Source organism: Acinetobacter legionensis, from assembly GCF_048552295.1.
GTDB lineage: Bacteria > Pseudomonadota > Gammaproteobacteria > Pseudomonadales > Moraxellaceae > Acinetobacter.
In genome coordinates this window covers 1-57,671 of sequence record NZ_JBIMCW010000016.1, presented here as the reverse complement: position 1 = coordinate 57,671, position 57,671 = coordinate 1, and the positions used below count along the sequence as shown (strand labels likewise).

52 protein-coding genes and 6 pseudogenes (1 of these 58 running past the window's edge) are annotated in these 57,671 nt (G+C 38.3%); 48 read left to right on the top strand and 10 right to left on the bottom strand.

All coding sequences use genetic code 11. The features are described from left to right. From ACG916_RS13610 to ACG916_RS13580, 7 genes are all read left to right on the top strand, one after another. Nucleotides 1-1,489 carry the 3' portion of a TonB-dependent hemoglobin/transferrin/lactoferrin family receptor gene (locus ACG916_RS13610; protein ID WP_419328989.1) on the top strand. 782 nt of this gene lie to the left of the window's left edge, so the window shows 1,489 of its 2,271 coding nt (coding positions 783-2,271); its start codon lies beyond the left edge, outside the window; the stop codon is at nt 1,487-1,489. 66 nt (nt 1,490-1,555) lie between these two features. Beyond that, the gene (locus ACG916_RS13605; RefSeq protein WP_419328987.1) at nt 1,556-2,362 is read left to right on the top strand and encodes a hypothetical protein; all 807 of its coding nucleotides are present in this window, start codon (nt 1,556-1,558) and stop codon (nt 2,360-2,362) included. Nucleotides 2,363-2,631: 269 nt separating this feature from the next. Further along, nucleotides 2,632-3,117 (top strand): sigma-70 family RNA polymerase sigma factor, encoded by a 486-nt coding sequence (locus tag ACG916_RS13600; protein WP_004717675.1) that lies wholly within the window; start codon nt 2,632-2,634, stop codon nt 3,115-3,117. 7 nt (nt 3,118-3,124) lie between these two features. Continuing rightward, entirely contained in the window at nt 3,125-4,105 is a 981-nt protein-coding gene (locus ACG916_RS13595) for a FecR domain-containing protein (RefSeq protein ID WP_419328985.1), read from the top strand. Nucleotides 4,106-4,172: 67 nt separating this feature from the next. Next, nucleotides 4,173-4,757: a biliverdin-producing heme oxygenase gene (locus ACG916_RS13590; protein WP_419309583.1), complete on the top strand. Its 585-nt coding sequence runs from the start codon at nt 4,173-4,175 to the stop codon at nt 4,755-4,757. Then, nucleotides 4,754-5,218 (top strand): YbaN family protein, encoded by a 465-nt coding sequence (locus tag ACG916_RS13585; protein WP_419328983.1) that lies wholly within the window; start codon nt 4,754-4,756, stop codon nt 5,216-5,218. Before ACG916_RS13590 ends, ACG916_RS13585 begins: the two co-directional genes overlap by 4 nt. A 78-nt stretch (nt 5,219-5,296) precedes the next feature. After that, nucleotides 5,297-8,005, top strand: coding sequence for a TonB-dependent receptor (locus ACG916_RS13580; RefSeq protein WP_419328981.1), 2,709 nt, complete (start codon nt 5,297-5,299; stop codon nt 8,003-8,005). Nucleotides 8,006-8,239: 234 nt separating this feature from the next. On the opposite strand, the gene ACG916_RS13575 is transcribed toward ACG916_RS13580, so the two are convergent. From ACG916_RS13575 to ACG916_RS13565, 3 genes are read right to left on the bottom strand one after another with little or no spacing between them, the layout of a single operon-like run. After that, on the bottom strand, nt 8,240-11,329 hold the full coding sequence (locus ACG916_RS13575) for a MexW/MexI family multidrug efflux RND transporter permease subunit (RefSeq protein ID WP_419328979.1): 3,090 nt from the start codon (nt 11,327-11,329) through the stop codon (nt 8,240-8,242). Between the two features lie 12 nt (nt 11,330-11,341). Then, nucleotides 11,342-12,445 carry an efflux RND transporter periplasmic adaptor subunit gene (locus ACG916_RS13570; RefSeq protein ID WP_419328977.1) on the bottom strand — a complete coding sequence of 368 codons (1,104 nt, stop codon included), beginning with the start codon at nt 12,443-12,445 and terminating at the stop codon, nt 11,342-11,344. Then, nucleotides 12,442-12,870 carry a DoxX family protein gene (locus ACG916_RS13565; RefSeq protein WP_105713489.1) on the bottom strand — a complete coding sequence of 143 codons (429 nt, stop codon included), beginning with the start codon at nt 12,868-12,870 and terminating at the stop codon, nt 12,442-12,444. Before ACG916_RS13565 ends, ACG916_RS13570 begins: the two co-directional genes overlap by 4 nt. Before the next feature lie 290 nt (nt 12,871-13,160). Here ACG916_RS13565 and soxR point away from each other — a divergent pair, with 290 nt between their 5' ends. The 6 genes and pseudogenes from soxR (at nt 13,161) to ACG916_RS13535 (ending at nt 23,891) form a co-directional block, all read left to right on the top strand. Continuing rightward, entirely contained in the window at nt 13,161-13,622 is a 462-nt protein-coding gene (gene soxR, locus ACG916_RS13560; protein WP_056513223.1) for a redox-sensitive transcriptional activator SoxR, read from the top strand. A 271-nt stretch (nt 13,623-13,893) separates the two neighbouring features. Beyond that, nucleotides 13,894-16,827, top strand: a complete 2,934-nt coding sequence (locus tag ACG916_RS13555; RefSeq protein ID WP_419330111.1) for a type VI secretion system Vgr family protein — start codon at nt 13,894-13,896, stop codon at nt 16,825-16,827. A 10-nt stretch (nt 16,828-16,837) separates the two neighbouring features. Beyond that, nucleotides 16,838-21,730 (top strand): RHS repeat-associated core domain-containing protein, encoded by a 4,893-nt coding sequence (locus ACG916_RS13550; RefSeq protein ID WP_419327078.1) that lies wholly within the window; start codon nt 16,838-16,840, stop codon nt 21,728-21,730. After that, nucleotides 21,727-22,233 (top strand): hypothetical protein, encoded by a 507-nt coding sequence (locus ACG916_RS13545; RefSeq protein ID WP_419330112.1) that lies wholly within the window; start codon nt 21,727-21,729, stop codon nt 22,231-22,233. The genes ACG916_RS13550 and ACG916_RS13545 overlap by 4 nt, the downstream gene beginning before the upstream one ends. Nucleotides 22,234-22,284: 51 nt before the next feature. After that, nucleotides 22,285-23,106, top strand: a pseudogene (locus ACG916_RS13540) (RHS repeat domain-containing protein); the annotation flags it as partial. A 392-nt stretch (nt 23,107-23,498) separates the two neighbouring features. Then, complete coding sequence (locus tag ACG916_RS13535) at nt 23,499-23,891, top strand: hypothetical protein (protein ID WP_056513207.1); 393 nt, start codon at nt 23,499-23,501, stop codon at nt 23,889-23,891. Between the two features lie 41 nt (nt 23,892-23,932). On the opposite strand, the pseudogene ACG916_RS13530 reads toward ACG916_RS13535, so the two are convergent. After that, nucleotides 23,933-24,096 (bottom strand): annotated as a pseudogene (locus tag ACG916_RS13530) (IS5/IS1182 family transposase); the annotation flags it as partial. Nucleotides 24,097-24,131: 35 nt separating this feature from the next. On the opposite strand from ACG916_RS13530, the gene ACG916_RS13525 reads away from it, so the two are divergent. The 12 genes and pseudogenes from ACG916_RS13525 (at nt 24,132) to ACG916_RS13470 (ending at nt 30,892) form a co-directional block, all read left to right on the top strand. Continuing rightward, a complete protein-coding gene (locus ACG916_RS13525; RefSeq protein WP_353161406.1) occupies nt 24,132-24,527 on the top strand; it encodes a hypothetical protein in 396 nt (131 codons plus the stop codon). 274 nt (nt 24,528-24,801) lie between these two features. Continuing rightward, the gene (locus ACG916_RS13520; RefSeq protein ID WP_353161409.1) at nt 24,802-25,038 is read left to right on the top strand and encodes a hypothetical protein; all 237 of its coding nucleotides are present in this window, start codon (nt 24,802-24,804) and stop codon (nt 25,036-25,038) included. Nucleotides 25,039-25,078: 40 nt separating this feature from the next. Beyond that, nucleotides 25,079-25,576 (top strand): hypothetical protein, encoded by a 498-nt coding sequence (locus ACG916_RS13515; RefSeq protein WP_419327079.1) that lies wholly within the window; start codon nt 25,079-25,081, stop codon nt 25,574-25,576. An 82-nt stretch (nt 25,577-25,658) separates the two neighbouring features. Then, nucleotides 25,659-26,138 (top strand): annotated as a pseudogene (locus ACG916_RS13510) (RHS repeat domain-containing protein); the annotation flags it as partial. Between the two features lie 367 nt (nt 26,139-26,505). Next, the gene (locus tag ACG916_RS13505) at nt 26,506-26,820 is read left to right on the top strand and encodes a hypothetical protein (RefSeq protein ID WP_419327080.1); all 315 of its coding nucleotides are present in this window, start codon (nt 26,506-26,508) and stop codon (nt 26,818-26,820) included. Nucleotides 26,821-26,995: 175 nt separating this feature from the next. Next, nucleotides 26,996-27,343, top strand: coding sequence for a hypothetical protein (locus tag ACG916_RS13500; protein WP_419327081.1), 348 nt, complete (start codon nt 26,996-26,998; stop codon nt 27,341-27,343). Nucleotides 27,344-27,383: 40 nt separating this feature from the next. Next, on the top strand, nt 27,384-27,881 hold the full coding sequence (locus ACG916_RS13495; RefSeq protein ID WP_419327082.1) for a hypothetical protein: 498 nt from the start codon (nt 27,384-27,386) through the stop codon (nt 27,879-27,881). A 49-nt stretch (nt 27,882-27,930) separates the two neighbouring features. After that, a pseudogene (locus ACG916_RS13490) lies at nt 27,931-28,403 on the top strand (RHS repeat domain-containing protein); the annotation flags it as partial. A gap of 398 nt (nt 28,404-28,801) precedes the next feature. Beyond that, nucleotides 28,802-29,206, top strand: coding sequence for a hypothetical protein (locus ACG916_RS13485; RefSeq protein WP_151803476.1), 405 nt, complete (start codon nt 28,802-28,804; stop codon nt 29,204-29,206). A gap of 205 nt (nt 29,207-29,411) precedes the next feature. After that, on the top strand, nt 29,412-29,678 hold the full coding sequence (locus ACG916_RS13480; protein ID WP_419327083.1) for a hypothetical protein: 267 nt from the start codon (nt 29,412-29,414) through the stop codon (nt 29,676-29,678). Nucleotides 29,679-30,169: 491 nt separating this feature from the next. Further along, nucleotides 30,170-30,349: a hypothetical protein gene (locus tag ACG916_RS13475; RefSeq protein WP_419327084.1), complete on the top strand. Its 180-nt coding sequence runs from the start codon at nt 30,170-30,172 to the stop codon at nt 30,347-30,349. Nucleotides 30,350-30,364: 15 nt separating this feature from the next. Beyond that, nucleotides 30,365-30,892, top strand: a complete 528-nt coding sequence (locus tag ACG916_RS13470; RefSeq protein ID WP_419327085.1) for a hypothetical protein — start codon at nt 30,365-30,367, stop codon at nt 30,890-30,892. A 97-nt stretch (nt 30,893-30,989) separates the two neighbouring features. On the opposite strand, the pseudogene ACG916_RS13465 reads toward ACG916_RS13470, so the two are convergent. After that, nucleotides 30,990-31,157: pseudogene (locus ACG916_RS13465) on the bottom strand (tyrosine-type recombinase/integrase); the annotation flags it as partial. Nucleotides 31,158-31,289: 132 nt separating this feature from the next. On the opposite strand from ACG916_RS13465, the pseudogene ACG916_RS13460 reads away from it, so the two are divergent. From ACG916_RS13460 to ACG916_RS13450, 3 genes and pseudogenes are all read left to right on the top strand, one after another. Continuing rightward, nucleotides 31,290-31,691: pseudogene (locus ACG916_RS13460) on the top strand (RHS repeat domain-containing protein); the annotation flags it as partial. A gap of 347 nt (nt 31,692-32,038) precedes the next feature. Next, nucleotides 32,039-32,335, top strand: coding sequence for a hypothetical protein (locus ACG916_RS13455; protein WP_419327086.1), 297 nt, complete (start codon nt 32,039-32,041; stop codon nt 32,333-32,335). Continuing rightward, complete coding sequence (locus ACG916_RS13450; protein WP_151956927.1) at nt 32,332-32,547, top strand: hypothetical protein; 216 nt, start codon at nt 32,332-32,334, stop codon at nt 32,545-32,547. The genes ACG916_RS13455 and ACG916_RS13450 overlap by 4 nt, the downstream gene beginning before the upstream one ends. Nucleotides 32,548-32,790: 243 nt before the next feature. Here ACG916_RS13450 and ACG916_RS13445 read toward each other — a convergent pair whose 3' ends face one another. Further along, nucleotides 32,791-33,132: a winged helix-turn-helix transcriptional regulator gene (locus tag ACG916_RS13445; RefSeq protein ID WP_004717650.1), complete on the bottom strand. Its 342-nt coding sequence runs from the start codon at nt 33,130-33,132 to the stop codon at nt 32,791-32,793. A 142-nt stretch (nt 33,133-33,274) separates the two neighbouring features. Here ACG916_RS13445 and ACG916_RS13440 point away from each other — a divergent pair, with 142 nt between their 5' ends. The 4 genes from ACG916_RS13440 to ACG916_RS13425 all read left to right on the top strand — a co-directional run bounded on the left by ACG916_RS13440 (nt 33,275) and on the right by ACG916_RS13425 (nt 37,021). Beyond that, nucleotides 33,275-33,931, top strand: coding sequence for a DsbA family protein (locus ACG916_RS13440; RefSeq protein WP_419327087.1), 657 nt, complete (start codon nt 33,275-33,277; stop codon nt 33,929-33,931). A gap of 25 nt (nt 33,932-33,956) precedes the next feature. Beyond that, nucleotides 33,957-34,817, top strand: a complete 861-nt coding sequence (locus ACG916_RS13435) for a Vmh family MBL fold metallo-hydrolase (RefSeq protein ID WP_419327088.1) — start codon at nt 33,957-33,959, stop codon at nt 34,815-34,817. 468 nt (nt 34,818-35,285) lie between these two features. Beyond that, nucleotides 35,286-36,155 (top strand): glyoxalase III HchA, encoded by an 870-nt coding sequence (hchA, locus tag ACG916_RS13430; protein ID WP_166781975.1) that lies wholly within the window; start codon nt 35,286-35,288, stop codon nt 36,153-36,155. A 128-nt stretch (nt 36,156-36,283) separates the two neighbouring features. Continuing rightward, entirely contained in the window at nt 36,284-37,021 is a 738-nt protein-coding gene (locus tag ACG916_RS13425) for a PA1136 family autoinducer-binding transcriptional regulator (protein WP_419327089.1), read from the top strand. 239 nt (nt 37,022-37,260) lie between these two features. Here the strand turns inward: ACG916_RS13425 and ACG916_RS13420 are convergent, their stop codons facing one another. Continuing rightward, entirely contained in the window at nt 37,261-38,076 is an 816-nt protein-coding gene (locus tag ACG916_RS13420) for an IclR family transcriptional regulator (RefSeq protein ID WP_315074445.1), read from the bottom strand. A gap of 258 nt (nt 38,077-38,334) precedes the next feature. On the opposite strand from ACG916_RS13420, the gene ACG916_RS13415 reads away from it, so the two are divergent. The 14 genes from ACG916_RS13415 to ACG916_RS13350 all read left to right on the top strand — a co-directional run bounded on the left by ACG916_RS13415 (nt 38,335) and on the right by ACG916_RS13350 (nt 51,810). Continuing rightward, nucleotides 38,335-38,640, top strand: a complete 306-nt coding sequence (locus ACG916_RS13415; protein WP_034615827.1) for a non-heme iron oxygenase ferredoxin subunit — start codon at nt 38,335-38,337, stop codon at nt 38,638-38,640. A gap of 25 nt (nt 38,641-38,665) precedes the next feature. After that, nucleotides 38,666-38,965, top strand: coding sequence for a recombinase-like helix-turn-helix domain-containing protein (locus ACG916_RS13410; protein WP_419327090.1), 300 nt, complete (start codon nt 38,666-38,668; stop codon nt 38,963-38,965). Nucleotides 38,966-38,982: 17 nt separating this feature from the next. Next, nucleotides 38,983-40,050, top strand: coding sequence for a Rieske 2Fe-2S domain-containing protein (locus ACG916_RS13405; protein WP_419327091.1), 1,068 nt, complete (start codon nt 38,983-38,985; stop codon nt 40,048-40,050). Then, nucleotides 40,043-40,807 carry an SDR family oxidoreductase gene (locus ACG916_RS13400; RefSeq protein ID WP_419300929.1) on the top strand — a complete coding sequence of 255 codons (765 nt, stop codon included), beginning with the start codon at nt 40,043-40,045 and terminating at the stop codon, nt 40,805-40,807. Before ACG916_RS13405 ends, ACG916_RS13400 begins: the two co-directional genes overlap by 8 nt. An 11-nt stretch (nt 40,808-40,818) precedes the next feature. Continuing rightward, nucleotides 40,819-41,751 (top strand): VOC family protein, encoded by a 933-nt coding sequence (locus ACG916_RS13395; RefSeq protein ID WP_004823457.1) that lies wholly within the window; start codon nt 40,819-40,821, stop codon nt 41,749-41,751. 25 nt (nt 41,752-41,776) lie between these two features. Continuing rightward, a complete protein-coding gene (locus ACG916_RS13390) occupies nt 41,777-42,988 on the top strand; it encodes an NAD(P)/FAD-dependent oxidoreductase (RefSeq protein ID WP_419327092.1) in 1,212 nt (403 codons plus the stop codon). 85 nt (nt 42,989-43,073) lie between these two features. After that, complete coding sequence (locus tag ACG916_RS13385) at nt 43,074-44,297, top strand: MFS transporter (protein ID WP_336951935.1); 1,224 nt, start codon at nt 43,074-43,076, stop codon at nt 44,295-44,297. Between the two features lie 24 nt (nt 44,298-44,321). Beyond that, a complete protein-coding gene (locus ACG916_RS13380) occupies nt 44,322-44,843 on the top strand; it encodes a cupin domain-containing protein (protein ID WP_004717620.1) in 522 nt (173 codons plus the stop codon). A 42-nt stretch (nt 44,844-44,885) separates the two neighbouring features. Next, complete coding sequence (locus ACG916_RS13375; protein ID WP_419327093.1) at nt 44,886-45,698, top strand: alpha/beta fold hydrolase; 813 nt, start codon at nt 44,886-44,888, stop codon at nt 45,696-45,698. A gap of 20 nt (nt 45,699-45,718) precedes the next feature. Continuing rightward, entirely contained in the window at nt 45,719-46,513 is a 795-nt protein-coding gene (locus tag ACG916_RS13370) for an SDR family oxidoreductase (RefSeq protein ID WP_336951933.1), read from the top strand. 9 nt (nt 46,514-46,522) lie between these two features. Continuing rightward, on the top strand, nt 46,523-47,314 hold the full coding sequence (locus ACG916_RS13365; protein ID WP_419327094.1) for an aspartate dehydrogenase: 792 nt from the start codon (nt 46,523-46,525) through the stop codon (nt 47,312-47,314). Between the two features lie 12 nt (nt 47,315-47,326). Further along, a complete protein-coding gene (locus ACG916_RS13360) occupies nt 47,327-48,793 on the top strand; it encodes an aldehyde dehydrogenase (RefSeq protein ID WP_419327095.1) in 1,467 nt (488 codons plus the stop codon). A 38-nt stretch (nt 48,794-48,831) separates the two neighbouring features. Next, nucleotides 48,832-50,472, top strand: coding sequence for a thiamine pyrophosphate-binding protein (locus ACG916_RS13355; RefSeq protein WP_419327096.1), 1,641 nt, complete (start codon nt 48,832-48,834; stop codon nt 50,470-50,472). Between the two features lie 144 nt (nt 50,473-50,616). Then, entirely contained in the window at nt 50,617-51,810 is a 1,194-nt protein-coding gene (locus ACG916_RS13350; RefSeq protein ID WP_419327097.1) for a hypothetical protein, read from the top strand. 202 nt (nt 51,811-52,012) lie between these two features. Here ACG916_RS13350 and ACG916_RS13345 read toward each other — a convergent pair whose 3' ends face one another. Together ACG916_RS13345 and ACG916_RS13340 are read right to left on the bottom strand one after the other, a co-directional pair. Further along, entirely contained in the window at nt 52,013-52,897 is an 885-nt protein-coding gene (locus ACG916_RS13345; protein ID WP_419327098.1) for a dihydrodipicolinate synthase family protein, read from the bottom strand. Nucleotides 52,898-52,902: 5 nt separating this feature from the next. Then, nucleotides 52,903-53,685 (bottom strand): aldolase, encoded by a 783-nt coding sequence (locus ACG916_RS13340; RefSeq protein ID WP_336951929.1) that lies wholly within the window; start codon nt 53,683-53,685, stop codon nt 52,903-52,905. A 109-nt stretch (nt 53,686-53,794) separates the two neighbouring features. Between ACG916_RS13340 and pdxR (ACG916_RS13335) the strand changes: the two genes are divergently transcribed. Next, the gene (gene pdxR, locus ACG916_RS13335) at nt 53,795-55,228 is read left to right on the top strand and encodes a MocR-like pyridoxine biosynthesis transcription factor PdxR (RefSeq protein ID WP_419327099.1); all 1,434 of its coding nucleotides are present in this window, start codon (nt 53,795-53,797) and stop codon (nt 55,226-55,228) included. 150 nt (nt 55,229-55,378) lie between these two features. On the opposite strand, the gene ACG916_RS13330 is transcribed toward pdxR (ACG916_RS13335), so the two are convergent. Beyond that, nucleotides 55,379-55,834 carry a GNAT family N-acetyltransferase gene (locus tag ACG916_RS13330; protein ID WP_336951927.1) on the bottom strand — a complete coding sequence of 152 codons (456 nt, stop codon included), beginning with the start codon at nt 55,832-55,834 and terminating at the stop codon, nt 55,379-55,381. Nucleotides 55,835-55,942: 108 nt separating this feature from the next. Here ACG916_RS13330 and pdxR (ACG916_RS13325) point away from each other — a divergent pair, with 108 nt between their 5' ends. Next, nucleotides 55,943-57,421: a MocR-like pyridoxine biosynthesis transcription factor PdxR gene (gene pdxR, locus ACG916_RS13325; protein WP_336951926.1), complete on the top strand. Its 1,479-nt coding sequence runs from the start codon at nt 55,943-55,945 to the stop codon at nt 57,419-57,421. Nucleotides 57,422-57,671 lie beyond the last annotated feature (250 nt).

The following is a 57,671-nucleotide window of genomic DNA, read 5'->3' as shown; positions in this document are numbered from 1 at the left end:
AGCAGATTGGACCTCGGATGCAGTGCTTACCCGATTATTGTGGAATGTATCTGACCAACACCAACTAAATTTTACTGCGGATTATTATAAGAAAAAGTCTGACACAGATAATATTGCAGCCGATTTATTCTCTAATTTTAAGAGCGATGCAAAACAACACCAAGAAATAGATCGAACACAATTGAGTATTGATTATATTTATAGACCGAATGACTTTGTGCTCTTTGATAAATTAAACAGTAAAATATGGTATCAGGAATCGAACAATGATAATGATACTTCGTTTATGAATAGTGCGACAGTTGCACGTGATTTTTCAACCACTTATAAAGAGAAAAATACTGGTATAAAAATTGAAGCAAGCAAAGAATTTACAAACCAAAAGCTTAAATATGGCATTACAGCAGACAAGAAAGATTACGCAAGTACTAAATTAGATCTTCGTAATGGCGTTCCAATTACAAGCATATATCAAGGTAGTTATTTATTAAATTCTGAATTAAAACGTTACTCTGCTTATGTTGCTGATGATATCCGATTGGATGTATTGGGACGAGATTTAACTCTAACTCCAGCGGTTCGTTTTGAACGTCAGGAGTTTAGACCTGAAATTACCTCTTATAGTGATATACAAGCCAAAGACTATAATTATGTTTCGCCAAGTTTTTCTGCAAGTTATCAGTTTACCCCAGATAATTATAGCTATTTAAAATATTCAAGAGGTAATCGTATTCCATCGCCAACTGAAATTGGCGGGATTTATCAAACAATGTTAGCTAATCCTGCTTATATTGTGGTGGGTAATTCGAACTTAAAAAAAGAAACCAGTGATGCTTTCGAAGTGGGTTTAAGAAACACCTCAATTGAAGGGATTAAATTTGATTTGACAGGTTTCTACAGCAAATATAAAGATTTTATCGACTACTTTAACTATGGCAATACGCCTCAATATCCTTTTGGCTATTATCGCGCAGAAAACTTAGCTAATGCACAGATCTGGGGTGGAGAGCTTTCAACACGAATTGACTTAGGTCAGTTTATTCAAAACTCAGATGGCTATAGTCTTGCACTTGTTGCAGGTAAAACCAAAGGCTCGGCAAAAAATAAAAATGGCGGAAAAAGTGGTGTAAATTCTGTTCAGCCAGAAAAAGGCAGCTTTACCTTTGCTTATGATGATCCAAATAAAGTCTTTGGCTTAGGCATGACCGCAACTGCTGTTGGTGGAAGGATGGCAACGCGAGATGTCAGTTCTTATCAGGATGATATCAAATATCAGAATGTGGCAGGTTATACCGTATTTGACTTATCCGCATATTGGAATGTGACCAAGTTTGCCAAGCTGAACGTGGCATTGAATAACATCTTTGATAAGACCTATTGGGATTATGCTGCTGTGGGAACAATTACAGGGGCGAATCAGGCTAGTGTAATCGATCGTGCTGCTGAACCAGGACGTAATGTTGTGGCAAGTATCGAATTTAAATATTGATTTTTTAAATAGCACAATGGAAAGAATTTTTTAATTCAACAAATATTCACCTCCAAGGAAACGAACATGAAAAAATTGGCGCTATGGATGACCAGTTTAACTGCAATGGCAACTGCTGGATCAGCGATTGCTGCTACAGTCGATCAATCCAATGCTTATCAACAGGCATATGCATTATATGTGCTTTACCATCCTAATAATAAAGAGCAGAACAGTAGCACTTTAATTAAGCAATATACTCAGGACTATGCCGAATTGTTTAAGACGAATAAAAAAGTCAATCAAGTGCAGTTTGTTCAATTCGAGCAAGCACGTTTAGAGCCATTACTTAAACAACGCCGTGAAATGTCAGAAAAACAGGCGCATGTACGTTATGGCATTCTCGATAATAATAAAGATCAGAAACTGACCCTAAAGGAATTTCAGGAGACGGGTTTAAAAACCTTTAATGAGTTTGATAAAAACTTGGATGGCTTAGTAAATGCAGAAGATGCCAAATTAGCGGGCAATAGTAATGCAACGCATGATGGATTCCGCGTGAAACTACCAATTTCAATGCCGATGCCAAGCAACATCAACGAATTTATTAGCCAATATGGTCAAGGGAAAAACTATGTAACGCTTGGAGATTATCTAGCAGCGCGTGACAAACAATATTTTGCAACCGATGTGAATGGTGATCATATTGTCACTGAGAAGGAATATGTGGATGAGTTTATGCAACGTTTTGATGCGAATATCGCAACAGGTAAAGTCAAAATGCGGGAAACGGCAGCACAACAATTTCAAGTGATTGGCAAAGGTAAAACAACAATTCAAGCCAGTGATATTCAACAATTTGCTAAAAATATGGATCAAGCGATCAGTCAATAAATTATAGTCAATACGTAATAAACAGTTTCTCGGTCATCTTGAGGATGGTCGAGAAATTTTTTATTTAAAAGCGATAAGCTTTTGATAAAATTATAATAATTTTGAATTAAATGTTCTTTTAGAATTACCATATGTCCCATTTGAGTATGTTGCGTAGTCTTATAAATGAGTTGGATAAATTAAAAAATTCAATTAAAAGGGCAAACTGAGCTCTCATTTTCTTTATTTTTTTGCTAAGATATTGCTAATAATTCTCATTCTCTTTAAACATGTCTGATCCTATTAGCACGCTATATCGTCATCACCATTCTTGGTTATATCAATGGTTAAAACGTCGCCTCAACCATAGTGAAGATGCCGCTGATTTAGCGCATGATACTTTTCTGCGTATCTTAAAGCGTAAAGATGAATTGTATTTTGATCAGCCGCGTGCAATTTTGACCACTGTTGCCAAGGGAATCTTGATTAATTGGTATCAACGTAAATCGATTGAAAAAGCCTATTTAGAGGCGCTTTCAAGCAGACCTGAATATGATGAAATTACACCTGAGCAAAAAATATCGGCAATTGAATCTTTATGTTTGATTAATCAATTACTCAATCAATTGCCTGAGCGCCAGCAACAGGTCTTTATTTGGTCACAATTAGAAGGGCTGACTCAACAGGAAATTGCAACACGCTTAAATATTTCTACCCGAACCGTGATGCGTGATCTGGTTTCAGTACTGAGTCAATGTTTAGCTGTTATGGATTAATGCCTGCATGTTGCATGATCAAATTTATCGAGAAACAGCGCAATGGATCATTAAAATCCAACACGCCCCCCTAAATGAAACTGAACAGCTTGAATTTGAAAAATGGAAACAGCAAAGTTCCCAACACCAAGCTGCATGGTCTAAAGCCGAACGCTTATTGTATAGCCTTGAGGAATTTCCCGAAGATGGGCAACAGCTGATTCAGCAAGGCAAGAAAAATGCCCAATTTAATTTAACCAAACAATTGTTGCTTGCCTGTTTTCTGTGTTTTGGCAGTGTCATGCTATGGAACTCAGATTATCGCTATAGATGGTTATCGGATTATCGTACTGCGGTGGGTCAGCAGAAACAGCTTGAACTGGAAGATGGGACACAACTTCAATTAAATACCCATACGGCTTTGGACGTGCGTTATACAGCACATCAACGTATTGTAAAATTACATTATGGTGAAATACAAATACGTACGGCCAAAGAAAAAAATCATGCTTATCGCCCATTCTTGGTCGAAACTGAATCGGCAAATCTGCAAGCACTTGGCACTGTATTTAATGTTCAGTATTTCAACAACAGTGAAAATCAAACCTGTCTAGGCGTCATAGAAAGCGCAGTGAAAGTCAGTTTGAACCAGTCCAAACACATTAAAATTGTCCATGCTGGTGAGCAGCTCTGCTTTGATGATCGTAATTTCAAAGCATTACAAAGTTTAGATCCGAATATATTGGCATGGAAAAACCACATGGTCATGGCTTTTGAAATGCCATTGGAAAAATTGCTTCAAGAGATTGGGCGCTATCAACATCAATATATAGACATTGACCCTCAATTGAAGTCGTTAAAAGTTTCAGGTTCATATCCAGTCAATGACTTTGGCACCTTACAAACAGCATTGCAATTCAGCTATCCAATCAAAGTAGAACGTTATTTCGGGGATCGTGTGTTGAGTATTCAGCTGAAACCTGAAAATCAGAAAAGTAAAAATAATTAAGAAATGATGTCATTTTTTATAGACAAGGCGGGTAATACAGTTAAACCAAACAAACTGGAGAAAATTGATGAGCACCTCATTCACACTCAACCGCCTTGCATCTCGTTTAAAAACAGAGACAGCCAGTCAACATGAATATATGCATCAATTAATGGAAAAAGCCCAAGTATTTAAAGACGTCGCACATTATGCAAAATTTACTTTGTCACAGTATTATTTTCAAAAAAATGTCGAATATTTATTTCAACATCCCAAGGTTGCAGCCTTGATTTCTGATTTAGATATTCGTGGACGTTCGCAAGCAGCTTACTTAGACCTACAAGACCTTCAGATCGAACCAGAATCGCTGGCCTTGGTTACTGAAACGATCGGCTTTCCTGAAGCGCTGGGTTGGATCTATGTGTCTGAAGGTTCTACGCTGGGTGCAGCATTCTTATTTAAACAAGCGCAACAAAGTTTGGGGTTTTCCGCAGATTTTGCTGCAAGAAATTTAGCTGCCTATCCAGAAGGGCGGGCCAAAGTCTGGAAACACTTTATTGAGGAACTTGATCAGGCTGACTTTACTCAAGACGAGCAAGATCGTGTCATTTACGCTGCTCAACAAGCCTTTGATTATTTTGGCGCATTATTAAAAGACATTCATTCAACATGAAGAAAGCGTCTTCTGTCAGCAATCACACCCAAGGCAAAGACTTAACGCTGTTAGCGTCTTTGCCAGTAACGCCATCCGCAAATTTACATTCATCCTCAGTGGTGCGTGTGATCTGCATCATCTTGGCAATTTTATGTCTTGTTCTCGCTGTGGTGGGCATTGTATTGCCGGGGATCCCAACTTTTGATTTCCTCTTTTTAGCAACGATTTTTGCCTCAAAAGGTTCAGCACGCTTGCATTGTTGGTTACATCAAAATCGTTATATTGCAATGTTGCTCGCACAGTATCGCGGCGGTTTTAAACAGATTTCGCGTTCACGTAAATGGATGATGACATTGAGTATTTTACTCGGTACGACCATGTTAATGGTGTCTTCACTGCATTTGCACTTAAAACTTAGCCTGCTGGTCATTTTGCTGATTGGGTTGATCTGGATTTGGACCAGACCAGAAAAAATATAAATTTTCATGTCATGTTTTAACAATTCACTGGGTAATGATTATTGAAAATGAAAATCATTCACAAGTGTGGGCGTTCCTATGAAGTTTAAAAAACAAACTCTAGCCATGTTAATACAGTGCTTTTGTATCAGTGGTGTTTATGCACAAATGACTCCAAATGTTTCAATGGCAGCGAAAAAAGCGCCAGAAAAATATTATCAAATTTCAGAGAATCAATTGGGCTATGTGTTATCAAGTTTTGCAGCACAATCGGGTATTGCCTTTAGTTATGATGCAAATATTTTAAAAGGGCTAAAAAGTAAAGGAATTACCGGGCATTATAGTGTAAAGCAAGGCTTCGATTACTTGCTTGCAGATCACCCTTATCGGGTAGAGCAGCAAGGTTCGACATATGTCTTAATCGTTAAATCTGGCTCAGCTAAACCGAATACAGATAAAAACACTGCGATTGCAAATACAAGCACTCCGTTAAATAACCCTTTGCTTTTCAATAATACGGACAGTGATGTTGTTACGCTTCCTCAGATTAAAGTCAATGCTGTACAACAAAAACAAAAGGTCAATACAACACAGCTGAATCGTGAACACATTAGCCGATTTAGAGGCACGGGGAATGGCGATGTGTTTTCTGATATCGCTGGTGTACAAGTCAATAGCCTACGTAACGAAGCGGGTGCAATTGATATTGGTATCCGTGGAGTACAAGGTGAGGGGCGTGTCCCTGTAATTATTGATGGTAGCCTACAATCCAGTCATACCTTTCGAGGCTATCAAGGAGAGAGTGACCGAACTTATATCGATATGGATTTGATTAGTCAGATTGAAGTCGAAAAAGGCGCATCGCGAGCTAAATTTAGTGTGGGCGGTATTGGCGGAATCGTGAAAATGCGTACACTCAGTGCAAACGATATTTTGCTGCCTAATCGTCAATCAGGTGTCATGCTAAAAGGCAGTTTTTATAACAATAACAAAGCACCACAGACCTCAGATAATGAGCGTGAGCAGATGTCTTATCTGCTTCGTAATAAACTGTCCTCGAATAATTTTCAAAATGGCGCTGGCACAATCGCTGCTGCTTATCGGAATGATGTATTCGATCTGGTCGCTGCTTATAGTAAACGAGAAGTCGGTAATTACTATGCTGGAAAACACGGCATTGATTATTATGAAGCGCGAGATATTGTTGATGTTGGACCCGGTCAAGAGGTGGTGAACACCAGTTATAAAAGTGATTCAGGCATCATCAAAGCGGGTATGAATATTACAGAAGAACATCGTGTTGAAGTGAATATGCGCCGCCATATGCAAAAAGCGGGTGAGGTCATGGCTTTTTATTGGAATAGATCACAAGTGATTGATCCTAACTCTCCACCTTGGGGATATATCGATGGTGATTATGTTCTACCCAAATATATAGAGGGCGCATATACCATGCCACAGTGGTCACTTGGAACCGCCGCAATTAATGCTTTCAGTGGCAACTATACCTATAAGCCCAAGAATAATCCGTGGTTTGATTTAGAGTTAGGGGTTTGGCATACCAATGCCAAATATCGCCAGCACAATGGCATGATTGGTATTGCGAATTCACAGTATGGTGATCAATATTGGGGGAGTTTTCAGGACTACCGTAGCGGGATTAATTTAGAAAATACCAGTAAAATTGATGCTTTAACCTTGAATTATGGTCTGACATATGATGAGCAACGGATGAAGCCACAAAATCTTATTGATAATGAAATCGCACGTGATGGATTACGTCAGGAATCCTCTCTATTTCTCAATGGCGATTATCTCTTTAAAGATTTTACTTTGAGTTTAGGCAGCAAATGGCATAAGGCAAAAATTAAGGATTATGGAGACCAGTATGTCGCAATGAGACCGGTCGCCAATTCAGATTTAAATGACAAAGGCTATGCGCTTCGAGACTATGACGGAAAGATCGACTGGATGGCGCAGCTGAATTATCAGTTGCTGAATGGTATTGATGTCTATGCAAAACTTTCCAATATGTACCGCAGTCCAAGTTTGTTTGAATCGACAGTTTCCAAACAAACCTTTAGTTATGATCCAGATTTGCCGATTAAATCAGAGAATTCTCGTCTTGTTGAGTTTGGTTTTATTGGGCACAACGATAACGTTTTCACTGAAGCAGATCAGTTAAAATTCAATATCAATTATTTCCGTAATCAAACCCAAAATTTCCTGACCCAAGGAGTACAACGTAAAGATATTGTTAATGAGATTACGCCTGATTTTATTTTGCCTTATACCACCTCCTATACTTTCCTAAATTATGAGCAAGTTGTATTGAAAGGTTTAGAGTTTAGTCTTGCTTACCATCATCCAAGTTTCTTTGTAAACATGAATGGAACTTTATATCAAGCACCGAAAGTATGCCCAGCGACGAAAGATGATTGTAATGAGGTCGGTGATTCTTGGAGTTTGATTTCAACACGCTTGCCACCACGTAAACTTTTTAATATGAGCTTAGGCAAGAGTTTGTTTGAAAATAAACTTAATGTGGGGGTACGTGCCAGATATCATTCTGAAAAGAAAAATCCTAAAGGTTGGTTACAGGGTACAGGGGTGAGTGGGCGTGCGGTGACCGAAATTTCTTCGGAAACCTTAGTTGATATTTTTGCGAGCTATAAACTGAATCCAAATCTAAATCTCTCGTTTAATGTTGATAACTTAACCAATCGTTATAACTTTGATCCTGGTACAGTGATCGGTATGCCGATTCCCGGTCGTACCATCAAAGCAGGGTTCGAAATGAGATTCTAGAATCATAAAACAATCAAATCGGCAAAACCCAACTGTAAAAATATGAGTGAACCATGTCGTTAAAAATCAGTCGCTCTAAATCAGTAGCTCTAAATCAGTGGTTAGAATCACGCATTAAAAAATTGATAAAGTTCTATAGATATAGAACTTTATCAATAAAAAATTATATTCAAGCGATCTGATCATACACAGAAGCTTAGACAGCAGCATGCTGGATGTTCAACCCATTCAACGTCATGATTTTTGCTCATGTTGGTCAATCTGTTGTAGCTCGTGTAAACGGCTAGAGTGAAGGTCTTGATTGTGTTGACGAGCCAACAGACTGTAAATAGTAGGTAAGACAAAAAGCGTAAAGAAGGTCCCGATCAACATACCACAAACAATTACAAGCCCTAGACCAAAGCGACTATGTGCGCCAGCGCCTGTGGCAAAAAGAAGAGGAATCAGCCCAAACACCATTGCCGCCGTGGTCATCAAAATTGGACGTAAACGAATTTGAGCAGCTTTTAGAATAGCCGCTCGCCGATCTAAACCTTCATGAACTTGTAATTCATTGGCAAACTCAACCATTAAAATACCATGCTTACTAATCAGTCCAATCAGTGTGACTAAACCAATCTGAGTGTAGATATTGACTGTGGCAAGTCCAAAAGCCAAGGGGATTAATGCGCCACAGATCGACAGCGGAACCGTAATTAAAATAATAAATGGATCCATTAGGCTTTCATATTGAGCAGCTAAAACCAGATAAATCACAATCAGCGCGGCTAAAAATGCAAACATCAAAGCGTTACCTTCCTGTACATACTGACGTGCATCGGCTTGCCAGTCGTAACTAAATCCAGTCGGTAATTCAGAGGCAGCCTGTTTCAGAAAACTTAAAGCTTGACCTAAGGAAATCCCAGCGGCGGGGATTGCCTGAAAAGTTGCAGCATTTTGTTGATTAAATTGAGTGAGTTTATTGGGTTCTACCTGTTCACTTAGACTGACCACAGTCGATAAGGGAATCAGTGTACCTTGGTCGGTACGAATAAACTGTCGTGTCAGTGCTTGAGCTGTCAAACGTTGTGTATTGATGCTTTGAGGAATCACATCATAGGCACGACCTTGCATACTAAAACGATTGATATAATTCTCACCAACCAATGTCGCCAAGGCTTCGCCGATATCTTGCATACGAATACCCAGACTATTGGCTTTGGCCCGGTCAACCTCGATTCGAATCACGGGGTTATTAAAGTCTAGATCACTGTCGACCACCACAAAAAGGCCACTTTCACGGGCTTTTTGCTTGATGTTCTGCATCGCCTGATAAATGGTTGAATAGTCTTGTGCACTACGTAACACCATTTGTACGGGTAAACCACCTGTTGAACCGGGAAGCGCAGGATTTTGGAATACAAAAATACTGCTGCCTTCTACATCACCAACTTTGGCTTGAAGTTGCTGTTGAATTTCATCCGCAGAATGCACTCGCTCAGACCATGTGGAAAGGGTTGTTCCACCAAAACTTGATGCAGGCCCATCTGTACCATTAATAATCCACGTGGTACTGGTTTCAGGGAAAGTCCAGAAGATTTCATCAAGTTTTTGATTAAAGTGTTCAGCATAATTCAGATTGGCATGTTGTGGTGCTTTGATGGCTGCCAATACACTGGCTTGATCTTCATTGGGCGCCAATTCTTTTTGAGGGAGTTGGTAAAGCAATGGAAGGCTAATAAAAATAGCGATCGCAAAAACGACTGTGATCCAACGATGATGTAAGGAAAAATTGAGCAATTTACTGTAAAGCTGGGTCAAATGTTCAAAGAACCATTCGGCTGCTTTTGCCATTTTACCTTCCTGCTGTTTGGATTGAAGTAGAAATGAACTCATAACAGGAGATAGGGTTAAGGCAATAATCCCTGAAACCAAAACTGCACCGGCTAAAGTAAAAGCAAATTCTTTGAATAAGGAACCAGTTAATCCACCCATTAAACCAATCGGAGCATACACTGCGGCCAGTGTAATGGTCATTGCAATTACAGGGCCTGCGACTTCTCGTGCCCCGATCAAAGCTGCTGCAACTGGGGTTGCTCCTTCTTCAATATGCCGATGGACATTTTCAACCACCACGATTGCATCATCTACAACCAAGCCTATGGCGAGTACCATGGCTAAAAGTGTGAGTAAATTGATGCTAAAGCCACATAACAGCATTAAACCCAAGGCACCTAACATTGACAGTGGAATTGTCACTACAGGGATCAAGACACTACGTAAAGAACCTAAACACAGATAGATCACCGCAATAACAATAATCAGCGCTTCGATAAAAGTATGTAAAACTTCATCAATAGAGGCATCAATAAAACGGGCTGTTTCATAGGCAAGATTAACTGTAACCCCCGGTGGCAAAGTTTTTTTGATCTCAGGCAATTTATCTTTAATTCCCTGTACGATCACCAAGGGGTTGCCTGTAGGCGTCGCTTGTAGACCAACAAAAATTGCAGATTTACCATCCATAGAGGCACTTGTTTCTGTCGAAGCAGCGCCAAGTTCAACTGTTGCCACATCTTGTAGACGAATTAGATTTTGAGCATCATTGCGTATCACCAGATTTTTAAAGTCCTGAATACTGGTGAGATCTGTGGAAACATTGACATTTGAAACCACCAATTCGCCTTTGACCTGACCCGGTGCGGCTTGATAGTTATTTTGACGGATCGCATTGGCGACATCGGCGGCAGTTACACCACGACTGGCCAAACGATCGGCATCCAACCAAATCCGCATAGCCAAACGCTGACTGCCATAGGTCTGTACCTTAGCAACGCCATCAATTGTAGACAGCATGGGCTCTACCACCCTAGACAAATAATCTGTTAATTCCGCCAAGGACAGTTGTTCGCTGGAAAATCCGATATAGGCAACATCGGTAGATTCACCTGAAGAACGTTCAATGACTGGATCAAATGCCTGTTCTGGTAATTTGTAACGGACTTGATTAACCTTTGCCATCACCTCTGTTAACGCTTGGGTTGAGTCACGATTTAATTGCATGCGTAACGTTACAGCACTACGACCTTGTACAGTAGAAGAACTGAGATAGTCGATGCCTTCTACCGAAGACACTGCTTGAGCAATGGGTTGGGTGACAAAACCTTGCATAAGCTCAGCAGATGCACCGGGATATTCTGTATTGATACTTATCGTTGAAGTTTCAAGTAAAGGATACTGTCGGATAGGCAGTTTATTCAGGGAAAACAAGCCCGCCAGCAAGATCAAGGTGCTGACGACCAAGGCCAATACAGGGCGTTTTACAAAAAGGTCAGTAAATTTCATTCGCTTATCTCCCTAGACTTTGGGCTTGATCGAGGAAGGTTGGGGATGCTCAAGTGTATTTATGGTCGGCTCAACTTGCATACCATCACTTAATTTAAGTTGTCCTGATACAACAAGTTGATCACCTGCTTTGAGCCCAGATTTGACTACAACTTTGGCTTGATGGCGCTCACCGAGCACTACCGCCACACGTTGCACAATCAGCTTGTTATGGTCTTGTTTTGCAAGGAAGACAGTATTGCCATAAGCCGTATAGGTAATTGCAGTTTCAGGAACGACCAAGCTTGGGCGTTCAGATTCTTGGATGTCTAATTTGGCATACATGCCCGGTTTTAACTGTTGATCATGGTTATTTAAAATTGCTTGCCCCTGCACAGTTCGCGATGTTGTGATCATCGGTTCGATTGCACTGACCACAGCTGTAAAGGACTTTTCAGGAAATGCATCAATTTTGAGTTGTACAGATTGTCCGATTTTTAACCTTGATGCCAATTGTTCATCCAATGTGAAATTGGCAAGAATTTGTCGAAAGTCGACCAGATTAGCAATACCAGTGCCTGCCTCTAAATATTGTCCTTGATGTACTTGGCGTATTCCCATGACACCAGAAAAGGGGGCTCGAATCGCTTTCTGTTTTATGCTGGCTTGTAGCTGTTGGATTTCTGCACGCGTCATATCTCGATCAGCCAATGCGGTATCCATTTCTGCCCGTGAAATCGCATGACTATCAATCAAAAGTTTGCTGCGGTGATAGGCCATTTCGGCTTGTTTCAATTTGGCTTGCAAGCGACCTAATTGAGCTTGTTCCACATCGGTATTGAGTTGAACCAGTATTTGACCTTGTTGAACAGCTTGTCCAGATTGGAAATAAATCTGTTTGATCATACCTGTTGTTTCTGTAGACACTTTGACTTGTCGGATTGCTTCCAACTCACCAATACTGGAAAGTGTCTGTGGAATATTTTGTTCGACCACTGTACTCAAGGCCACTTTGACTGGAGGGTAAGCGCCAGATTGATGCGTTTCACTTGAACGAGAATTTAAATAAAAATAGATTGCGACACCCACGAGAATTAAAGTGATCGCGATTAGAAAAAGCCATTTGTTGTTTTTCATGCGACAACTCCAAGGTTGCGGAGTTGTTGTCGAAAATGACTGGCAATGGTCAGCGCTAAAAGACCGCCAATCACTGAAATATGTTCAAGTGCAAAGTAAAAGGCGATATTGGCTTGAATACCAGTCATGTTCCAAAAGTGATGCACAATCACAATTGTCAGTGCTAAAAATACAGAAAGAATCAGTGTGCCGAACCACATATGCCGCTCAAATAAAATACAATAGGCGCCCACAAGTAGAATCAACGCAGAAGCATAATTAAATAACCACGCAGGCTCTAGACCAGCCGCCTGCATTTCCAAAAATCCTGTTTCTACAGCAAGAATTTTACTAAGTCCTGAACTTAGAAATAGAAGCGCAAGACAACATCTGCTGATGGTCCACAGCCATTGGCTTTCTAAACTTAATTTAATGAAATATGGCATGAGAATATTTCCTGAAGAAATAAGGCTGGATGATTAAAACCTTTAAAATTAATAGCTTGTTGTTATTCATAATAGCTGTGGCAAGCAGTCTAAAACCTCAAGTTATATTTAGGTCAATGGGCTTTGATCAGAAAATTTGTAGAGAGATAAGATTTTTACAATGGCTTAAATTGGCGATAACGTTTTTTGTATTTTGAGTTGTAATGATGAAAAGCCATGGCAGGTAAGATCAATTGACAAATGTACTTTGCTGAATTATAAAACCTCAAGTAATGTTGAGAAATATCAAAATGCAGACAGAAGAAAAAATTGATTTTAATCGAATGATGACGGTAGGAGAGGTGGCTAAACGGAGTGGTGTAGCTGTTTCAACCTTGCATTTTTATGAGTCGAAAGGGCTAATTAAAAGTATCAGAACAAATGGAAATCAGCGTCGTTTTCCATCAATTGTCTTACGTTATATTGGAATTATTAAGGTTGCACAAAAAGTAGGAATTTCTCTGGAAGAAATTAAAAATGCATTAAGTGTTTATCCTATGGGAAGCAAATTAACCGCAGAACAATGGTCAGTGTTATCATCGCATTGGCGTAAGGATTTAGATGAGCGTATTCAAAAACTAACACGTTTAAGAGATGAAATGGATTGGTGTATCGGTTGTGGTTGTTTATCTCTAAAACAATGTCCTTTACGTAATCCAGAAGATGTATTGAGACACCAAGGATCTGGTCCCCGTATTTTAGAGCGTGAATAAGAACCCAATATTAATATTATATACGTTTGATATTTTAGCTTTTTATCTTGAGCTGTTGATCAGTTATGTTTGGTGAAAAACTCTAAGCACACTTTCAAGTTTTTAATCATTGCAAATGACCATTATCAATAATGATATTGAGCTAAAACGGGCATATTTAAAACCTAGTCAGTGTTGTGTAAATAACCAGTAATAAATAGACAGGTCTGTATAGACAGTCCGCCTAACTTTTTAGTAGAATACATCACAATTTAAAATTAAATAATAATGCATGTCTAACAATATTTACGCTGCTTTGGAGCAGCTTGGATTATCTGCACAAAAGCGTGCGATCCACGTAAAATTTTCTAATTCGGCGTTGAGCCAACAAGTGTTCCTACAACGTATTGATGGAACACATCAAATCAATGAAGGTGTTCGGCTCCAACTCATCTGTCTTGCAACGTCAGCAACTATCCCTTTAAAAAGCTTTATTGGAACTCAAGCTGCAATTGATATCGTCACAGATAAATCCGAATTAACCCGTATTTCAGGGATTGTGACCCAAGCCGATATTGGCGCATCTGATGGTTCTCTTACTATCTATCGTTTGACTGTAGAAGACCCAACAGCACTTTGGAAACATCGTAGAAACTCTCGAGTATTTATGAATAAGTCGGTTGTGGATGTGATCCAGACCGTGTTTCAAGAATGGGCACAACGCAGCCCACTGTTTGCCTCAAGTCTGAGTCTAGATAAGAGTGGCTTAAGCAAAGACTATGATGTGCGCCCATTCATTATGCAAGCATCTGAAAGTGATTTTGACTTCCTGACCCGTTTGATGAGAAGTGAAGGGATTAACTGGTTGATCGATGAAGCTCAGCTTAAAGTATCGAGCTCAACAGAACAAATTCAAGCACAAAAGCTTCGTTTAATTGATGATAATTCGCAATTCAGTGCCTTAGAACGCCGCAATATTCGCTTCCATAGAAGCAGCGCCGTAGAAAAAACTGATTCAATTACCAATTTTATTGGTCAGCGTTCCATTCAACCGACTTCAGTGTATATCCAGCGTTGGCAAGCTGATGTATTGGATATTGATGAAGGCGCTGGCAGTGTTCAAAGTAAACACAGCCATAGTGAAAATTATGACAATGCCAGTTTAGCTTTAGAACAAGCCTGGCACTTTAGTCCTGCATGGATTCAAGACCTTAATGGCGAAGATGGTGCCACGCCATCGGGCAATAGTCAGATTGAAAAGTTTAACCAAAACCTCAGCAACTACTACGATTCACAAGCCAAACAATTTACAGCAACATCAACTGTGCGCGATGCACATGTTGGTTATTGGTTTGAACTAAATGAACATCCTGAGATAGATCAACACTCAGGTGCAGACAAAGAATTTTTAATCACGGCTAAAAGCTTTTATAACCAAAATAACTTACCTAAAGATCTCACCGATCAAGTCACCGCTTTAGTCCAACAAAGCAATTGGCAAACAAGTCAAATCACCAGCAACACGAGTGATGAACGTCAAGCCAGCAATTTAACCATTCAACGTCGTAATATCAGCACGGTTCCAGCCTATAACCCATTACAACACCGACCGATTGCATCACCACAACGGGCCAAAGTGGTGGGGCCAAGTGGAGAAGAAATTCATGTCGATGAATGGGGGCGTATCAAAGTTCGTTTCCTGTTTAGCCGTAATGAAGACAATACCCATGATGGCGGTGCGGGTTCTAATGACAATGATACAGATTCAGCTTGGGTCGATGTCCTGACCCCATGGGCAGGTGAAGGCTATGGTGCACGATTCTTACCGAGAATCGGTGAGATTGTTGTAATTGACTTCTTTGATGGCAACATTGACCGTCCATTTGTGGTTGGGCGCATCCATGAAGCGCAACGTCATCCAAGCAAGTTTGATGACAAAGGCAAACTGCCTGACACCAAGAAACTGGCAGGAATAAAAAGTCGAGAGTATCAAGGCAGTGGCTACAATCAACTGAGGTTTGACGATACTACTGGCCAAATCAGCAGCCAGTTACAGAGTAGTCATGGCACCAGCCAACTCAACTTGGGCAAACTGAGTCATCCAAAAGACAAAGCAGAAAGTGATGATCGTGGAGAAGGTTTTGAGCTGAGAACTGACCAATGGGGAGCACTACGTGCAGGGCAAGGTTTACTGCTTTCGACCTACAAACAAGACCAAGCCAAAGGTGATCACCTTGATTCAGAGCTTGCCAAAAAGCAACTTGAAGGTAGCCAGACCAACAGTAAAGCCTTAAGTGATATTGCCAAGAATCAAAAGACGGATGAAATAGAATCGATTGAGCAACTAAAAGAATTTACAGAACAGCTTGAGCAAAAAATTGCTAAATTCAATAAAGCCTTGCTTTTATTAAGTTCACAAGATGGGATTGCCTTAAGTACCCCTGAAGACATTCATATTTCGGCAGATTCGCAGATCAATCAAATTGCAGGTGATAGCATCAACTTGAGTACGCAAAAGAATTTGATTGCACACGCGCAAAACAAACTCAGTTTATTTGCTGCTCAAGGTGGCATTAAAGCTATTGCAGCGCAAAGTAAAGTTGAAATTCAGGCACAGTCAGATGCTTTAGATGTATTTGCCAAGCTGGGTATTACCATTTCATCTACCGATGACAAAGTTGTGATTAGTAGTCCTAAAGAGGTTGTGATTACAGGTGGTTCATCGCAAATTGCACTGAATAATTCAGGAATTTTCCCAAAAACAGGTGGGAAGTTTGAGGTGAATGCTGGACAGCATGTGTTTAAACCTGGAGCGCATATCAATACTTCACAGCAATCATTGAAGTCAAATAATGCCAAAGGTGTGTTGGAGCTTTTCAATAGCTATATTCATGGTGAGGCGATAAAACAAGGGAAATTTAAAGTAGTTGATGTTAAAGGTAAAGAGTATCAAGGCGTGCTTGATGATAAAGGCTTTGCACGTGTTACAGGTATTGTTCCTGGCTCAGTTAAAGTATTTTTTGAGGGGGATCAAAGAGACCCTTGGGCTGAAACTAGCGATTTAAAAAGACAAGCTGAATGGCCAACAGCACAACAATTGCAAGGTTTTAATCCAGATATGATATTTAATTCGATTTCAAAAATGAAAAATACAAGATCAGATGTGTCTAAGGCATTTAGTAATGCTTCAAGTTTGGTAGCTAATCTTCATAAATTAAAAAAATAAGGAATAAAACATGGGTCTATTAGGCATGGTTCCTTCAAAGCCAGGAAACCAAACTCCAGAACAAAAACAAGCAATAGTAACATTAGCAAATAGTTTAAAAACACAAGTAGTGGTTGCCCCACTTCAAAGTATTGCACCTCAAGATATTGTATCAAGTCGAAATAGCATCAATGATTGGCTAAAACAAAATATTAGTCCTGATTTTGATTTAAATACTCTTGCTCAAGTTGCAGGCGTTATTCCTGTAGTCGGTAATATTATTGCTCTTGTTGATGTGGTCGAAGGTATTATCAATTTGGTTAACAATCCAAATCCGGCCATATTAGATTGGGTAGATCTTTGTATTAATTTGATTGGTGTTATTCCAGTCCCTCCAGGAATGAATACAGCTCGTATGACCCTAAGGCCGATGGTCATGGCGGCAAGAAATGCAGTATCTACAGGTAAAACAACTTTAGCTTTGGCTGTGGAAAGTGCAATACAAGCTAGTTTAAATGATGCTCTTGCGGGTCAAATACAACCTTTCGTAGATAAAGCGACAGGGCAAATTGATACTTTAATCAATGGCTGTTCGGATTATGCGATGAAAATATCTAATGATTTTTCATCGGGCTTAATCAATATTGCAAATGGTCAGGCTGTTAACCCTATAGCGATTGCAAATGCTCAAAAAGATGCACAGAAAAGTTTTAGCAAGGTGACTACAGGTAGTTTAATCCGAGATCCTAAAAATACCTTTGATAACTTGTTTAAAGCACTCACCTTATCTGCCTCAGCGCAAGTGGGACAAGTTGCAAATCAAGTTTTACAAAAAATCTTGGCAAGATTGGGGGCAGCCGGGAAAGCGGCACTTTTAGCAGTTGCAACTAAAATAAAAACATTTGGTGCAAAAGCTGCTCAAGCAATTAAGGCAAAAGCAAAGACATATCTATTAAAATTTATTGAAATATTAAAATCAGTATTAAAAAGAAGACCAAAAGGTGGTGCTGTAAAGCCAAACACAACAACACAAGTTAAAAGCGTCACACCAGCGGCGCCTCTGGAAAGTAAATCAAAAGTTACAAAACCTAAAAAAGATCCAAATCCATGTAATTGTGGTGGGGCTGTCGCAAGTAAAAAAAGTATTAGTTTTATAACTGGTGTTGAATCTCTCACTCATCTTGATGCTGACATATTTTCAACAAGAGGAATTTTCCAAACTCGAAGCTACGCTTCTAATTTGGAAGGCTATGATAAGAGTGAGTTTGGTGCAAGATGGCTTACACCTTGGACACTGAAAATTTTTGTTGAAGATGACAAATTTTTATTTGTCGATGAGACAGGGCGAATTATTCATCTTCCTAAACTCGCTGAAAATACAACTTATTTATCTGTTGCTGAAAATTTGTATATTACCAATCTTGGTAATAGTTTGGTCATTGAGTATAAAAATAAGGAACAATATTTATTTGAAAAATATAAAGATCACTACATTCTGAAAGCAATTGTAAAACCTGATCAAAGCACCATACTTATTGGGCATGAAGAAGGTATATTAAATAAGATCGAGTTTTTTAATGATAAAAAACTGGACTGTTATATTGAATGCATAAAAAATTCAAATCAAAAAATTGAAAAGCTGATTCTCAACAAAGATGGTAAGCGCTCGGATATAGCAAGTTATTCTTATGATCAGCAAGGTGATTTAATACAGGCAACCACTCGAGATCATGCGAATTATCACTATTCTTATCATAAACATTTACTTACCCGTTATACGGACTTAACCAATCGAGCAATAAATCTAGAATGGGATGGTGAAACATATGAAGCCAGAGCATTTCATGAATGGGCAGATGACGGTAGCCAAGAATTATCTTTAGCATGGCTAGATGATAAGCGTTGTACCTTAGTAATTGATGGCGAGGGTAATGTAACTCAGTATCATTATGATATTGATGGTTATAATTATCGTATTGTTTACCCTGATGAACTAGAAGAATGGTTTATCCGTGATAGTAATTCAAAAATCACTCAGCACTTTACAACGACTGGCGAAGTCTATATTTATCGGTATAACGATCAGGGTGATTTATTAGAATCTATCAATCCCGATGGCAGTTCAGTCGAATATAAATATGAAAATGGTAATCCAGTAGAAATTAAAAATGCTGAAGGAGCTATCTGGAAAAATGAATATAATAATAAAGATCAGCTGATCAAAGAAATAGATCCCTTACAGCGTGAAACTTTATACAGTTATAGTGCTCAAGGATTACCGACCAGTATTATTGATGCCAAAGGTGGCTCGAAATCATTTAAATATGATGCACAGGGTAATTTACTCAGTTATCAGGATTGTTCAGGCAAAGAAACCAAATGGGGATATGATGAGCGTGGTCGGGTTAAGTTTGCCGAGAATGCATTAAAACAAAAAGTTGAATACTTTTATTCTGGATCAGGCCTTGAACAAAGAACGGCCATTATTAAAGGTGTTCCATTAAATGCTTTAGGGCAACTTGAAAAAATCAAACATGCTGATGGCACTGAAGAACATTTTGTACATGATGCCGAAGGGCGGTTACTTGCGCACCTTGATCCAAATCAACAACAAACCCGATACGAGTATGATGAGTCGGGTCTAATCACTGTGCGAACAGATGCATTAGGTCATAAGCTTAAGTACAAATGGGATCAGCTTGGTCGCCTGCAGAGGTTAATTAATGAAAATGGTGCAAGTTACCAGTTCTTCTATGACGTCATGGGGCGTTTGCTGAAAGAAATTGATTTCGATGGAAAAGAAACAGTCTATAAATACGATGACAGAACTAAACAACTGACAACCAGTATCGAAGTTGCATCTGCTTATGGTCAGGATTTAAAAGACCGTGTTGCACAGAAAGACAGGATACAGCAATTTGTATTTGACAGCATGGGACGACTTGAACAGCGTACTGCAGGTTATGGCTACGACTCTCATGAAGTTGAACAGCAACAAATAGAAGAGTTTGCCTATGACAGCAATGGGCAACTTGTCTTAGCAAGAAATGCAGACAGTGCTGCACACTGGTTCTATGATGCGGTTGGTAATCAAATCCGTGAACATCATCAGGATTTAAAAACCAATAAAACAGCCGTGTGGAAACATACTTACGATGAGCTGAATGTGCGGATTCAGACGATTCGACCTGATGGGCAAAATATCGACTGGCTCACTTATGGCAGTGGTCATATTCAAAGCCTGATCTTGAATGGTGAAGATGTTGTTAGCTTTGAGCGTGATGATTTACACAGAGAAACCGCACGGCACTATGCCAATGGAATTAGCCAAGAACAGAAATATGATGATATTGGACGCTTAACACAGCAAAGAATTGTCAATGGTCATGAATTTGGTTATCAATCTCCTACCCAACAGCAAAATAATGCAATCAATGAAACCCAGCAACTGATTCAGCGTTTATATCAGTACAATAAAACAGGACAGCTCACAGGTATTCAAGATACACGTCGCGGGAATATTAACTACAAATATGACCCTGTAGGACGTTTATTGGACGCAACGAGCAAACTAGGCAAGGAAACATTCCGTTTTGACCCAGCCAACAATATTATCGACCCTTACAATATGGCTTCTGATAAGTCATCTAAGCAAAATACAGAAGAAGGACATTATGGCTATAACCGTCTGGTCAATAATGTCGTCAAAGAATATTTAGAACAACAATATCAGTATGATGAATTTGGGCAGCTCGTTCGACAAAAGAACGCTCAGGGTGATTTACATCTTGAGTGGGATGTATTTGGTCGTTTGATGAAAAGCCGTAATGCTGAATATACAGCTGAGTATCGTTACGATGCGCTAGGTCGTCGTATTCAGAAACGTAGTAAGCACCATCATACAGGTGCTGAACAGAATGTGTTTTATGGATGGGATGGAGATACAGTTGCTTTTGAATCTACTGAAGATTACACCAAACATTATATATACGAAAAGGACAGCTTTGTACCAATGTTACAGGCGGTTTATCAAAGCTCAATAGAACTACACCAAACACTTGATTGGACAGATAAACCTTATAGTATTTATCGTGATCCTATATGGAAAACCACCAAGAAAAGCAAAGGCTTTGATGATGTATGGTTCTACCACTGTGACCACTTAGGTACACCACAGGAAATGAGTGACCATACAGGTGCAATCATTTGGAAGGCGCAATATAAGGCATGGGGTGAGTGTAGAGCTGAGAAAAACAAATCTAATTTCTTTGAGAACTCAGAAATTATAAGCAACAACATTCGCTTCCAAGGGCAGTATTTCGATGAAGAAACGGGACTTCACTATAACCGTTATAGGTATTATTCACCTTATGTAGGAAGGTTTGTTAGTAAAGACCCGATTGGGTTGTTGGGTGGGCACAATGTTTATGCTTATGCACCAAATCCTGTTGCGTGGATTGATCCTTATGGGTTAAGTGCTTGTCCAATAAAGGTAGATATAGTTCGATACAAAAAGGATAAAGTTACTCCTTTAGCTGGTAGTTATACAAGTGGTATAAACAGAGCTTGGGCTTTAGAGAAGCAACTAGTTACATTGACAGGCTATGGTACAACTAATTGGACAGAAGCTCAAAAAACTGAATTAAAAACTACTGGTAAGGTTAAAGGTTATACAGGTCATCATATAAATAATGCTGCTTCTGCACCTGAATGGGAGGGAGATCCTAGAAATATTGTATTCTTAACTAACTCTCCAAATGGTGGGGAACACAAAAATGGTTTACAAGGACACAGAAACAGTCAAACTGAAACCACAGGCAAATGGACTAATCCAACAACTGGAAGACTAATTGATAGGGCGGAAATGATGAGGCAATACAATCTAGCAAAAGACAAAATGGATAAAAAAGGATGTAAATTATGAGTTTAGACAATTTAAAGAAATATGCTGAATTTGATAAAATTACAGAAGGAAAAAAAGTTAATATTGAATTACCATCTGATTTTTTAAGTTTTGTAAATGCTGTTGGTTCAGATAGTCTTATATTTGATTGGTCGGCTGAGAATATTACCTTATATGGTATTTATGATATTTATGATATGCAAGATGTGTATTCAAATGATCTGAGTTTATACGTTTTAGGGGATATTATAGCTAATCCAATTTTTTATAGTTCAACTACTGATTATAAAGTAAAAATTGCTAAACATGGGGTTGGAAAAATAGAATTAGAACCCTTAGCCAAAAATTTTGAGGAGTTTATAGCTATATTAGATTGTTATGTACAATTGTTTTATATTACTTACAATAAAAAAATACTTAATGATGATTACGAAGTATTAAATGACTTTAAGGATAATTTGACTGGGGAATTATTAAACATTACTGATGAAAATTGTATAAATACATTTATTAAGTTTTTATAAGTAATTCATATTTATTTAAGTCAAATTATTTCAAATAATATTTTTTCCATTCAATACCAATATGATGCCAATGGTCAACTAATTCGACAAAAAACGAGACAAGGTGATTTAAATCTTGAGTGGGATGTATTTGGTCGTTTGATGAAAAGCTGTAATGCTGAATATACAGTTGAGTATCGTTACGATGCGCTAGGTCGTCGTATTCAAAAACGCAGTAAACATCATCATACAGGTGCTGAACAGAATGTAATTTATGGGTGGGATGGTGACACAGTCGCTTTTGAATCCACTGAAGATTTCACTAAACATTATATTTATGAAAAAGGCAGCTTTATTCCTTTAGTTCAAGCGGTTTATTTGGGTGAGGTAGACGTACATCACAGTGTAGATTGGAGTGATAAACCTTATAGTATTTATCGTGATCCTATATGGAAAACCATCAAGAAAAGTAAAGGCTTTGATGATGTATGGTTCTACCACTGTGACCACTTAGGTACACCACAGGAAATGAGTGACCATACAGGTGCAATCATTTGGAAGGCGCAATATAAGGCATGGGGTGAGCTCGTGTCAGCAAAGCAACGCTTTGCACGAGCGCAAGACGAGAGCTATGCTCGAAGTGGTAAGTCTGAAAAAGTGAAATCTAACTTCTTTGAAAACTCAGAAATTATTTCAAATAATATCCGTTTTCAAGGTCAATATTTTGATCAAGAGACAGGGTTGCATTATAACCGTTATCGGTATTATTCACCTTATGTGGGGCGGTTTGTAAGTAAAGATCCGATTGGGTTGTTGGGAGGGAATAATAATTATCAATATACTCAAAATCCAATAGATTGGATGGATCCCTTAGGGTTGTCAGCATGCAAATTGAATAAAAAAGTTAATGTTGATGCGATTGTAAAAAAATATGGTGGAAAACATATCACATCTGATTATTATGAGATGCCGTCACATAAAGCAGCGAAGCAAGCAGCATCAGAAATTGCTGGTAACTTATCAAGTGCACCGAAAACGACACGTAGGCAAGACTATCGAGGTGGACCGAGAACATGGAGTAATAGTAATGGTGTAATCGGAAAGAATAGTGGAGGAGATAATCCTTGCTCTGGTTGGCGAGATGATTCACCAGGTCATTCATTTAATGATAAAAATGGTAAAACCGAAATACCATCTCATTTGAATGCTTGGAATAAGCTAGGAGGAGTAGAGAATGTGCATTTGTTATATAAGAAGGGTTTAATCGTTAATGGAAAAAAATACTAATGAAAAATAAGCCTTGGAAAAAGTTTAAATATCAAACAGAGTCTAATAAATTTTATTATATTTTAGCTGGTGAAGATTTCAACAAAGAAGATGGTGTTAAACTGAATCCATTTTTGAATAGTGAGAATTTAATGGATAAAGAAGTTATTATTGTTCAACAAGAAGACTTGGCTGATTCACCATGCTTTAATATTAAGAATACTGATACTGGTATTTTTTTGGAAATATATAGCTTAAATAAAGCAGAAATATATATTGTTAATAAAAATTTTGATATGCCTGATTTAATTGAGCTCATTTTTAAATTAAGCCAATTTAGTTATGTGGCTGCTTTGAAATATATTAAGTTTAAATATGGATTCAGAGAAAACTATCTTTTTTTTGAAAGCTAGTCTAAATTGTTAATATAATTATAGCCTAAGGATTAATAGTGCTTAATAATCATGATCTTGGTTTTAACCAAACTTCGATGATAATAACCTGACCATTTTTTCATAGTGTCCTGCCGAAACGTTTAACCGTCCAAAGTAGTTCATTTCGCTTTCGCGAATGAACTTTTGTATCTTTCCAAGGCTTTACATTTTTTCTGGGTCGAATCGTGGGCGAAGAGGGCAATTTTATTAAGAGGCAGTATGATTGAATTTAAGTCACTCATTAAAATTAATGAAAATTATGTAGATATCAATGATTTTACTTTATCTCATCAAATAAAGAGTCTTGATTGGGACTATGTGCAAGGAAAAATCATAATTTTTTATTATGGGAAGGAAATTTTTGGATCAGAAATTGTAGATGATATTAATTGGTTTTGGGGATTTATTGCTGATGGATTTAATGATTTTTTTGAAAAAGGAGTTTATGATATTGGCTTTCCTTCGCAGGATATACGTTTTGTTTTGGTAAAAATTAAAAAAAATATTATTAGTCTTGAAATTACATCAGAAAATATGGTTTATTTAAAGAAAGAATTTGATTTGATTGATTTTTTAATGGTGCTATTAATTATTTTGTTTTTGAAAAAAATTTAATAAAGATGAAAATGTTGAAATGGATAGAAAAATTGGTTTAATAGAATTATATAAGAGAAATCTTTGAAGTTTAAATAGGATCTTATTTCTGAAATAATAACATATGAAATATTCAAATGAAGGTTTAGAAAGTAATGATTTTTACTTCTGTGTACAAGGTGTAATATGAAAAAAAGTTTTTTTTAACGTATGCTTCAAAACTTAAAGTATTTGATTTGGCTGAAATTTTTGAAAAAAATTTGATATTTCTTTTATTGAACATAGCAGCGATTATTTGGGAAATTATTACTCTTATGAGGGATTATTTTGTGATAATTTTAAAATATTGAAAAATAAGTTACCTGATGGTGATTTGCAAATAAATGACGGTGGAATAGAAACTATTTTGAAATTGGGTTTTTTTAATGGAAAAAATAAAGAAGAACAAAGTAAGTATGAATTTATGAAAAAACAATTAGCGAGTTTGAATAATATAAATTTACATTCATTTGATATTTTTGAAGAGGAATGAAGGCACTAATATGATAAGAGACCATGTGAAAGGAACATAAATGAAGACTTGGGATCAAGTAGTAGAAAGTGCAGCTGAATTTATATCTTTTTTGGAAAAAGGTAATTTTTATAATACTAAGTTTAGTACTGAAAAAGATTACAAGATTATTTTTGATGCTAATGTAGGGATAGATTATGCGACTAATGATAGTTTTGATGATTTTGATGAATGGGAAACTGTGACTGATCCCCCCGATATTTTTCTAGAAAGCTTTGAATGGAACGATCGGATTAAATATAAATTAAAACAAAAAAATTATTTTGGATTTGAAAATCAAGACTTTAACGGAGCTAAAGAAAAATGGATAACGGGTGAAGCTTGTCTGATAGTAGAGTTAATGTATAGAGATATAGGTATAATATTTCAATGTTATGCAAATGACTATTTTCCTACAATCTGGAAAGAAATTTTAGAAATATATTTAAATGGTGGTTTTCCGTGTGGATGGGATGGTCATCTACCTGAAGGGAAAATTGTAGTTTTTTCTAATCAATAAAATTTAAAATCAGATAAGTTATTTCAAATTATACAAAGCTCAATGATAGCTTCATTGAGCTTATTTTTATTTTAATGATTCATATAACGTACGCCAAAATTTGCTATCGAAAACCACCAAGCAAAGCAAAGGCTTTGATGACGTATGGTTCTATCATTGTGACCATTTAGGTACACCGCAAGAAATGAGTGACCATACAGGTGCAATCATTTGGACGGCGCAATATAAGGCATGGGGTGAGCTCGTGTCAGCAAAGCAACGCTTTGCACGAGCGCAAGACGAGAGCTATGCTCGAAGTGGTAAGTCTGAAAAAGCTAAATCCAGTTTCTTTGAAAACTCTGAAATCATCAGCAACAACATTCGTTTTCAAGGGCAGTATTTCGATTTAGAGACGGGTTTACACTATAACCGTTATCGTTATTACTCGCCTTATGTAGGGAGATTTGTAAGTAAGGATCCTATAAAACACAATGGTGGGTTTAATCTTTATCAATATGCTGCGAATAGTATAGGTTGGACAGATCCGTTTGGCTTAAGTCCTGTAAATACGCTTAAGAAAATTGCTGAAGTACGCGCTGGTCGTAGTGTAACAGCCTGTTCATATAAAGAAGCTGGTGCAATTTTATTTGGAGCTTTCCCTGATGCACAAAAATCGGCTGGGGCTAGCGACAAATCATCTGAAAAAACAGCAAAAGATAAAAAAGCTTTTAAACAAAATAGACAAAACTCAACAAATAGGGCTTCATATCATATGGATTATAAACTTAATCCATTGACAGGTGTCTTATTTGGACATGAGTCTTTACCAGATGGCCATCCTCACAAAACTATTCCACATATCAATATATTTACACCTGAAGGTAAAAAAGTTGATATTTTTGTAGAACCACCTAAAAATTGTCCTGTTAGAAAATAAAGAGGTAACTTTAATGAGTGAATTTTATGATAGCCTTGAAAAGTTGTTTTTGAAAAAAAACCCTATATTGATTTCAAATGTAGATAATACCAATAATAATGAATATGTCTTAGATTTATTTTTAAAAAAAAATAATAATAATATTAATTTTACATTCTCTAGGTATTTGGGGAAGTATGGTGATGCTTTAGATTTATACGATATATATGATTGTAGAGAATTTAACAGTTTGGATGATTTCTTTATTTATTTTAATGAGAGGTATAATGAGTATGAAGATATGTTAAATGAAATTTTAAAATCAGATTATGTTAGATATCTTAAATAGCAATTGATTTAATATTAATAATTTTATTTGATTGAAAATATTTTATTAATTAGTATGAAAATAGATCGAGATCGTTAATTGATATTGAATTAAATTTAAAAAAATTTGATAGTTTTAGTGGTGAGAAATCAAAGCAATTGAATAAGGGTTTAAAAAACAGAAAGGAAGGTATAAGGTGAAAAAAAGCTTTTTTTTAATATATACTTCAAAACTTAAAATATTTGATTTGGCTGAAATTTTTCAAAATAAATTTGATATCTCTTTTATTAAACATAGTAGTGATTACTTAGGTGAATACTACTCATATGAGGGATTGTTTTGTGATCATTTTAAATTATTAAATAATAAGTTGACTGATGATAATTATCAAATAATTGATAGTGAAATTTTAACTATTTTAAAGTTAAGTTTTTTCAATGGGAAAAATAAAGAAAAACAAAGTAAGTATGAATTTATGAAAAAACAATTAGCGAGTTTGGATAATATAAATTTACATTCATTTGATATTTTTGAAGAGGAATGAAGGCACTAATACGATAAGAGACCATGTGAAAGGAACATAAATGAAGACTTGGGATCAAGTAGTAGAAAGTGCAGCTGAATTTATATCTTTTTTGGAAAAAGGTAATTTTTATAATACTAAGTTTAGTACTGAAAAAGATTACAAGATTATTTCTGATGCTAATTTAGGGATAGATTATGCGAATAATGATAGTTTTGATGATTTTGATGAATGGGAAACTGTGACTGATAGCCCCGATATTTTTCCAGAAAGCTTTGAATGGAATCATCGGATTAAATATAAACTAAAACAAAAAAAATATTTTGGATTCGAAAATCAAGACTTTAACGGAGCTAAAGAAAAATGGATAACTGGTGAAGCTTGTTTGATAGTAGAGTTGATGTATAGAGATATAGGTATAATATTTCAATGTTATGCAAATGACTATTTTCCTACAATCTGGAAAGAAATTTTAGGAATATATTTAAATGGTGGTTTTCCGTGTGGATGGGATGGTCATCTACCTGAAGGGAAAATTGTAGTTTTTTCTAATCAATAAAATTTAAAATCAGATAAGCTATTTCAAATTATACAAAGCTCAGTGATAGCTTCATCGAGCTTATTTTTATTTTAATAATTCATATAACGTACGCCAAAATTTGCTATCGGAAACCACCAAGGAAAGCAAAGGCCTTGATGATGTATGGTTCTATCACTGTGACCATTTGGGTACACCGCAGGAAATGACAGACCATACAGGTTCGATCATTTGGAAAGCTGAATATAAAGCTTGGGGTGAGTGTAAGACTGAGAAGGCTAAATCAAATTTCTTTGAAAATTCAGAAATCATCAGTAATAACATACGCTTTCAAGGTGCATGAGCAAAGACAGAGCATTGCTCTGTCTGAAGCGCAAGGATCAAGAAACAGGGCTGCATTACAATAGGCATCGTTATTACTCGCCTTATGTTGGAAGATTTGTAAGTAAAGATCCTATAAGCCTAGACGGAGGCTATAATTTATACGTATATGCGCCTAATACCATAGAATGGATAGATCCTTTAGGCTTAAGGAGTAGAACTAAGACTTTACCTGTTAATGCAAAAAGTAAAAATACAAAAAAATTAATAAATTGTATTGGGGCATCTGGTAAAAAAGTTAGTGCAGATGATGCTAGAAAAGATGACTATTTGTATAATAATAAAAATGATGCGATGAATGCTGGAGCCAAAATGTTAGGACCTGGGGCTGTTAAAACTTATAATGAAAAAGGTCAGTGGAATGGTTGGAAGAATTCTAAAGGAGAGTCAGTATATTGGAATCATGGTGATTGGGGGAAAGGTGTAGGTACTTCTACTTTCCCACATTTGAACTATGATGTAGGAGGAAAGAAAGGTCACTTATTTATGAAAGATAAAATAGAGAATGCAGGTATGGTTGATGATTTTTATGGTAAATATAAAAAGGCTCAAAGTTGCCCATGAATGTATTAGAAATTATTGAAAATAGCGATGATTCAAAATTATTGAGTTTGAGCTGTGATGAAAACGAAGTAAGTTTAATCATAGCTCATGAATATCTTGGGAAGACTATTCGATTAACTTTTCCTTTTGAAAATTTTTTTAATAGTTTTTCAAGTAAAAGTGATGGTATATGTTTTTTATCAATTGAAGATATAGAGAGTCAGTTAGGTATAAAAAATGGAGTCTATATTCCAGCCACAGATTTTGGTGATTTTATGTATGAAATGAGAGAAGGAAATTGCTGTGCTTACGGTTTAAGAGAAAGTAAATTTAAAAAAATTTTCAAAGTTGTAGGTAGTTTTAAAGTAGTAATTCCATGCGAAAACTTAGATAAGATAAAAGTAGAGTTACTTCATAGTTAATCTTCTATTTATGGCTTAAGAGTATTATTAGAAAATAATTTTTTTCGGCTAAGTGTTTTTAATTTTATCTTTTTTAAAGTGATAATGGGCTGTAATGAAAATTACTTAAGATCGGTAAAAAAGTTAAGTGTAATTCTAAATAAGTAAGCAATTAGAAGAAAATGTTAATTCATTAATTCTAAATTTTTTAGGAAATGGTGGTTTTTTGAAAAATCCATTAAATGAATCAAAATTAAACTTCGGATATCTCAAGATTAATGATCCGATATTAACGGATAATATTTTTAATTTTCGAATAGAAAGCTATGGGCAAGTAGAGCTTCAAGAGTGGAATATGGTTAGATCAGATGAAATTGTAAATATGGATGAGTTGTATATGGAGAAAAATAATGATATTGATGGTTTAACAACTAAAATTTTTAACTTTGTTAGAAAAAAATTAATGAAAGAGTTATTCATGATCCGAAGTTAAATGAAGCTATCCCCTACTTAATTGGTAGCATTTATGATGATTTTACAAAAATTATTTTTAATGATTATACAAAACTAGATAATAATTCTTTTAATGAAGTACTTGCAGTGTACTTAGCAGGAGGCTGGCCATGTGGATGGGAGGGGAAATATCCCGAAGGCCGTTTAATAGTATTTTCAAATGAATAAATTGTAAGACCGAACCAATATGTTTTAAATTATACAAAGTTCAGTGATAAGTTATTGAGCTTTTTTTTATATTGGGGTGATTTATTATGGAAAACCATGAGAGAGGAAAATAAATGAAGATTTGGGATCAAGTGTTAGAAAGTGCTATAGAGTTTATAGTTTTTTGGAAAAGGTAATTTTTATAGCAGTAAATTCAATACTGAAAATGATTATAAGATTATTCATGATGCTAATTTAGGTATTGATTATGCGAATAATGATAGTTTTGATTATTTTGACGAGTGGGAAACAATAACTGATTCAATGAATGCTTTTCCTGAGCGTTTTGAATGGAGTGATAGAATTAAATATAAAATAAAGAAAAATAATTTTTTTGGCTTAGAAGGTCAGCAATTTAATGGAGCTAAAGAAAAATGGATGTGTGGAAGACTAATTGATCGCGAAACGATGATTAATCAGTTTAACAAAGGCTGTAAAATTTAATTTTTAGGAATAGATATGAATCTTATCAACTTATTGGAAAAAATTAGTATAAATAATCAAAAGATATACGGTGAATCATCATTTTTGATTAAGAAAAGTGAGCTAGATAATGATCAATTTTTAATTTATAAAAATTCTATTCCCGAATGTGATTTCAATATTGATATTGGAGGAAATATTAATGATTTTCTAGGAAGTGATTCAATTCAAGAAATTCAGTATATGTTTAGTGATATATTTGATAGAGATAGTACAGTGTTTTTAACACAGCATGATACTAATATTGTTTATATTGAGAATGATTCTGGAAAAGTTGGAGCATGCATTTCAGGTGACACACTTCATATTATTTCAAAAGATATATATCGTTTCTTAAAGGCAATTAATTTAATTCAAGAGCTAATTATTAACAAATATAATTTAAATTCTAGAAAAGAGAATGGTGGGTATGTTGAAGGATTTATTAAAGAAGTTAGGGCGAATTTAGAAATACAAGCGGCTGTTGAAGATATAGAATATTTTATAGAGTTTTTTTATGAATAAGATTATCACAGGTGTAAGTCTATTTGCTTTAGTTTAGCTATTTATAAATGCAATAAACTCAACAATGCTTTTATCTAAAAGGGTAGAAGCATAAATTTTATGCCATATATATTTTACAAAACTCAGCCCAATTCGCCATTAATGCTTTACGTTTCTCAAGATAAGCTCCACGTAGGTAAGCAGCCTCTACCACATCTGGTAGTTTATGAGCTAATACATGCTCACAGACCTCACGTGGGTAATCGGTTTTATCAGCAGCAAAATTACTTGGAACAGGTCCCTTTTCTGTATGGTTGCGTGTTAGTGGAGCCATTACAATGCGATTGTTAAGTTCAATGTTGACCAATTGATAATAACTAAAAAGAGTTTTATCGGTCATGCTGCACCTCTAATTTAATATCATGATCCTTTATGGAAAACTACGAAACAAAGCAAAGGCTTTGATGATGTATGGTTCTACCATTGTGACCACCTTGGTACACCACAGGAAATGAGTGATCATACAGGTGCAATCATTTGGAAAGCGCAATATAAGGCTTGGGGTGAATGTAAAGTAGAGAAAGTTAAATCTAATTTCTTCGAAAATTCTGAAATTATTTCAAATAATATTCGTTTCCAAGGTCAGTATTTTGATGAAGAGACAGGTCTTCATTATAACCGCTATCGGTATTACTCGCCTTATGTAGGACGGTTTTTAAGTAAAGATCCGATAGGTATTCTTGGTAATTACAATACCTATGTATATACTAATAATCCTCTACTTAAAATTGATCCCTTAGGTCTAAAAGATAAAATTGTATATAGATCATTATCAGTAGAAGATAGATTGAGATATGATGCTGGTTTAGACTTGGCGCCAAAAGGATTGGGAGGATGTATTTTATCTCATGTCCAAGGAAAAAATACAAAATATTTATCTGCATCTGAAACAAAAGCCGGTACAAACCGTTTCAATAGTGGAAATGGCGTTGTAGCAATTAATGTGAGCAAAGCAACAAGACTGGGATCTAATTTTGTTGATCATAATAATGTTTTGCAAGCTACAAAATGTGATAAAAAAGCGCATAGTGATGCAAAAAGAGTGAATGAAGTGCTATTTATTAATGGTATACCAAGAGAAGCAATGGAATTAATTGGAGAAAGATAATGGCTTGCTTATATGATAGATATGAAATTGGAGAAATTGCTGAATTGGTTATTAAGAATAAAGGTTTTTCAATAACCTACCATGATGAATTGGAAATTTATTTGGCAAAAAATGAACAAGGTTGGAATTTTAGAGCTGAAACAATTTGCGCTTTATTAGGACTAATAACTGTACATGAAGAGAATCTTAATATTGCTTCAGATGATAGACTAAATTTATACGAGTTTAGTGATGTTTTGCCTTTAATAAAAACTCAAAAGCCAAACTATATTGCAGTGTATGAGAAAAAGAAATGATCAATTTATCAGATGGGTATGAAGATTTTCCTATAATATTTAAAACAATACTTGATAAAGGATACCAAATTTGGATCGATGAATTAGGTAGTTTTTGGGCTGAAAAGGATGGGTGGGATTTTGTCTCAGATAATCCAGCAGGTCTATTAGGATTAATCGCAATTTATGAAGCGAAGAAACCAGAAAAATTTAAAGAACGATGGTGGGAATAGTCATTCCTATAATTTTTTACCTATAAATTGAAGCAATTGAATGATTTGTAAATGAAGTATAGAGTCAAATTAAATTACTGATTGTAATGATCTTATAATTCATTAAAGTATTTATAGTACCTAACAGTGATCACTTAGGTACTCAATAAATCACCACTCAAAGATGATCATTTGAATCGTTCAATATCAAACTTAAGAAAAGTGAAAAAGAACCTTAAAGACACAACTTATAACAATTCCAAGTTAATTTTCATTTTGTTCAATCCATTGAACCAAATCATAAATTTTTTCAGCGACTTCAACTCCTTTATTTTCAGATAAAGAATATTCTACATGTGGCGGAATAATTGGATATTCCTTACGAATCACAAAACCATCATTTTCCAAATCACGTAAAGTTTGAGTCAACATTTTTTCACTGATGCCATCAATTCTACGTCTTAACTCACTAAAACGGTGAGTCCCTCTTCTTAAACAGAACATGACCAAAACGCCCCAACGATTGGTTAAATGCATAAGCTTAACCCGAGAGGGGCAATTCTTTGACAACACATTTGCGGCTAAACAAGATTCATCAGTATTCATAAACTTTCCACGACTAAAAAACACTTACTTTTTAGTAAGTACTTACAAAAAGTAAGTTTATTATTTACTATAACAAATATCAGCAAAACTGTGTGGCTTTTCACATATTTTGAATCATATATTTATAGATGAGAGTTAATTTATGGCTTCTCCAATTCTACACTGGATTATCGACCCGATCTGCGGCTGGAGTTATGGTGCACTGCCTTTAATTAATGCAGTCGAAGAAAAATTTCCAAATCTACAACGTCTACATTTTGGTGGACTTTATAGTGAAGATCATCAACCACAAATGACAGCAGCAATGCGAACACAGATCATTCACTATGATGAACAAATCCATCAACTCACAGGTGTTGATTTTGGTGATGATTATAAAAATGGTTTGCTTAAAGACAGCACACTGATCATGAACTCTATCCCTGCAACTCATGCTTTACTGAGTATTCAGCAGGGGGTAGGGCATAGCGCGATGATATCGTTATTAAATTTAATACAACAGGGCTACTATCAAAAAGGTCTAAATGTCACACAATATAGTGTGCTGGCGCAATTTGCTGTCGAGTTAGGACTGAATAATGACCAATGGTCAAAATATTTAGTTGAGATCGATCAAGATCAACAAGATGAATATATTCAACATGCACGCCAATTATTATCCCATGTTCGAGGACAAGGTTTTCCAACATTGGTGTATGAAAATCAACATGGTGAAATGGGCAAAATACCGCTTCATGGTTTTTATAATAAATCAGAGGATTTTGTACGTTTTTTAGAGCAACAACTACTTAAATCTTAATTTAATTCTAAAGAGAGCCAACAATATGAAATTATTTTTAAAATCACTTCTTGCAAGTTCAGTGATGTTGAGTGCTTCTGCATTTGCAGCAGAGTTAAGCTATAAAGTTTATAACCCACAAGCACAAGGCATTTTTCCAGTTACATCTACACTTATTTCGGGTGAAAAAGATGCAGTGCTGGTCGATGCGCAATTCAGTGTTAACGATGCAAAGAACTTGGTTAAAATCATTCAAGACAGCGGTAAAAACCTTAAATATATTGTGATTACAGCGGGTGATCCAGATTTTTATTTTGGTTTAGAGCCACTGGTACAAGCGTTTCCAGATGCAAAAGTGATTGCAACCCCAGAAGTTGTTAAACATATTGAAGCAACCAAAGAAGGCAAGTTTGCTTATTGGGGACCTATCTTAAAAAATGGTGCGCCATCTCAAGTGATTGTACCGAGTGCCAGTGAAGATAAAACCATTGTGCTAGAAGGTGAAAAAATTGAGATCAAATCACCGGGTAAATACGCATCTTATCTTTGGGTTCCAAGCAATCGTACAATTCTAGGTGGTGTAGGGTTATCTTCAGGGATTCATCTGTGGACAGCAGATGCACAAACTGAAAAAGAGCGTAATGAGTGGAGAAAAACGGTAAAACAAATGAATCGTTTAAACCCTCGTGCAGTGATTCCTGGACATTATATTGGTGATATTCCAACAGGAACTCAAGCAATCGACTTTACTTATCAATATCTTGTGGATGTTGATCAAGTTTTAAAAGATCATAAAGATTCAGCATCAGTGATTGCTGCTTTAAAAGAAAAATACCCGAACTTGGCCGAAGAAAGTTCTTTGGAGTTAAGCTCTAAAGTGTTGACGGGTGAGATGGAATGGAAATAATTTAACGATGACCTATTGTTTTAAATTCATGAACTTCGTCATTGTTTGTGAACGAGAATAATGGGTTAATCTAATCAGGTGAAACTTAATCTAAGATCACGGTTAAGTTTCATCATTAAAGCCATTGATTTTTTTTAAGCGGAATTTTGAGTTTCAAAGCCAATACACAATCGACATTTAAAAAATCTCTCCCAGTATTCCATTTCATCGCCACGTTGTATTTCTGTATCGAAGGTGAGTATTGATCGTAGAAAATATAAAATTTTCTTAAAATCTAATTAAATAAAAATCAGATACTTAATGTTAATAAAGGCAGGGTTTATTGGCAGTGATAGCCTGATAAAAATTGAATTCAGCATATGTTTTAAAATTGTAGAAATAGGGGTTTTCCCTCATTCAAAAATCTTTTTAGGGCAGAATATACTGTGCATGTTGAATATATCCTCTATAAGAACGCTTGGAGTAAAAATGACTGAACTAAGTAAAATACCTACACCAGATACTGCTGAAGATAATGCATTTTTTCCATCCCCTTATTCTTTAAGCCAGTACACCGCATCGAAAACAGATTATGACGGTACGACTTATCCCAACCCATATCGTGGCGACAAAAAAATTCTGATGATTGCAACGGATGAGCGCTATATCCTAATGCAGAACGGAAAATTCTTTTCTACAGGAAATCATCCAGTTGAAATGTTACTCCCAGTATTTCATTTAGACAATGCAGGCTTTGAGTTTGATATTGCAACGCTTTCAGGCAATCCTGCCAAGCTGGAAATGTGGGCGATGCCGAATGAAGATAAGGTAGTTTTAGATACTTATGCAAAGTATGCTGAAAAACTTAAAAACCCGTTAAAGCTTGATGATATTTTGGACGAGATCATTGCTGGGAACTCGCCTTATGCAGGGGTTTTCATTCCTGGTGGTCATGGTGTACTCGCAAAAATTCCTGAAAGTAAAAGTGTAAAAAAAGTTTTAGAATGGGCGATAAACAACGATAAATATGTGATTACACTGTGTCATGGACCCGCAGCTTTACTTGCCGCAGCCGTCGATGAAAAACCAGAAAACTATATATTTAAAGATTATGAAATTTGTGTATTTCCTGACTTTTTAGATAAAGGCGCAAATATTGAAATTGGTTATATGCCTGGGCCATTACAATGGTTGGTGGGTGAAAATCTCGATAAATTAGGCGTTAAAATCCTAAATAAAGGTATCACAGGGCAGGTCCATAAGGACCGAAAACTTCTGACTGGAGACAGTCCTTTGGCATCGCATAATTTAGGTAAGTTAGCCGCTGAAACCTTATTGGCTGATCCTGAATTGGTATAAGCATCAATCAAGACGTTGTTTCTATTTAGACGCAATTTTTTATCTCAATATTGGAGATCTAGAGGCGATCTACTGCTGATCTCCAATATTTTAGTTTTAAGCGTTCAGTTTAGTGAGAAGACGGCTTTATGAGACTTGCAAGCAATCAACTGGCCGATTTATTGTTCCAGACTGTTCACCAATTGAGACAGGCACGTGACCTCGAAAGTCTATTTAAAATTCTGGTGGGATTTGCTGCTAAGCTAAATTTTGATCGAATTATTGTATGTAGTGTTTCACCTCAAAACCAACATGAATGGATTGATGAGGTTTTCTTTGTGCATGGTAACTGGGTTGATCGCAGCAATATCGAAGAGCGTGAAGTATATTTACGCCGCTGCCCAATCACCAAGCATATTTTTGAATACGATGAAGCCTTTTTTTGGGCAAAGAGCTCGCATAAAAAAACTGCAAAAGAAACCTATCGGATTATCAAAAGCCCTCTGCATCTTGGTGAGGTCAATGGAATACAAGTTCCCGTATTTGGTCGAACAGGTTTAGAGGGCGCAATTTCATTTGCGGGTGAAATTTCGGATATGGGTGCTGATTTTAAACTCACAGTACAGATGGTTTGTAATATTGCTTTTGGTGAAATTCTACATAAACAAAAGCATAGAATTGCGCATAAAAAAATACTGACCAAACGTGAAAAAGAAGTTTTAAAATGGGCAGCAGTGGGTCAAAAGCATTTTGAGATTGCCGACATTTTAAAAATTTCAGAGAGAACTGTTGAAAATCATTTACGCAGTATAAGAAAGTGCTTAGGAGTAAAATCTACTGCTCAAGCAATTGCTTCTGCCATCATCAGCAGAGAAATTGAATTATAAAGCAGCTCGATGTTTGCGACTTTTAAACATTCAGGCTTAACAAACGCTCAGTAATTCTTTTACGAAGCATAGCGTGAGCATTGAGATTTTAAGCCCCCCCTCAAAAAAAAGAAGAAAAGAAATAAAATAATAATGATCGCCAAATAAAAACCAGAAGGACTTTTTATTTGGCGTGTATATCTAGAAAATTTGGTCTGTATTCACGATGCCCAAATTGAAGTAATTAGATTTATCAATGCTTAAAAATAAATAAATTTTGAAATTTTATCAGCATACTCAACTACATTTTGAGAAATTTCACCTCTAAATAAATCTTCTGTATAGGTGCTCAATGGGCAGCTTACAGATAATACGGCAGCGATTTCTTGAGTTGCCTGACTATAAATAGGTGCAGCACTGGCAGCCATATCGGTATTAAAGTGCCCCCAACTGATCATAAAATCCTGACTGCGGACATAGTTTAAACGTTCTAATAAACTCGCCAAATCACGTGGTGTACGATCAGAATAGACTTTCCAATCGGTAAAATGTTCATAGCGTTTAATCACTTCAGCCTCAGAAAGGCGAGATAAAATTAATTGTCCAATTACGGTGGCATGGGCATGCCAACGTGTACCAATATGCACATTACTGGTAAATGAACCAATAGATTGGGCATTGCTGATAAAGACAATATCAGTGCCTTCTAAAATCGAAAGATGCACAGCGATTTTAATTTTATCGCGTAATTCACGCATGATGGGGCTAGCCAGATCAGTCAGCGATGATTTGGATAAGCTGTTAAAACCAAGTTCCATCACGTTGCTGTTCAGCGCATAAGTCTTTTGCGACATTTTTCTTAAATAACCACAAAACTCTAAGGTGTGGATTAAACGAAAAGCACTCGAACGGTTTACATCTAATTTTTCTGCGATTTCAGAAATGGTCATTTCCTGATGCTGTTGATCAAATAATTTTAAAATGGCTAAGCCACGCACCAAACCCGGTACTAAATAACGTTCATCATTATTGGGTTCAGCATTTTGCTCCAAGAGAGCATCATTTATTAAGTTCATTGCCAAGTTGCCCTATGTTTATTTTGCAATTCCTGCACATGGAATACCACTATAGTAATCATCAATTTTTCTAATCTCAATGTTTATATATAAAACATTTTTTTGATTAAGAAACATCTAAAAATATAACTTTTTATTAATTCATTGAAAAACATAAAAATATAGTATTTGACAAGTAAAATGATCAAAGCTTATGCTATTCATTATGTTTTAAATGCTAAATTAAGTTTTATATATAAAACAAATAAGGATGCAAAAATGAGTTGGATCTCAGTTTGTCAGCAAGATGACATTACCGAAGACGAGCCGAAAGCCATAGAAGTCGAGGGTAAGAAAATTGGTGTTTTTTTTATCGATGACAATTATTTTGCGATCGAGAATGTTTGCCCACATGCCTTTGCGTTGCTAACAGAAGGTTTTATTGAAGATCAAACTGTGGAATGCCCATTACATGAGGCAATTTTTGATATTCAAACAGGTGAGCTAAAGAGTGGACCGGGATGTCGTGATTTGTGTACTTATCCCGTACGTGTTGAAGGGCAGGACGTTCAAATTCAACTATAAGTCTTATTTATAAGGATGGAATCTCATGAAAACGTTTAATGAGAAGCTAGCGAACTGGATTCATGCCACGCCAGCGACCGAAGCAGGGATCAACAATATTCAAATACCGGGACAGCCAGAACTTCTGGTTTGGCAAACACGCTATAAAGTGCCAACAGTCTATGAGCAGGATTTTGTTCAACATTTAATTCAAGCCTTTTCTTCAGGCGTAACAGAACTTACTGATTTGGTTCAATCTTTAAATCAACAAGGTTTTCGTTGCGAGTCTGGTGATCTTTGGACTTCTGAAACATTTTCTGAAGAAATGCAACGTTTAGGTTATTGATTCAAGGAAGAACAGTGATGAATGCAGCAGTAACAGTGACTCCGAGTGTTGAGGAGTATTTAGATTTAGGTTTACGTGATCAATGGCATCCGGTACTGGCAAGTTGGGAAGTCGCAGCCAATCCTGTGGGTATTACCCGTTTAGGTGAAAATATCGTGGTTTGGCGTGATGACCAAGGTCAGGTGCATGCTTTAGAAGATCGTTGTCCGCACCGTGGTGCGCGTCTTTCTTTAGGCTGGAACTTAGGTAATCGCGTTGCATGTTGGTATCACGGCGTTGAAGTTCGCTATGATGGCAAGGTTGAAGATGTACCCGCAGTAAATGAATGCCCAATGAAAGGCACAACCTGTGTGAAAAGCTACCCAGTGATTGAACAACATGGTGCAATTTTCCTGTGGTTTGGGATTGATCCAAATGAAGTCGCTAAACCCCTTGATTTTCCTGAGCAATTGGCGAGTGAGGAGTGGAGTTCATTCCTATGCCAAGCGGATTGGAAGGTCAATCATCAATATGCGATTGATAACGTGATGGACCCAATGCATGGCACCTATTTGCATTGTACCTCGCACTCAATGGCGGACGGTGAACGTACTGCAGAAATGAAACACCGCTCCACTGAAAATGGTTTTGTCTTTGAAAAAGAAGGGCAAACAGGGATCAATTTTGACTGGGTTGAATATGCCAATACCGGTGCAAGTTGGTTGCGTCTTTCGATTCCTTATCGTAAAGATTTTGGTCCAGGCGGTGAGTTTTGGATTGTGGGTTATGCCACACCGATTGATGCTCAAAATACCCGTGTTTTCTTCTGGCGTTGTCGTAAAGTCAGTGGTTGGCAACGTAATGTCTGGCGTTTTCTTTATCGCAATCATTTAGAAAAACTGCATTGGGATGTCTTGGAACAAGATCGAGTTATTTTAGAAAATCTTGCGCCAAATGCACGTCAACATGAATTCCTCTATCAACATGATGTCGGTTTATCGCGCTTACGCCGTTTAATGAAAAAAGAAGCGGAAAAGCAATTAAAGAAAATTGCGAGCTTGAATAGCTCAAACCGTATTGAAATGCAGGAACAAGTTCATGGTTAATGTCGCATTGTTGCAGGGCAAGAAAGTCTTTGTTACAGGCGCAGCAAGAGGCTTGGGACGAGACTTTGCACAGGCCATTGCCGAAGCAGGTGCTCAAGTGGTCATGGCGGATATCTTGACAGATCTTGTGCAACAAGAAGCAGCAGTATTGCAGGCACAGGGTTTACAGGTGACTGCGGTCACGATTGACTTGGCTGATGCTGATTCGATTCAACAGGCTGTTCAGCAAGCAGCTGAACATTTAGCTGGAATAGATGGTTTGGTGAATTGCGCTGCACTTGCGACCAATGTGGGTGGTAAAAGCTTGATGGATTATGACGCCGATCTATGGGACCGGGTCATGAACATCAATGTCAAAGGGACGTGGTTGGTCACCAAAGCATGTGTGCCATATCTCAAGCAGTCCGATGCAGGCAAGGTGATTAATGTGGCATCGGATACGGCTTTATGGGGCGCACCTAACTTGATGGCTTATGTTGCAAGTAAAGGTGCTTTGCTGGCAATGACCCGTTCGATGGCAAGAGAGTTAGGGCCATTTAATATTTGTATCAATACGCTTTCTCCAGGATTGACGCTGGTTGAAGCAACAGAATATGTACCGCAAGAACGTCATGATTTATATGTAAATGGCCGTGCCATTCAACGTCAGCAGTTACCACAGGATCTGAACGGAACAGCACTTTATTTACTTTCGGATTTGTCCTCATTTGTGACTGGACAGAATATTCCCGTAAATGGTGGTTTTGTCTTTAATTAAGGAATTGTTTCATGATTACAGGGATTGAGATTTTAAAGTTTGGCGTTGAGGATCGGGCTGCTTCAAATAAATTTTTGGCAGATTTTGGTTTAAAGCCAAGCCAATCAGATATTGAGGGTACGGATCTTTACCAAACCCAGAACGGTAGTAAAATTTATTTATTTGATTGTGATGATCAGCGTCTACCACAGGCCATCGAGTCAGGCTCAACTTTACGTGAAGTGACTTGGGGCTTGGATGATGCAGCACAGGATTTGGCTGATTTAGCAACTCGCCTGAAAGATGTAGATGGTTATCAAGCCACGGCTGACATGCTGCAATGCTTAGACCCAAATGGGATGACCATTCGCTTTCAAGCCAGCTTTACCCAAGAGCTACCTGCGTTAAAAACAGAAGGGATTAATCAATACGGCAGTATCACTCGTGTCAATGCAGCTAGTCCAGTGTATGAAAAAGGGCAACCTGTTGCGATTGGACATGTGGTGTTCTTTACCCCAGATTTAGAAAAAACAGAATCGTTCTATATCGAAAAGCTCGGTTTCTTCTTATCGGATGCTTATCGTAATCGTGGTGCTTTTTTACGTTGTCGTGGCAAAGGCTATCACCATGATTTGTTTTTGCTTTCGGTACCCAATAAACCTGCTGGACTCAATCATGTGGCCTTTGTGGTGCGTGATATTCATGAAGTGATTGGCGGTGGCTTAAACATGAACCGTTCTGAATGGTCTACTTTTATTGGTCCGGGTCGTCATCCAATTTCTTCGGCTTACTTCTGGTATGTCAACTCACCTTTGGGTGGTGCATTTGAATACTACACCAATGATGATTATTTGACGGAAGAATGGCAACCACGTGTTGAAGAACATTGTTTAGAACTCTTTACTGAGTGGGCGGTTGAAGGTGGTTTAGATGACCACACTCGTCGCCAAGTCAAACCTGTATAAGCAGTTGGAACAGAGAGATTAAGCTATGCAAAGAATTGTCATCGTTGGCGCAGGACAAGCCGCAGGTTGGGCGGTCAGCACACTCCGTCAACATGGATTTCTAGGTGAAATTCATGTGGTATCCAATGAGGAACGGGTATTTTACGAACGCCCACCGCTGTCAAAACAAGTCCTCTCCAAAGAAGCCAGTTATGACAGTTTGCATCTGTTCTCTGCTGAACAGGTTCAAGATTTTAATATCGAGTGGCATAAACCAGCTGTGGCAACTCAAGTGGATCGCCAACAAAAACATGTGGTTTTAGAAAGCGGTCAAGTTTTGCCTTATGACAAATTATTGATTGCGACTGGAAGCCGAGCACGTGTGCCAGTCAATACATGGCAGTTTATTCCCAATGTGGTGACTTTACGTAATGTACAAGACTGTGAACGTTTAGCCGAAATCTTACAACATACGCAAAAGTTAGCAGTAATTGGTGGTGGTTGGATCGGCTTGGAAATTGCAGCAACGGCACGGAAACAAGGCAAACAAGTGCATGTTTTTGAATACGGTGATCGACTTTGTGCACGTAGCGTTAGCCCTGATGTGTCTGAATTTCTGCAAAATATGCATCAACAACAAGGTACTCAGATCCATTTAAATAGTAAAAATGTGCATTTGATTGAAGCAGGTCAACAGCAAGTTGAAGTGGTGAATCATCCAAATGCCAGTGAACTGTTTGATTGTGTAGTAGTGGGTGCGGGTGCAGATATTGCCAAAGAGCTGGGTGTGAGTGCGGGTTTAGACGTTAAAGATGGCATTGTCGTCAATGGTTTTGGACAAACTTCAGACCAAGACATTTATGCCGCAGGTGATGTGGCGATACATCCAAGTTTGGGCTATTGCATTCAGTCTTGGGCCAATGCACAAAATCAAGCCATTGCCACGGCAAAGTCAATGTTAGGTATGGATACGGAATATCTGGATATTCCTTGGTTATGGTCAGATCAGTATCACTACAACATTCAGATTTTAGGAACTTACCAACCTGAAAAAACTAAGCAGATTGTGCTACGTCAAAATGCAGCAGATCAGTGCAGTTATCTTTATCTGGATGAGCAAAACTGTTTGATCAACATGATTGCAATCAATGACTCAAAACTGGTCAAACTGGCAAAACGCTGGATGCAATCCAATACCGTGTTAGACCCCAAATTATTAGCAGACCCTGAATTTAATGTAATGAAATTAAAACCGTAAACCTTAGAGTCTGTTGATATTTAAACCATTGTGAAATGTCAACAGCACCTAGATCCGGTTCATGACTCAATCGAAGGAATGAAATATGAGTAATGAAGAGAAAAGTGGATTGAAGCATTGGGTTCCTGCTTTTGTCCTGATGATCTGTGTCGTTCTGGCATTTTTCGACAAAATTAGTATCGCAGTCTTATTTGCTGACCCGCACTTTCAGGGCGCGATGGGGATTGCCCAAGACAAAGCAAAACTTGGATGGTTAATGACCAGCTTTTTATTGGCTTATGGTTTTTCCTCTGTGTTCTTAAGCTTCTTAGGCGATATTTTTAGCCCTAAAAAAATGCTGTTTTGGAGTGTCTTATCTTGGGGAATACTCATGTTCTGTATGGGTTTTACCACCAATTATACAGGGATGTTGGTCCTCCGCGTTCTGCTTGGATTAGCTGAAGGCCCATTATTTGCCTTGGCTTATACCATCGTGAAACAAACCTATACAGATCGTCAGCAAGCACGTGCTTCTACCATGTTTTTGTTGGGTACACCGATTGGTGCCTTCTTAGGTTTTCCAATTACCGCCGCTGTTCTCGCAAACCATGATTGGCATACCACCTTCTTTGTGATGGCTGGTTTAACTGTAATTGCACTGATTGCGATTGTCTTTGGCTTACGTAATTTACAACTCAAGAAAACCATTGAGCTGGAGGCGACCAGTAAACGTGTCAATTTTAAAGGGCATATCCATAACACCAAGGTGCTATTACAGAACGGTTCATTTTGGTTGGTGTGTATTTTCAATATTGCACTGATGACTTATCTGTGGGGATTAAACAGTTGGGTTCCATCCTACCTGATTCAAGACAAGGGCTTTAACCTTAAAGAGTTTGGAATTTATTCAAGTTTCCCATTTATCGCCATGTTGATTGGTGAAGTGATTGGTGCATTTCTTTCTGACAAGTTAGGTCGTCGTGCCATTCAAGTTTTTAGTGGCTTATTGGTGGCCGGCATCTTTATGTATGTCATGGTCATTATGACAGATCCAATTTTAGTGATTGTTGCAATGTCTCTTAGCGCAATGGCTTGGGGCTTTGGTGTCGCAGCAATATTTGCACTACTTGCTCGTGTGACCACTGCTGATGTGGGCGCGACTGCGGGTGGGATTTTTAATGGACTGGGTAATTTTGCCAGTGCAATTGCACCCGTTCTGATTGGTTACATCGTGATGCAAACCCACAGTTTTAATTTAGGAATTACCTTCTTAGCAGCAGTTGCTGTGATTGGATCGTTCTTCTTAGTTCCTTTACTAAAACGTTATTAATTCAAGATATCTAGGAGTTAAAACATGACTACTCAACAATTCGAATCATGGTCACAGCCTGAAGGTACAAGCTTACAAGATTGGTTAAATACCCGTATCGCACGTTTTGAAACACGTAAATATGATTTTGATGCCTTGAAGTTCCAAGCGGACTATGACCCCAAATATCGTCGTGCCCAAATGCGTTATATGGGCACGGGTGCAACAGGTGTAGTGAATGATGGCAACACTGTTCCAGCAGAAAACTTCACTTTTTCAACCATGGTTTTACCTCCGCAGTGCGAAGGGCCTTTGCATATTCATCATGATGTTGAGGAAGTGTTTTTTATGTTGCGTGGTGAGATTGACCTATTTATCGAACATAACGGTGAGAAATTTCAAACCAAACTTAAAGAGCGTGATCTGATTTCAATTCCACCTGGAATTTACCGTGGCTTGTTTAATCCAGGTCAGGAAGATGCCTTGATGTGTGTGATGTTAGGTGCGGGTAAACCGACCATTCCGAACTATCCACCAGAACATCCATTGTCGCAAATCAAACGTTGATTGAATCGACAAAGCCCAGCCCTACAGCAAAGGAATCCAGCCATGACATTGCTTAATCGATTAGCCAAATATCCAGTCAAAACCATTGTAGTTGATGGACAAGTACACGCCTATCGTGAGGCGGGTCAAGGCCAGCCGTTGATTTTGCTACATGGGATTAGTTCGGGTTCTGCTTCATGGATCAACCAACTTGATGTACTGAGTCAGTCTTTTCGTGTGATTGCTTGGGATGCACCGGGTTATGGCTTATCAGAAGGTTTAAATACAGCGCAACCGAATGCAGAAGATTATGCACAACGTTTGTTGGGTTTAATCGATGCTTTGGCAATTTCGCAAGCCATTTTGGTTGGTCATTCCCTTGGGGCTTTACAGGCCAGTGCTTTTGCTCATCTTTATCCTGAACGTGTACAGACTTTGCTGATTGCCAATGTAGCACAAGGTTATCAACGTTCAGATGAGGAAAGCAAATCACAGGTTTATCAAAAACGACCAATGCTGTTGAAAAGCTTAGGTCATGCAGGCATGGCGGCAAGTCGTGGACCGCATTTAATTTATAAACAAGATACTCAAGCTTTGGCTTTGGTCACAGCGGTGATGCAGGATTTGACCCTAGACGGTTTTACCCATGCATCGTATTTGTTGGCCTATGACGAAATTAGAAATTATTTAACAGATATTCGTGTTCCTTGCGTCGCGATTGCAGGCGATCAGGACCAAATTACACCTGCACAAGGTACCCAAGACCTTGTCGCAGAAATGCAATTGAGCCGATGTCATCTGATTACAGATGCAGGTCATCTGAGTTATGTCGATCAACCACAACAGTTTAACGACATTATTTTATCGGCACGTTAATACTCAAACGAGAGAAAAAAATGAGCTTCCAAGTTGAAGGAAAAATAGCAGTAGTAACAGGTGGCTCGTCAGGCATTGGTTTGGCTGCTGTCGAAATTTTAGTTGCAGAAGGTGCCCAAGTGGCATGGTGTGGTCGGGATGAACAGCGTTTAGCAGAATCAAAAAATTATATTTTGGAAAAGTATCCGCAAGCCCATATTTTTACTCAAGCCTGCAATGTTTTAGACAAACAAGATGTAAAACGCTTTGCACAACAGGTCAATCAAAATTTAGGCAATGTCGACATGTTGATCAATAACGCAGGTCAAGGGCGTGTATCCAATTTTGAAGACACCCAAGATGAAGATTGGATGAAAGAAATTGAATTGAAGTATTTCAGTGTCTTGCATCCTGTCCGTGCATTTTTAGATGATTTAAAAAATTCGGCGTGTGGATCAATCACCAATGTCAATTCCTTACTGGCCTTGCAACCTGAACCACACATGATCGCGACTTCATCGGCACGCGCCGCTTTGCTGAATTTAACTCATTCCTTAGCACATGAATTTAGCCAATATGGGATTCGGGTGAATTCAATTTTATTGGGCATGGTGGAGTCAGCACAGTGGAAACGCCGTTTTGAAACACGTTCAGATAGCCAAGCGTCATGGGAACAGTGGACAGGCAATATTGCAAAAAACCGTGGTATTCCAATGCAACGTCTAGGTAAACCTGAAGAACCAGCAAACGCTTTGGTGTTCTTGGCTTCACCATTGGCATCCTATACCACGGGTGCAGCCTTGGATGTCTCTGGTGGATTTAACAAACATTTATAAGGTGTGCCCATGAAACAGTTGATGATGATTGGTTTCGGTGCAATGGCAGCAGAAGTGTACGCACATATGCCACAAGATTTACAGCTTAAATGGATTGTGGTGCCTGCACGCAGTGTTGAAAAAGTACAGGCACAAGTATCCGCTCAGGTACAGGTAATTAGTTCGATTGATGCATGCCTTGGCACGCCTGATTATGTGATCGAAGTGGCAGGCCAAGCGGCGGTAAAAGAACATGCCCAAAAGGTGTTAGAGAAAGGTTGGACCATTGGTCTGATTTCAGTAGGAACCTTAGCCGATAGCGATTTTTTTAATCAACTGAAACAGACTGCGGAACAACACGATGCCCATCTGCATCTTTTAGCGGGTGCGATTGCAGGGATCGATGGTATCTCTGCAGCAAAAGAAGGTGGTTTGGAAAAGGTCACCTATAAAGGCTGTAAAAGCCCGAAGAGTTGGCGTGGCAGTTATGCTGAACAATTGGTTGATCTCGATCAGGTCAGTGAAGCTATGGTTTTTTTTCGTGGTACAGCCAGAGAAGCAGCACTGAAGTTTCCAGCCAATGCCAATGTTGCAGCAACCATTGCACTCGCAGGTTTAGGCATGGATGAAACCATGGTTGAGCTTACGGTTGATCCAAAAACTAATAAGAACAAGCACACCATTGTGGCAGAAGGCGTGTTTGGTGAAATGACCATTGAATTGGTGGGTGTGCCTTTGGCAAGCAATCCTAAAACCTCAACTTTGGCTGCGCTTAGCGTGATTCGTGCATGTCGCAATAGCGTTGAAGCAATTCAGATTTAAAAGGATTTGATCATGGTAAAGGAAATTTATATCGCAGGTGAATGGCGATTAGGTAAAGGCAATACGATTCAAAGTCTGTTTCCAGCAGATCAATCTGTCAATGCTGAAATTTCTACAGCGAGTTTAGATGATGTCAATGAAGCAATTGAAAAAGCAGACTTGGCATGGCGACAAGCGGGCTGGCGCAATAGCATGCCACATGAACGTGCGCGTATTTTGTATAAAGTGGCAGAGATTATTGAAGCGCGTGTAGATGAGCTTGCAAAATTACAAACCCGTGATAATGGTAAGCCACTGGCTGAAACACGTGGTTTAGTGATGAGTGCAGCCGCGACAGCACGCTATGTTGCCGCAGCATGTGAAACGCTGAATGATGAACTCACCACACAACGTGCGGCTGACTTTATGACCATGAGTGTGCATGAACCTGTCGGTGTGGTGGCCGCGATTACACCGTGGAATTCACCGATTGCCAGTGAAGTTCAAAAACTTGCCCCTGCGCTTGCTGCTGGAAATGCGGTGATCCTTAAACCGGCAGAGGCAACGTCTTTAATTGCCTTGGAACTTGCGAAAATCTTTGAACAAGCAGGACTGCCAAAAGGCTTACTCAGTGTTTTAGTGGGGCGTGGTTCTGTAATTGGTGATGCCATCGTAAAGCATCCTTTGGTCCGCAAAATTTCATTTACTGGCGGAACCACTACAGGGCGTCATTTGGCTCATCTTGCCGCAGATAAATTGATTACCACCTCATTAGAGCTTGGTGGAAAATCCCCTACGATTGTTATGCCTGATGCAGACATTGAATTGGCTGCTAAAGGTGTGGCTTATGGGATCTTTAGTTCCGCAGGACAAGCCTGTATTGCAGGTTCACGACTCTTCGTGCATCACAGTATTTACGATCAGTTCCTTAAGCGTTTGGTTGAAATTACCAAAGCTTTACGAGTGGGACATCCAGAAACAGCGGGTGTACATTTGGGCTCTTTAATTAATCCAAAGCATTTGGCTTCTGTCGATGCCTATGTGCAATTGGCCAAGCAAGAAGGTGGTCAAGTTGTAGTGGGTGGTCAAGCGCTGACGGATGGTGATTTGGCGAAAGGAAGTTATTACTTACCGACCATCATCACCGGCTTAAATAATACTGCACAAACCTGTCAGGAAGAGATTTTTGGTCCAGTCTTGGTGGTGATGAAGTATCACGATGAAGCTGATTTAATCACCCAAGCCAACGACAGTTGTTTTGGGCTTGCAGCAGGAATCTGGACTGAAAATTACCGTAAAGCTTGGCAAATTGCGCGTGCTTTGGAAGTCGGTACAGTCTGGATTAATACCTATAAAAAATTCTCTATTTCGGCACCGTTTGGTGGCTTTAAAGAAAGTGGTATCGGGCGTGAAAAAGGGCGTTTAGGTATTTTGTCTTATATGCAGCAAAAAAGTATTTATATGGGATTAAGCGAACAGCCAAATCCTTGGTGTGAATAATAAATTCATGGAATGAAAAAGTTTTTGAGGAATAAACAATGACAGAACGTGTAAATGTAGGCGAAGCAATCGCGCGTGTTTTAGAAGCACACCAAGTGGAAAGTATCTATGGGGTGATTTCAATTCATAACCTACCAATTGCAGATGCCGTAGGGCGTCGTGAAAAAATTCGTTTTGTGGCAGCGCGTGGCGAAGCAGGTGCAGTCACGATGGCAGATGGTCACTCACGCTTTAAAGGTTTAGGGGTTGCTTTGACCAGTACCGGTGCTGGGGCAGGCAATGCAGTAGGTTCATTGATTGAAGCGATGAATGCTGGAAGTCCTGTGTTGCATTTAACAGGGCAAGTTGAACGTGAATATCTTGATCGTGATGCCAGCTTTATCCATGAAACCAAAGATCAACTGACCTTCTTACGTGCTTCAAGCAAAGCTGCATTTCGTATTACCAGCCCAGACAATGCAGTGGGTGTAATTCGTGAAGCAATTCGTGTTGCAACCACAGTACCGATGGGGCCTGTAAGTGTTGAGCTCCCGATTGATGTGCAAGCTGCAGAAATTGACTTGCCATTGAATTTAGGTCCTGTCAAAGCGCTTGAATTACCGCAGGCTGAGCAAGTTGAAATAGATTTAATTGTTGAAGAAGTTAAAAAAGCCAAACGCCCCATCTTCTGGATTGGTGGTGGCACATTAAATAGTGTTGATGAAGTGAAAGCCATTGCGGATCTTGGGATTCCTGTTGTTTCTTCTACCCATGCTCGTGGTGTGTTAGCGGATGAGCATCCACGTAGTTTAGGTGCATTCCATAATTCAGCAGGGGTTGAGCAACTGTTAAAAGAGGCTGACTTATTGGTGGTGGTGGGCTCGCGTTTACGCAGCAATGAAACTAAAACCTATTCGGTACAATTCCCTGATAATCTGATTCAGATTGATGCCAATCCAGTAGCACAGCAACGTAATTATAAAGTTCGTAACTTCATTTGTGGTGATGCCAAAGATGTATTACAACGTGTGCTCACAGGGCTAAGCGGTATCTCAAAAGTTGATGCAGATTATGATGCAGCGGTTGTTGCGGCAAAACAGTCAGCTATTGAGGCGTTGCGTACTCAGCTGGATCAATATGCCCTGATCTGTGATCACTTACGTGCGGCACTACCTCAAGACGGCATCTTTGTTCGTGACATTACCATGTCTGGCAGTACTTGGGGCAGCCGATTATTTCCAGTACAAGCACCAAATCAAAATATTCACTCACTTGCAGGGGCAATTGGTCTTGGTTTAGCCACAGCAATTGGTGCTTCTATTGCCAATCCAGATAAAAAAGTGATCGGCTTAGTAGGGGATGGTGGTTTGATGCTCGGTATCGGTGAGATTGCCACCATGGCACAAGAAAATACCAACATGGTGCTGATGATCATGAACGATGGTGGTTATGGCGTCATGCGTGGTATCCAAAAGAATTACTTTGAAGGGCGTCAATATTTCAATGAATTGCATACCCCAGATTATAAAATCTTAGGGGAAGCAATGGGAGTGAAAAGCTGGAAAGTGGGCAGTGCAGATGAGTTTAAAAGCGTGATTCAACAAGCGGTCGATTTTCAAGGGCCAAGTGTGATCGAATTGGATATGAATTCGATTGGACCACTGAACTTTGCAGGACCACCGCAGAAAAAACTCTATTAAACCCAGTTGAACATCCGATGCTGGCATCGGATGTTCAGCAAAAGCTCCGGCAAATTTTTTTGCTCAAAATACAATAAAAACTATGTTTTATAGGTAAAACAAAAGTCCAACAGGATCGTTGGAACACAAGGGAAGGACGCAATTATGAAAAAGACATCAATCGCGATGCTACTTGCAGCAATGTATTTGGGTACCACATCCAATGTTTTGGCGCAAAGCTCAGCATTAGAATGGAAAAGTGAAGATGGGACGGACTCTATAAAATTGGGTGGCGTGGTGCGATTAAACCAACGCTATGAAAATTGGGAAGGGCCCAATGATGGCTTTGGCAAACTCTATTTTGATATTTTTAGAGTCGATGTAAAGGGTAAATTTGACGATGCCTATTTTAATGCAAGTTATCTGTTTCAAGATCAAGAGAAGCGCTCGATTGAAAAAGCTTATGTGGGCTACAATTTAGACCAACAGAATAGTCTAGAAGCAGGATTTGTATATAAGCCTTTTGCGATTTATCCTTATCCGCAAAATGGTTGGACTTACCATATCCCATTCTTTTTGGGCTATGGCAATAACATTGCGCCAGGTTTGAACTGGAATTTTCATAATCAGGACTGGGATGTAAAATTGGGCTATTACCCTGAAATGCTGGCAACCAATCTGCGCTATTCGCCCGAAAGTGCCACTTATGATGACCTAGCCGACAATGCATTTCCAAGTCAAAAAGCCTATCAAAATGAAAAGCGCCATCAATTCAATACGCGGATTGTGCGCAAGCTAGACACCAAAGTGGGTAAGCAGGAAGTCGGGGTATCAGGGGCAATTGCGCAATTGCATAATAAAACCACCGATAAAAATGGTCAATATTATGCAGTAGGGGTGCATAGCGATAACAATTACAAACGCTTTAATTTACAAAGCTCTGTGATTCATTATCAATATGATGCAAAGAATCCTGATGGGGTCAATAATGATATGACTTTAATGGGGAATAACGGATTTACCCCTGCTTATTTTATTGCCTCTGAAGCGACAGTTGCCAGTTTAAATCTTGCCTATACCTTACCTATGCAAAATATGGGCAAACTCAAAGCGATCCGATTCTACAATGATTATAGTTATATGGATAAGAAACGTGATGATTGGTCAGATTCTCAAATGAATACCACTGGGATGATGTTTATTGCGTCACCCTTTATGGTGTGGGCCGATTATACTTGGGGGAAAAATGCCAATATTATTGGTGGTGCAATGAATTCAACCGGTTTTAGCTCGACCGTTTCACCCTATAGTGACCAATGGTTGTATCGTATCAATTTAAACCTTGGATTTAGTTTTTAGAAAGCTGATTTGGGAATTGATTTGTTTGTTACGCCGATATTTGCTATGGCAATAACCGCTTTGTTGCACTTAGATTTAAACACCGCTGGATGACATTTACTTATCATTTGAGTATCTGTCAAAGCAGCGGATCGGCTGTGTATGCAACAAAGCATGTTTATCGGATCAATTTTATAACTTCACAAGCGCATACGACGATCGTTTACGCTTGTTTTGCTAAGGCCATCAACGACTTTAATTGCTGAACTTCCAGTGGGGTAGCATGTTGTAACGGTTTTCTTGGTTCACCTACAGAAAAACCTAATTCATTTAAACCCGCTTTGACTGTTTTAGGTAAGCCACCTTGTACAATAAAGCGCAGCAAAGGCAATTGACGATAAAACAAGGCTTTGGCGTGGTCTAAATCACCATCTTTGACTGCCTGATATAACTGACTTGGTAGCTCACCGAGTAGATTTGGCGCCACAGTACACCAGCCACTTGCCCCTGCACAAAATGCCTCAAGTGCCAAAGGATTACAACCATTATAAAAGGGCAACTGTCCTTGAGATAATTCATGAAATTTATGCATGCGCTGAATATCGCCGGTACTGTCTTTAACCATGCAAATATTCTCAATTTCTTGAAACATTTTCACGATCAATTCTGGTGACATATCTACTCCACTGGTTGCAGGGTTGTTATATACCATGATTGGCAGCTTGGTCGATGCAGCAATTTGCTGGTAATAATCATAGATTTCTTGATCATTGAGTTTCCAGTAAGACACTGGTATCACCATAATTAGATCAGCGCCAAGCTCCTCAGCTTTTTGGGCTTTTTGAATCGCCATCGCCGTTGTGAGTTCAGAAATTCCCAACATGACTGGGACACGTTGATTAACGACTTCGATACTTTTTTGTGCGACTTGTTGCCATTCTTGCCAAGATAAATAGGCACTTTCACCAGCACTGCCCAATGGCACAATCGCATTACATTGTTGTTCTAGCAGAGCATTTAATGTGATGGTCAGCGCATCAACATCGACAGCTTGGGTGTCTGAGTGAAATGGTGTGATTGGGTATGCAATAATGCCTTCTAATTTCATTTTCATTACTCCTCGATACAGTCCGCATGATTTTTTAAAGCTTTACGCGCATAGTATGCAAAATTGACATGATTACGCTTGTTGGTAGAGACCCAGTCATGAGCTTCTTTTGCCAGTTCATGTGGGATAGGTTGAATTTGTCCAGCAGCCATTGCCAAAAGCTGAAGTCGGGCAGCGCGTTCAATTAAAATGGCTAAGTTGCAAGCCTCTTCAATGGTTTTACCTGCCACCAGCTGACCATGATGTGACAGTAGTACAGCGCGGTTTTTACCTAAGGCTTCTGAAATAAAGATACCTTCTTCATTGCCGACAGGGACTCCCGGCCACTCTTCCACAAAAGAACAGTCTTCGTATAAAGCGCAAGTATCCATTTGTGCGATCGCTAAGGGCACACGGAGCATTGACAACGCTGCAATATGTGTTGGATGGGTATGGATAATGCAATTCACTTCAGGATGTTGTTTATAGATCCATGTATGAAAGCGATTTGCAGGATTTGCCATACCTTGTTGGTCAAGTGGTTTTAGATCTTCATCAACTTCCAATAAATTTTGCGCGGTAATTTCATCAAAGCCGAGACCAAAACGCTGAGTGATAAAGGTATTGCCTTGCGTGGTACGACAAGTGATTTGTCCTGCTAAGCCAGCATCATGTCCGTGGTCAAATAAAATACGGCAGGTTAATGCCAACTTTTGTCGATCTGTATAGCTTGAATCTTGAATAAATTGCTGCATGTTTTGCTGTGCATTTTGCATCAATTGCTGTTTGTCTAGTTGTGCCGTTTGCATAAATAAAACCTCTCGCTGAGTTGATTTTCACATCGCCTAAGTACAGAATAAAAATTCTGTGGATGGATTAAAATATCCAGTTTCTAAAACTTATATGGGCCAGAGAGTTATGCGTCAGCCTTGGAAAATTCGGCTACATTTAGAAGATCGTGAAGAAAAGACCCTTTTTTTAAAGTTGGCAAATCAGATTATTCAAGAGATTTTATCTGGCAGAATTACTCAGGGAACACGCTTGCCTGGTTCACGCACTCTGGCAGATGAACTTGGGATTAACCGAAAAACCGTACAATCGGTATATGAAGATTTGGAGGCACAGGGGTGGCTGGTCTCAAAAGCCAGACAGGGCACTTTTGTTTCAGAAAACTTACCAGACCTAAAAGTGCAGTCATCGCCTACACTCAAACAGATTGATATCACTCCCGTTTTTCCTACGCAGATACTTATCAAAAATGATGGTGTGCCAGACAATCGGTTGATCCCCTATGAATTGTTTTCTCGGGCTTATCGGCATGCATTGATTCAAGTGACACGCCATCAAACCATGGGATATGGAGATCCTCAGGGCAGTTTAGAACTTCGTCAAGCCTTATTAAATATGTTATCTATGGAGCGTTTTATACAAACCTCTATGGAAAACATTTGTGTGGTTCGTGGCAGTCAAATGGGGATTTTTCTAGCTGCGCGGGTTCTGGCTCAACATCAGTCTCAGCGTCATATGATTGTGGTAGAGCAATGGGCTTACCCACCGGCAGTAGAAACATTTCTTTCTAATCATTATCAAATTATTCGCGTGCGTTTGGATAAGCATGGTTTAGATACCGATCATTTAACTGAAATTTTGTCCAGCCATGCAGTTGCTGCGGTCTACACCACACCCCATCATCAATATCCAACGACAGTGACGATGTCTATGGATCGACGATTAAAACTATTAGAGCTTTCTAAAGCCTTTGATTTCTATATTATTGAAGATGATTATGACCATGAGTTTCATTATGACAGCCGACCCATTCCGCCGTTAATTAGCTTACCAGCAGCAGACAAAGTGATTCATATCGGCTCTTTGTCTAAAGTATTCGCGCCCAGTTTAAGAATTGGTTATGTGGTGACCAATGTACAGATTATTCAGGCGATGAAACAAGATATTTTGCTGATCGATAAACAGGGCAATGCGATTACTGAATTGGCAATGGCTGAGCTGATGCAGCAGGGTGAAATTAAGCGACATATCCGTAAAATGCGCAAGATTTATCAGCAACGTCGAGATTTTGCTGTGATGGCTTTTCAACAGACGTTTGAAGATAGGGTTAAAATAGCCACACCCGCAGGTGGCATGGCGTTGTGGGTAAAATTTAAGTTGCCTTATCAACAGCAGTTTTTAATGGTTTTAAAACAATTACATATTGATTCTGAATATGATTTTGGTTCGGTATGGCATCATTCAGATGATAGTTTTTATATTCGTTTTGGTTTTGCAGCCCTGACCGAATTGGAAATCCGTCAAACTGTTGAAAAGTTATATCAGGTTTTTGTGAGTTCATGATGCTCAAGAGATTGAAAAATCAGCTTAAGTCATGTTGAACTGACTTTAGAACGGTTTAGGTTTAAGTAAAGATGCTACAAATTGAAATAATCACAATATATTGAGATTTAAGTAAAAACCAGAAGCATTGTGTTTCTGGTTTTTTATGGATTAATTTAAAGGCATACGATATTCAATGACCCCTGGTTTTTCAGCAATCCAGTCATAGAGTTTTTGTGCAGTTTGATTGCTTTGTTGAGTGTGCCAATACAAACGCGCGCAGGGTTGAACTATAGCTTGCTGTTGTACATATTCAATCAGGCGCTTGCCTACATGTTGACCTCTTGCCTGTGGAGAAACATATAAGTCTTCTAGATAGCAAAAGTTGGTCTCGGCCCATGTCGAGCGATGGATCACATAATGTACAAAGCCAAGAACATGCTCAGCTTGTTTAGCAACAGCACAATATATCGGCTCTTGATCATCAAAAAAACGTTGCCAAGTGGTTTGCGTAACAGTGTTGGATAAAGCCACTTTGTAAAAGTCTTGATAAGCCAGCCAATACTCCAGCCATTGTTTATAGTCTTGTTGTGCAACAGGCACAATTTGAACCACTAAATTTTCCATAGGTATTCTCCAGTTGTCGGGAAAGAAAGAGGAGAAATGAGTTTAAGTATGATTGTGGTATTGAAATAAGATACACTTTGAGTATTTTTAACAGTACCAGTTTTGCTTATGGTGACAGTAACTTCTGCTTATTTCCCTCATTTGATCTTACCTAAAGGGGTGATTAAAGAGGGTTTATATAGCGTCTTACGTGATGCAATTTTAGATGGTCGTCTAGCTTCTGGAACCAAACTGCCCTCTAGTCGTGTTTTGGCAGAAATGATGTCGATTTCTAGAAATTCAGTCTTGGCTGCAATGGACCGTTTACTGGATGAAGGCTATATTGTGACCAAGCCAAGCTCTGGTACTTATGTCGCAGAGCTGATTCCTGATCAATTAATTTCTATACAAGAGATACCGACAGAATCTTCATCTGATATCTGTCACAAGCTAAATATTAATCCGCATATCGCAAGCTTATTACCTGCTTGGCAGCAACAAAATGTATCTGGGCAGGGTGAAAAAATATTTCATGTCGGCGTTGGTTGTATCGATTTATTCCCACATTCGCTTTGGGGGAAATTATTGGGACGTGCTTGGCGACAGTCTCATCAGCAATTGGGGCAGTTTCATGATTGTCGAGGCTATTTGCCTTTACGTCAGGCAATTTGTGATTATGTTCGTTCTACACGGGGACTAAAATGTGATGTACAACAAATTTTGATTGTAAATGGTACCCAACAAGCGATTCATCTTGCAGCTTATGCATTATTACAACCTTTGGATCAGATCTGTTTAGATGAGCCGGGCTATGATGCCGCTTTAAATATTTTTCGGAGTTTTGGCATTCAAGTTCATCCTGTATCAAGTGATCACGAAGGGATGAAAGTTGCCGAGATTATTCAGCATTATTCCGAAAGTAAATTAATCTATACCGCACCTTCACATCAGTTCCCTTTAGGTGGAACACTCAGTTTAAGTCGACGATTGGCCCTGTTGGAATGGGCAGCGAGTCAGCAAAAATGGATTTTTGAAGATGATTATAATAGTGAGTTTAGATATGGAACTCATCCAATTCAAGCCTTACAGGGCTTAGACCAACAACAAAGAGTGATCTATTCTGGTACTTTTTCTAAAATGATGTTTCCGGAGTTCCGACTTGGATTTATGGTGGTTCCAGAATCGCTGATAGAAACATTGAGTCTGGCAAAATACTATACTGATACGCGGAGTGCTTATTTAGAACAAGCGGCTTTGGCTTTGTTTATCAAAGAGGGGCATTATGCACGCCATGTACGTAAAGTGCGTAAAGCTTGCCAAGAACGTCAACAGGCATTAATTGCTGCGATTCAACAATTTCTTGCAGATGTATTGACTGTTCAGCCAACCGACTCAGGGATTCATGTGATTTGTTGGCTAAATGCCCCATGGACTGAGCAAAGCTTTATTGACCAGTGTCTTGCCATTCATTTGGCTGTTCAGCCTTTATCCCGCTACTGTCAACAACCTTATGAAAAAGCTGCGGTATTGTTTGGCTATGCAGCGCATACTCCAGATGAGATTAGCATGAATATTCAGAAGCTGGCGCAACAGATCAAGCACAAGTAACACGGATTCCAGTTTCATCTTCTATATTTCTTCATTTCCTATATAAATCGCTAGCTGGTCTAGCTGTATAAGCACTGATGATAATTGTTGTACATCTGTTTATGTAATGTTATAACATAACAATAAATTACAATTCGGAATCCATAATGCGTCATAGAGGTGGTCCCACATGTTTGAACAACTAAAAGCTTATTTATAAGTGATACTCTGCTCTAGTTAAGCTACCTTATTTTGTTGTGGTAGCTGGTCA

What these genes read in the sequence shown, in the direction of transcription:
- ACG916_RS13605 (WP_419328987.1), top strand. Translation starts at nt 1,556, where the DNA reads ATGAAAAAATTGGCGCTATGGATGACCAGTTTAACTGCAATGGCAACT.
- ACG916_RS13600 (WP_004717675.1), top strand. Translation starts at nt 2,632, where the DNA reads ATGTCTGATCCTATTAGCACGCTATATCGTCATCACCATTCTTGGTTA.
- ACG916_RS13595 (WP_419328985.1), top strand. Translation starts at nt 3,125, where the DNA reads ATGTTGCATGATCAAATTTATCGAGAAACAGCGCAATGGATCATTAAA.
- ACG916_RS13590 (WP_419309583.1), top strand. Translation starts at nt 4,173, where the DNA reads ATGAGCACCTCATTCACACTCAACCGCCTTGCATCTCGTTTAAAAACA.
- ACG916_RS13585 (WP_419328983.1), top strand. Translation starts at nt 4,754, where the DNA reads ATGAAGAAAGCGTCTTCTGTCAGCAATCACACCCAAGGCAAAGACTTA.
- ACG916_RS13580 (WP_419328981.1), top strand. Translation starts at nt 5,297, where the DNA reads ATGAAGTTTAAAAAACAAACTCTAGCCATGTTAATACAGTGCTTTTGT.
- ACG916_RS13575 (WP_419328979.1), bottom strand. Translation starts at nt 11,329, where the DNA reads ATGAAATTTACTGACCTTTTTGTAAAACGCCCTGTATTGGCCTTGGTC.
- ACG916_RS13570 (WP_419328977.1), bottom strand. Translation starts at nt 12,445, where the DNA reads ATGAAAAACAACAAATGGCTTTTTCTAATCGCGATCACTTTAATTCTC.
- ACG916_RS13565 (WP_105713489.1), bottom strand. Translation starts at nt 12,870, where the DNA reads ATGCCATATTTCATTAAATTAAGTTTAGAAAGCCAATGGCTGTGGACC.
- soxR (WP_056513223.1), top strand. Translation starts at nt 13,161, where the DNA reads ATGCAGACAGAAGAAAAAATTGATTTTAATCGAATGATGACGGTAGGA.
- ACG916_RS13555 (WP_419330111.1), top strand. Translation starts at nt 13,894, where the DNA reads ATGTCTAACAATATTTACGCTGCTTTGGAGCAGCTTGGATTATCTGCA.
- ACG916_RS13550 (WP_419327078.1), top strand. Translation starts at nt 16,838, where the DNA reads ATGGGTCTATTAGGCATGGTTCCTTCAAAGCCAGGAAACCAAACTCCA.
- ACG916_RS13545 (WP_419330112.1), top strand. Translation starts at nt 21,727, where the DNA reads ATGAGTTTAGACAATTTAAAGAAATATGCTGAATTTGATAAAATTACA.
- ACG916_RS13535 (WP_056513207.1), top strand. Translation starts at nt 23,499, where the DNA reads ATGAAAAATAAGCCTTGGAAAAAGTTTAAATATCAAACAGAGTCTAAT.
- ACG916_RS13525 (WP_353161406.1), top strand. Translation starts at nt 24,132, where the DNA reads ATGATTGAATTTAAGTCACTCATTAAAATTAATGAAAATTATGTAGAT.
- ACG916_RS13515 (WP_419327079.1), top strand. Translation starts at nt 25,079, where the DNA reads ATGAAGACTTGGGATCAAGTAGTAGAAAGTGCAGCTGAATTTATATCT.
- ACG916_RS13505 (WP_419327080.1), top strand. Translation starts at nt 26,506, where the DNA reads ATGAGTGAATTTTATGATAGCCTTGAAAAGTTGTTTTTGAAAAAAAAC.
- ACG916_RS13495 (WP_419327082.1), top strand. Translation starts at nt 27,384, where the DNA reads ATGAAGACTTGGGATCAAGTAGTAGAAAGTGCAGCTGAATTTATATCT.
- ACG916_RS13485 (WP_151803476.1), top strand. Translation starts at nt 28,802, where the DNA reads ATGAATGTATTAGAAATTATTGAAAATAGCGATGATTCAAAATTATTG.
- ACG916_RS13475 (WP_419327084.1), top strand. Translation starts at nt 30,170, where the DNA reads ATGAATGCTTTTCCTGAGCGTTTTGAATGGAGTGATAGAATTAAATAT.
- ACG916_RS13470 (WP_419327085.1), top strand. Translation starts at nt 30,365, where the DNA reads ATGAATCTTATCAACTTATTGGAAAAAATTAGTATAAATAATCAAAAG.
- ACG916_RS13455 (WP_419327086.1), top strand. Translation starts at nt 32,039, where the DNA reads ATGGCTTGCTTATATGATAGATATGAAATTGGAGAAATTGCTGAATTG.
- ACG916_RS13450 (WP_151956927.1), top strand. Translation starts at nt 32,332, where the DNA reads ATGATCAATTTATCAGATGGGTATGAAGATTTTCCTATAATATTTAAA.
- ACG916_RS13445 (WP_004717650.1), bottom strand. Translation starts at nt 33,132, where the DNA reads ATGAATACTGATGAATCTTGTTTAGCCGCAAATGTGTTGTCAAAGAAT.
- ACG916_RS13440 (WP_419327087.1), top strand. Translation starts at nt 33,275, where the DNA reads ATGGCTTCTCCAATTCTACACTGGATTATCGACCCGATCTGCGGCTGG.
- ACG916_RS13435 (WP_419327088.1), top strand. Translation starts at nt 33,957, where the DNA reads ATGAAATTATTTTTAAAATCACTTCTTGCAAGTTCAGTGATGTTGAGT.
- hchA (WP_166781975.1), top strand. Translation starts at nt 35,286, where the DNA reads ATGACTGAACTAAGTAAAATACCTACACCAGATACTGCTGAAGATAAT.
- ACG916_RS13425 (WP_419327089.1), top strand. Translation starts at nt 36,284, where the DNA reads ATGAGACTTGCAAGCAATCAACTGGCCGATTTATTGTTCCAGACTGTT.
- ACG916_RS13420 (WP_315074445.1), bottom strand. Translation starts at nt 38,076, where the DNA reads ATGAACTTAATAAATGATGCTCTCTTGGAGCAAAATGCTGAACCCAAT.
- ACG916_RS13415 (WP_034615827.1), top strand. Translation starts at nt 38,335, where the DNA reads ATGAGTTGGATCTCAGTTTGTCAGCAAGATGACATTACCGAAGACGAG.
- ACG916_RS13410 (WP_419327090.1), top strand. Translation starts at nt 38,666, where the DNA reads ATGAAAACGTTTAATGAGAAGCTAGCGAACTGGATTCATGCCACGCCA.
- ACG916_RS13405 (WP_419327091.1), top strand. Translation starts at nt 38,983, where the DNA reads ATGAATGCAGCAGTAACAGTGACTCCGAGTGTTGAGGAGTATTTAGAT.
- ACG916_RS13400 (WP_419300929.1), top strand. Translation starts at nt 40,043, where the DNA reads ATGGTTAATGTCGCATTGTTGCAGGGCAAGAAAGTCTTTGTTACAGGC.
- ACG916_RS13395 (WP_004823457.1), top strand. Translation starts at nt 40,819, where the DNA reads ATGATTACAGGGATTGAGATTTTAAAGTTTGGCGTTGAGGATCGGGCT.
- ACG916_RS13390 (WP_419327092.1), top strand. Translation starts at nt 41,777, where the DNA reads ATGCAAAGAATTGTCATCGTTGGCGCAGGACAAGCCGCAGGTTGGGCG.
- ACG916_RS13385 (WP_336951935.1), top strand. Translation starts at nt 43,074, where the DNA reads ATGAGTAATGAAGAGAAAAGTGGATTGAAGCATTGGGTTCCTGCTTTT.
- ACG916_RS13380 (WP_004717620.1), top strand. Translation starts at nt 44,322, where the DNA reads ATGACTACTCAACAATTCGAATCATGGTCACAGCCTGAAGGTACAAGC.
- ACG916_RS13375 (WP_419327093.1), top strand. Translation starts at nt 44,886, where the DNA reads ATGACATTGCTTAATCGATTAGCCAAATATCCAGTCAAAACCATTGTA.
- ACG916_RS13370 (WP_336951933.1), top strand. Translation starts at nt 45,719, where the DNA reads ATGAGCTTCCAAGTTGAAGGAAAAATAGCAGTAGTAACAGGTGGCTCG.
- ACG916_RS13365 (WP_419327094.1), top strand. Translation starts at nt 46,523, where the DNA reads ATGAAACAGTTGATGATGATTGGTTTCGGTGCAATGGCAGCAGAAGTG.
- ACG916_RS13360 (WP_419327095.1), top strand. Translation starts at nt 47,327, where the DNA reads ATGGTAAAGGAAATTTATATCGCAGGTGAATGGCGATTAGGTAAAGGC.
- ACG916_RS13355 (WP_419327096.1), top strand. Translation starts at nt 48,832, where the DNA reads ATGACAGAACGTGTAAATGTAGGCGAAGCAATCGCGCGTGTTTTAGAA.
- ACG916_RS13350 (WP_419327097.1), top strand. Translation starts at nt 50,617, where the DNA reads ATGAAAAAGACATCAATCGCGATGCTACTTGCAGCAATGTATTTGGGT.
- ACG916_RS13345 (WP_419327098.1), bottom strand. Translation starts at nt 52,897, where the DNA reads ATGAAATTAGAAGGCATTATTGCATACCCAATCACACCATTTCACTCA.
- ACG916_RS13340 (WP_336951929.1), bottom strand. Translation starts at nt 53,685, where the DNA reads ATGCAAACGGCACAACTAGACAAACAGCAATTGATGCAAAATGCACAG.
- pdxR (WP_419327099.1), top strand. Translation starts at nt 53,795, where the DNA reads ATGCGTCAGCCTTGGAAAATTCGGCTACATTTAGAAGATCGTGAAGAA.
- ACG916_RS13330 (WP_336951927.1), bottom strand. Translation starts at nt 55,834, where the DNA reads ATGGAAAATTTAGTGGTTCAAATTGTGCCTGTTGCACAACAAGACTAT.
- pdxR (WP_336951926.1), top strand. Translation starts at nt 55,943, where the DNA reads ATGGTGACAGTAACTTCTGCTTATTTCCCTCATTTGATCTTACCTAAA.